Annotated in this window: 51 protein-coding genes, 1 tRNA gene, 3 pseudogenes and 1 CRISPR repeat array (1 of these 56 running past the window's edge); of the genes and pseudogenes, 20 read left to right on the forward strand and 35 right to left on the reverse strand. The window is 61.4% G+C overall.

The features are described 5' to 3' along the window. From FM069_RS17885 to FM069_RS17910, 6 genes are all read left to right on the forward strand, one after another. The coding region (locus FM069_RS17885; RefSeq protein ID WP_178106817.1) for a peptidoglycan-binding domain-containing protein at positions 1-272 on the forward strand (272 nt) is incomplete at its 5' end. 65 nt (positions 273-337) lie between these two features. Beyond that, positions 338-781: a hypothetical protein gene (locus FM069_RS17890; protein ID WP_143489747.1), complete on the forward strand. Its 444-nt coding sequence runs from the start codon at positions 338-340 to the stop codon at positions 779-781. A gap of 102 nt (positions 782-883) precedes the next feature. Then, on the forward strand, positions 884-1,408 hold the full coding sequence (locus FM069_RS17895) for a sigma-70 family RNA polymerase sigma factor (protein WP_178106819.1): 525 nt from the start codon (positions 884-886) through the stop codon (positions 1,406-1,408). Between the two features lie 8 nt (positions 1,409-1,416). Continuing rightward, positions 1,417-2,349 carry a FecR family protein gene (locus FM069_RS17900; protein ID WP_143489748.1) on the forward strand — a complete coding sequence of 311 codons (933 nt, stop codon included), beginning with the start codon at positions 1,417-1,419 and terminating at the stop codon, positions 2,347-2,349. Between the two features lie 84 nt (positions 2,350-2,433). Further along, the gene (locus FM069_RS17905; protein WP_143489749.1) at positions 2,434-4,836 is read left to right on the forward strand and encodes a TonB-dependent siderophore receptor; all 2,403 of its coding nucleotides are present in this window, start codon (positions 2,434-2,436) and stop codon (positions 4,834-4,836) included. 122 nt (positions 4,837-4,958) lie between these two features. Beyond that, on the forward strand, positions 4,959-5,507 hold the full coding sequence (locus tag FM069_RS17910; RefSeq protein ID WP_143489750.1) for a hypothetical protein: 549 nt from the start codon (positions 4,959-4,961) through the stop codon (positions 5,505-5,507). A 28-nt stretch (positions 5,508-5,535) separates the two neighbouring features. On the opposite strand, the gene FM069_RS17915 is transcribed toward FM069_RS17910, so the two are convergent. From FM069_RS17915 to FM069_RS17950, 9 genes are all read right to left on the reverse strand, one after another. After that, the gene (locus FM069_RS17915) at positions 5,536-6,273 is read right to left on the reverse strand and encodes a hypothetical protein (RefSeq protein ID WP_178106832.1); all 738 of its coding nucleotides are present in this window, start codon (positions 6,271-6,273) and stop codon (positions 5,536-5,538) included. Positions 6,274-6,423: 150 nt separating this feature from the next. Further along, positions 6,424-7,182: a CRISPR direct-repeat array (repeat unit 32 nt; unit sequence GTTTCAATCCACGCGCCCGCGTGGGGCGCGAC). A 179-nt stretch (positions 7,183-7,361) separates the two neighbouring features. Next, positions 7,362-7,652: a CRISPR-associated endonuclease Cas2 gene (gene cas2 / locus FM069_RS17920; protein WP_143489751.1), complete on the reverse strand. Its 291-nt coding sequence runs from the start codon at positions 7,650-7,652 to the stop codon at positions 7,362-7,364. Between the two features lie 10 nt (positions 7,653-7,662). Next, positions 7,663-8,703 (reverse strand): type I-C CRISPR-associated endonuclease Cas1c, encoded by a 1,041-nt coding sequence (gene cas1c / locus FM069_RS17925; RefSeq protein ID WP_143489752.1) that lies wholly within the window; start codon positions 8,701-8,703, stop codon positions 7,663-7,665. Between the two features lie 3 nt (positions 8,704-8,706). Beyond that, the gene (locus FM069_RS22095; protein ID WP_267904206.1) at positions 8,707-8,913 is read right to left on the reverse strand and encodes a PD-(D/E)XK nuclease family protein; all 207 of its coding nucleotides are present in this window, start codon (positions 8,911-8,913) and stop codon (positions 8,707-8,709) included. 25 nt (positions 8,914-8,938) lie between these two features. Beyond that, a complete protein-coding gene (gene cas4, locus FM069_RS22100) occupies positions 8,939-9,337 on the reverse strand; it encodes a CRISPR-associated protein Cas4 (RefSeq protein ID WP_267904207.1) in 399 nt (132 codons plus the stop codon). A gap of 18 nt (positions 9,338-9,355) precedes the next feature. Beyond that, complete coding sequence (gene cas7c / locus FM069_RS17935) at positions 9,356-10,228, reverse strand: type I-C CRISPR-associated protein Cas7/Csd2 (RefSeq protein ID WP_143489753.1); 873 nt, start codon at positions 10,226-10,228, stop codon at positions 9,356-9,358. After that, the gene (gene cas8c / locus FM069_RS17940; RefSeq protein WP_143489754.1) at positions 10,225-12,003 is read right to left on the reverse strand and encodes a type I-C CRISPR-associated protein Cas8c/Csd1; all 1,779 of its coding nucleotides are present in this window, start codon (positions 12,001-12,003) and stop codon (positions 10,225-10,227) included. The genes cas7c and cas8c overlap by 4 nt, the downstream gene beginning before the upstream one ends. Next, positions 12,000-12,674, reverse strand: a complete 675-nt coding sequence (cas5c, locus tag FM069_RS17945) for a type I-C CRISPR-associated protein Cas5c (RefSeq protein WP_143489755.1) — start codon at positions 12,672-12,674, stop codon at positions 12,000-12,002. Before cas5c ends, cas8c begins: the two co-directional genes overlap by 4 nt. A 50-nt stretch (positions 12,675-12,724) precedes the next feature. After that, positions 12,725-14,959: a CRISPR-associated endonuclease Cas3'' gene (locus FM069_RS17950; RefSeq protein WP_143489756.1), complete on the reverse strand. Its 2,235-nt coding sequence runs from the start codon at positions 14,957-14,959 to the stop codon at positions 12,725-12,727. A 1,233-nt stretch (positions 14,960-16,192) separates the two neighbouring features. Between FM069_RS17950 and FM069_RS17955 the strand changes: the two are divergent. The 9 genes and pseudogenes from FM069_RS17955 to FM069_RS17995 all read left to right on the forward strand — a co-directional run. Further along, positions 16,193-17,457: pseudogene (locus FM069_RS17955) on the forward strand (tyrosine-type recombinase/integrase); the annotation flags it as partial. Between the two features lie 431 nt (positions 17,458-17,888). After that, positions 17,889-18,161, forward strand: coding sequence for a hypothetical protein (locus tag FM069_RS17960; RefSeq protein ID WP_178106834.1), 273 nt, complete (start codon positions 17,889-17,891; stop codon positions 18,159-18,161). A 95-nt stretch (positions 18,162-18,256) separates the two neighbouring features. Continuing rightward, positions 18,257-19,225 carry a DUF932 domain-containing protein gene (locus FM069_RS17965; protein ID WP_143489758.1) on the forward strand — a complete coding sequence of 323 codons (969 nt, stop codon included), beginning with the start codon at positions 18,257-18,259 and terminating at the stop codon, positions 19,223-19,225. A gap of 78 nt (positions 19,226-19,303) precedes the next feature. Then, on the forward strand, positions 19,304-20,305 hold the full coding sequence (locus FM069_RS17970) for a YqaJ viral recombinase family nuclease (protein ID WP_143489759.1): 1,002 nt from the start codon (positions 19,304-19,306) through the stop codon (positions 20,303-20,305). Positions 20,306-20,385: 80 nt separating this feature from the next. Continuing rightward, the gene (locus tag FM069_RS17975) at positions 20,386-21,336 is read left to right on the forward strand and encodes a recombination directionality factor (RefSeq protein WP_143489760.1); all 951 of its coding nucleotides are present in this window, start codon (positions 20,386-20,388) and stop codon (positions 21,334-21,336) included. Next, a pseudogene (radC, locus tag FM069_RS17980) lies at positions 21,308-21,805 on the forward strand (RadC family protein). Before FM069_RS17975 ends, radC begins: the two are co-directional and overlap by 29 nt. Before the next feature lie 12 nt (positions 21,806-21,817). Further along, a complete protein-coding gene (locus FM069_RS17985) occupies positions 21,818-22,006 on the forward strand; it encodes a hypothetical protein (protein WP_143489761.1) in 189 nt (62 codons plus the stop codon). 92 nt (positions 22,007-22,098) lie between these two features. Next, positions 22,099-22,404, forward strand: a complete 306-nt coding sequence (locus FM069_RS21665; protein WP_178106836.1) for a hypothetical protein — start codon at positions 22,099-22,101, stop codon at positions 22,402-22,404. Positions 22,405-22,627: 223 nt separating this feature from the next. After that, positions 22,628-23,278 (forward strand): hypothetical protein, encoded by a 651-nt coding sequence (locus FM069_RS17995; protein ID WP_143489762.1) that lies wholly within the window; start codon positions 22,628-22,630, stop codon positions 23,276-23,278. A gap of 158 nt (positions 23,279-23,436) precedes the next feature. Here FM069_RS17995 and FM069_RS18000 read toward each other — a convergent pair. From FM069_RS18000 to FM069_RS18015, 4 genes and pseudogenes are all read right to left on the reverse strand, one after another. Beyond that, a pseudogene (locus tag FM069_RS18000) lies at positions 23,437-23,765 on the reverse strand (type II toxin-antitoxin system RelE/ParE family toxin). Further along, positions 23,762-23,998 carry a type II toxin-antitoxin system ParD family antitoxin gene (locus tag FM069_RS18005; RefSeq protein WP_143489763.1) on the reverse strand — a complete coding sequence of 79 codons (237 nt, stop codon included), beginning with the start codon at positions 23,996-23,998 and terminating at the stop codon, positions 23,762-23,764. Before FM069_RS18005 ends, FM069_RS18000 begins: the two are co-directional and overlap by 4 nt. A 221-nt stretch (positions 23,999-24,219) precedes the next feature. Next, positions 24,220-25,299 carry an HNH endonuclease gene (locus tag FM069_RS18010; RefSeq protein ID WP_178106815.1) on the reverse strand — a complete coding sequence of 360 codons (1,080 nt, stop codon included), beginning with the start codon at positions 25,297-25,299 and terminating at the stop codon, positions 24,220-24,222. A gap of 55 nt (positions 25,300-25,354) precedes the next feature. After that, entirely contained in the window at positions 25,355-25,669 is a 315-nt protein-coding gene (locus FM069_RS18015; protein WP_143489765.1) for a hypothetical protein, read from the reverse strand. A gap of 678 nt (positions 25,670-26,347) precedes the next feature. Between FM069_RS18015 and FM069_RS18020 the strand changes: the two genes are divergently transcribed. Together FM069_RS18020 and FM069_RS21720 are read left to right on the forward strand one after the other, a co-directional pair. Next, positions 26,348-26,680, forward strand: coding sequence for a type II toxin-antitoxin system TacA family antitoxin (locus tag FM069_RS18020; protein WP_143489766.1), 333 nt, complete (start codon positions 26,348-26,350; stop codon positions 26,678-26,680). 228 nt (positions 26,681-26,908) lie between these two features. Further along, a complete protein-coding gene (locus FM069_RS21720; RefSeq protein ID WP_218570314.1) occupies positions 26,909-27,175 on the forward strand; it encodes a GNAT family N-acetyltransferase in 267 nt (88 codons plus the stop codon). 181 nt (positions 27,176-27,356) lie between these two features. On the opposite strand, the gene FM069_RS18030 is transcribed toward FM069_RS21720, so the two are convergent. From FM069_RS18030 to amaB, 17 genes are all read right to left on the reverse strand, one after another. After that, a tRNA-Pro gene (locus FM069_RS18030) sits at positions 27,357-27,433 on the reverse strand. Positions 27,434-27,506: 73 nt separating this feature from the next. Further along, complete coding sequence (locus FM069_RS18035; protein ID WP_143489767.1) at positions 27,507-27,863, reverse strand: MerR family transcriptional regulator; 357 nt, start codon at positions 27,861-27,863, stop codon at positions 27,507-27,509. After that, entirely contained in the window at positions 27,844-28,146 is a 303-nt protein-coding gene (ihfA, locus tag FM069_RS18040; protein ID WP_003282572.1) for an integration host factor subunit alpha, read from the reverse strand. The genes FM069_RS18035 and ihfA overlap by 20 nt, the downstream gene beginning before the upstream one ends. 3 nt (positions 28,147-28,149) lie before the next feature. Further along, the gene (gene pheT, locus FM069_RS18045; protein ID WP_143489768.1) at positions 28,150-30,528 is read right to left on the reverse strand and encodes a phenylalanine--tRNA ligase subunit beta; all 2,379 of its coding nucleotides are present in this window, start codon (positions 30,526-30,528) and stop codon (positions 28,150-28,152) included. Positions 30,529-30,560: 32 nt separating this feature from the next. Further along, a complete protein-coding gene (gene pheS, locus FM069_RS18050; RefSeq protein ID WP_143489769.1) occupies positions 30,561-31,577 on the reverse strand; it encodes a phenylalanine--tRNA ligase subunit alpha in 1,017 nt (338 codons plus the stop codon). 93 nt (positions 31,578-31,670) lie between these two features. Then, a complete protein-coding gene (gene rplT / locus FM069_RS18055) occupies positions 31,671-32,027 on the reverse strand; it encodes a 50S ribosomal protein L20 (RefSeq protein ID WP_003243409.1) in 357 nt (118 codons plus the stop codon). A 28-nt stretch (positions 32,028-32,055) separates the two neighbouring features. Next, positions 32,056-32,250 (reverse strand): 50S ribosomal protein L35, encoded by a 195-nt coding sequence (gene rpmI / locus FM069_RS18060; protein ID WP_143489770.1) that lies wholly within the window; start codon positions 32,248-32,250, stop codon positions 32,056-32,058. A 61-nt stretch (positions 32,251-32,311) separates the two neighbouring features. Continuing rightward, on the reverse strand, positions 32,312-32,863 hold the full coding sequence (gene infC / locus FM069_RS18065) for a translation initiation factor IF-3 (RefSeq protein ID WP_178106840.1): 552 nt from the start codon (positions 32,861-32,863) through the stop codon (positions 32,312-32,314). Next, positions 32,863-34,785, reverse strand: coding sequence for a threonine--tRNA ligase (gene thrS, locus FM069_RS18070; RefSeq protein WP_143489772.1), 1,923 nt, complete (start codon positions 34,783-34,785; stop codon positions 32,863-32,865). The genes infC and thrS overlap by 1 nt, the downstream gene beginning before the upstream one ends. A 533-nt stretch (positions 34,786-35,318) precedes the next feature. After that, positions 35,319-37,175 (reverse strand): SurA N-terminal domain-containing protein, encoded by a 1,857-nt coding sequence (locus FM069_RS18075; protein ID WP_143489773.1) that lies wholly within the window; start codon positions 37,173-37,175, stop codon positions 35,319-35,321. Positions 37,176-37,387: 212 nt separating this feature from the next. Then, a complete protein-coding gene (gene hupB, locus FM069_RS18080; RefSeq protein WP_143489774.1) occupies positions 37,388-37,660 on the reverse strand; it encodes a nucleoid-associated protein HU-beta in 273 nt (90 codons plus the stop codon). 129 nt (positions 37,661-37,789) lie between these two features. Further along, the gene (gene lon, locus FM069_RS18085) at positions 37,790-40,186 is read right to left on the reverse strand and encodes an endopeptidase La (RefSeq protein WP_143489775.1); all 2,397 of its coding nucleotides are present in this window, start codon (positions 40,184-40,186) and stop codon (positions 37,790-37,792) included. Between the two features lie 130 nt (positions 40,187-40,316). Further along, the gene (clpX, locus tag FM069_RS18090) at positions 40,317-41,597 is read right to left on the reverse strand and encodes an ATP-dependent Clp protease ATP-binding subunit ClpX (RefSeq protein WP_143489776.1); all 1,281 of its coding nucleotides are present in this window, start codon (positions 41,595-41,597) and stop codon (positions 40,317-40,319) included. A gap of 109 nt (positions 41,598-41,706) precedes the next feature. Next, positions 41,707-42,348, reverse strand: a complete 642-nt coding sequence (gene clpP / locus FM069_RS18095; RefSeq protein ID WP_143489777.1) for an ATP-dependent Clp endopeptidase proteolytic subunit ClpP — start codon at positions 42,346-42,348, stop codon at positions 41,707-41,709. A gap of 88 nt (positions 42,349-42,436) precedes the next feature. Further along, positions 42,437-43,750: a trigger factor gene (gene tig, locus FM069_RS18100; RefSeq protein WP_143489778.1), complete on the reverse strand. Its 1,314-nt coding sequence runs from the start codon at positions 43,748-43,750 to the stop codon at positions 42,437-42,439. A gap of 150 nt (positions 43,751-43,900) precedes the next feature. Further along, complete coding sequence (amaA, locus tag FM069_RS18105) at positions 43,901-45,187, reverse strand: L-pipecolate oxidase (RefSeq protein ID WP_143489779.1); 1,287 nt, start codon at positions 45,185-45,187, stop codon at positions 43,901-43,903. A gap of 50 nt (positions 45,188-45,237) precedes the next feature. Beyond that, the gene (gene amaB / locus FM069_RS18110) at positions 45,238-46,728 is read right to left on the reverse strand and encodes an L-piperidine-6-carboxylate dehydrogenase (protein WP_325063572.1); all 1,491 of its coding nucleotides are present in this window, start codon (positions 46,726-46,728) and stop codon (positions 45,238-45,240) included. 121 nt (positions 46,729-46,849) lie between these two features. Here amaB and FM069_RS18115 point away from each other — a divergent pair, with 121 nt between their 5' ends. Both FM069_RS18115 and hglS read left to right on the forward strand, forming a co-directional pair. Continuing rightward, positions 46,850-47,782, forward strand: coding sequence for a LysR substrate-binding domain-containing protein (locus tag FM069_RS18115; protein WP_143489780.1), 933 nt, complete (start codon positions 46,850-46,852; stop codon positions 47,780-47,782). Positions 47,783-47,862: 80 nt separating this feature from the next. Beyond that, positions 47,863-49,275: a 2-oxoadipate dioxygenase/decarboxylase HglS gene (hglS, locus tag FM069_RS18120; protein ID WP_143489781.1), complete on the forward strand. Its 1,413-nt coding sequence runs from the start codon at positions 47,863-47,865 to the stop codon at positions 49,273-49,275. A 70-nt stretch (positions 49,276-49,345) separates the two neighbouring features. Here hglS and FM069_RS18125 read toward each other — a convergent pair whose 3' ends face one another. From FM069_RS18125 to FM069_RS22450, 5 genes are all read right to left on the reverse strand, one after another. Then, the gene (locus tag FM069_RS18125; protein ID WP_143489782.1) at positions 49,346-49,975 is read right to left on the reverse strand and encodes a trimeric intracellular cation channel family protein; all 630 of its coding nucleotides are present in this window, start codon (positions 49,973-49,975) and stop codon (positions 49,346-49,348) included. Between the two features lie 5 nt (positions 49,976-49,980). Beyond that, positions 49,981-51,336 (reverse strand): glutathione-disulfide reductase, encoded by a 1,356-nt coding sequence (gorA, locus tag FM069_RS18130; RefSeq protein WP_143489783.1) that lies wholly within the window; start codon positions 51,334-51,336, stop codon positions 49,981-49,983. 123 nt (positions 51,337-51,459) lie between these two features. Next, positions 51,460-52,299: a UTP--glucose-1-phosphate uridylyltransferase GalU gene (gene galU, locus FM069_RS18135; RefSeq protein ID WP_143489784.1), complete on the reverse strand. Its 840-nt coding sequence runs from the start codon at positions 52,297-52,299 to the stop codon at positions 51,460-51,462. Between the two features lie 242 nt (positions 52,300-52,541). After that, positions 52,542-54,464, reverse strand: coding sequence for a trypsin-like peptidase domain-containing protein (locus FM069_RS18140; RefSeq protein ID WP_143489785.1), 1,923 nt, complete (start codon positions 54,462-54,464; stop codon positions 52,542-52,544). Positions 54,465-54,648: 184 nt separating this feature from the next. After that, positions 54,649-56,280, reverse strand: coding sequence for a methyl-accepting chemotaxis protein (locus tag FM069_RS22450; RefSeq protein ID WP_143489807.1), 1,632 nt, complete (start codon positions 56,278-56,280; stop codon positions 54,649-54,651). A 207-nt stretch (positions 56,281-56,487) separates the two neighbouring features. Between FM069_RS22450 and yddG the strand changes: the two genes are divergently transcribed. After that, a protein-coding gene (gene yddG, locus FM069_RS18150) for an aromatic amino acid DMT transporter YddG (protein WP_143489786.1) crosses the window boundary here: on the forward strand, positions 56,488-56,903 show its 5' end (the start). Its footprint extends 496 nt past the window's final position; 416 of the gene's 912 nt are visible here — the first part of the coding sequence; the start codon lies at positions 56,488-56,490; its stop codon lies beyond the right edge, outside the window.

Here is a 56,903-nt window from a genome sequence, read left to right on the forward strand (position 1 = left end):
GTCAGATATGTATAAGAGACAGGCCGTCCCCTCAATCCCGGGAGAACCCATCCATTCAATGGGTACGCCCGTCAGCAACCGACCTGGAAAACCTGGTGAAGCGGGTGCAAATGGCCCTGATGGTCAAGCATTACTACAGCGGCCCCCTGGATGGCGTGCTGGGCAAAGGGACCCGGGATGCGCTGATGGCGTTTCAGATGGATGCCGGGCTCGAACTCACCGGCCGCATGGACACCCCGACCCTCAATGCCCTGGGTATCGCCTTGCCGTGACCCCGTGGCGCTTGTCAGCGGCCGGCAGCCCGTCCTAGGCTGGCCGTTTTCGATCGGGAGGCGACATGCGCGCGATAGTCCTCGGGGTGCTGGTGGCGATGATGTCGGGATGCGTCGGGGTGATCACGATGCACAACCCGACCCGGACCTACACCGGCGAGGCGGTGAAACCCGGTGGGCGGGGCTACTGCTGTTCCGGCAGCGAAACCGTCACCCGACGTGCCGACGTCGAGGCGGCCTGGGGAGTCCCCGACCGGGCGTGGCATGAAGGTGGACGAGAGTTCTGGCGCTATCGGCAGCCGGACCTGACCTGGGCGGCGATCATGCCGGTGCTGATCGTGCCGCTGCCCCTGGGCATTCCCACGGGCTACAACGCCACCACCTTCGCGTTCGAGGGCGACCGCCTGGTGTCGGCCCAGGCAGCCGAACGGGAAGGCCTGATCGCCCTCTGCGGGCTGTTCCTCAACGACGAGAACCCCGATTTGCACGTTGGCTGCTTCGCCGACTGAGCGGGGAATCGGGCAGGCCCCATTGCAGGCGGGCGGGGTTCGCCCCTAAGATGCGAGGCTTTCTCATTCGTATCACGCCTTCGTGCGCTCAGGGGTCCCTCCGTGTCGCCACCACCATCCGGCACTTCGGCGTTGCAACGGGATGCCCACGCCCTCTATAGCGATCATCACGGCTGGCTGCTGGAATGGCTGCACCGCCGCCTGCGCCACGCGGAGAATGCCGCCGACCTGGCCCACGACACCTTCCTGCAGGTCCTCGGTCGCCCGGAACAGCTGCGGGAGCTGCGGCAGCCCCGTGCCTGGCTGAGCACCATTGCCCACGGCCTGCTGGTGGACCGCCTGCGCCGGCAGCGCCTCGAACGGGCCTACCTGGCCGCCATCGCCCAGTTGCCGGAAGCCGAGACCCCGTCCCCGGAACAGCGCCTGGTGCTGCTGGAAACCCTGACGCAGATCGACGCCCTGCTGGATGGCCTGGCCCCACGGGTACGCACGGCATTCCTGCTGTCGCGCCTGGAAGGGCTGGGCTACCGGGAGATCGCCCAGCGCCTGGCGGTCAGCCTGAGTTCGGTGGAGAAGTACATGGCCACCGCCATCCGCCACTGCTACCTGGCCCAGTGCGCCCAATAATCACGTCCATGGCCCTCGACCCCGCTCTTCCGGACCCCGTGCTCGACCAGGCCATCGCCTGGCTGGTGCGGCTGCAATCCGGTGATGCCGACGAGACCCAGCGCCAGGCGTGCCTGGCCTGGCGCGCAGCCGATGCGACCCACGAGCGCGCCTGGCAGGCCCTGCAGCGCAGCGAGGCGGGGTTCCAGGCCCTGGCTTCGCTGCCGCCGACCCTCGCGCTGGACACCCTGGAACGCGCGGCCCGCACCCGGGGCAACCGACGGCAGGCGCTCAAACTGCTGGGGATCGGCGGCTTGCTGGCCGGCGCCGGGGGGCTGGGCTGGCAGGCTTCGCCCTGGGGAACCGCTGACTACGCCGCCCGGGTCGGCGAACGGCGCCAGTTCACCCTGGCGGACGGCAGCCGCCTGCAGCTCAACACCGACAGCGCGGTCGACATCCGAGGGCAAACCTTACGGCTGCGCCGCGGCGAACTCTTCGTGGAGACGGCACACCCGCTCTGGCTGGACGCCCGCCAAGCGCGCCTGCAGGTGCTGAACGGCGCCCTCACGGTGCGCCAGGAAGCGGACCACCTGCAGGTTCAGGTGGTCCGCGGCGACGTGGATGCCTACCCCGCCGCCGCCCAGCCCGCCCGCCTCGTCGCCGGACCGGAATACCGCATCGCGGGCGCCGGGACTCAGACGCTGGCGGAAAGCACCCTGGACCCGCTGGCCTGGACCCGCGGGCAACTGGTCGCCCGGCGCCTGCGCCTGGATCGCCTGGCGGCGGAGTTGTCCCGTTACCGCCGCGGCTGGCTGGGCTGCGACCCACGGGTGGCCGACCTGCAGGTATCCGGCGCCTTCCAGCTGGACGACCCGGACCGTGCCCTTGCCGCCCTGTGCGACTCGCTGCCGGTCCGCCTGGAACGTTTCGGCCCGTACTGGACGCGGATCGTCGCCGCCTGAAAAAAAGCTGGAATCGTTTACGGGTTTTCGCGCGCGCTTCGACAAAGGAGGAAATAGCGATCCCTTACAGGAGTCAGTCGTCCCATGCGGTTCCCTTCCCTCCCCCACCCCTCGTTCCCTCGTCATGCACTGGCCCGCGCCGTGCTGGTCGGCAGCCTGTGCGCCGGATCGCTGCCGGTTAGCGCCGCGTCCCAGGAGGCCGAGCGCACCTATGACCTGCCGGCCGCGCCCCTGGAGGACGCCCTGAGCCATTTCGCCCAGGCCGCCGAGATCACCCTGCCCTTCGATCCGCAGCAGGTCCGGGGGCGCCAGGCGCCGGCGCTGCACGGGCGCTACCCGGTGGGCGAGGCCCTCGCTCTGCTGCTGGCCGGCAGCGGGCTGGTAGCCGCGCCCGGGAGCAATGGCAACTGGCTGCTGGTCCCGGCCGCCGAGGGCGGCGTGCTGCAGCTGGACAGCCTGAGCATCTCCGGCAAGGCACCGGGCTCGACTACCGAAGGCAGCGGCTCCTACACCACCTATTCCTCCAGCAGTTCCTCGCGCCTGAACCTGTCGCCCAAGGAAACGCCACAGTCGATCAGTGTCATCACCCAGCAGCGCCTGGAGGATCAGAAGCTCAGCAGCGTCACCGACGCCCTGGAAGCCAGCGCCGGCATCACGGTGATCCGCGAGGGCCTGGGCAACGACGCCGACTCGTTCTGGTCACGCGGCTTCATGATCAACAACTACGAGATCGATGGCGTTCCCACCTCCGCCCGCCTGGACAACTACGCCCAGAGCACCGCGATGTACGACCGCGTGGAGATCGTCCGCGGCGCCACCGGCCTGATCAGCGGGCTCGGCAACCCGTCGGCCACCATCAACCTGATCCGCAAGCGGCCCACCGCCGACTTCCAACTCGACCTCAGCGCCGAGGCGGGCAGTTGGGACCGCTACGGCAGCGGCCTGGACGTCTCCGGCCCGCTCACCGAGGGCGGCAACGTCCGCGGCCGGCTGGTGGTGGACTACAAGAACCAGCACGCCTGGGTCGACCGCTACAAGCAGGAATCCACCCTGCTCTACGGCATCAGCGAATTCGACCTGAGCGACAGCGCCCTGCTGACCCTGGGTTTCAGCTGGCAGGACGTATCCAGTGACGCACCGCTGCGCAGCGGTTTCCCGCGGTTCTACAGCAACGGGGCGTCCACCGACTTCCCGCGGTCGTTCAACACCGCGCCGGACTGGAGCTACTACAACCGCCAGCAGAGCACCCTGTTCACCTCCCTGGAACACACCTTCGACTCCGGCTGGAGCGCGAAGCTGGACGTCAGCCATGCCCGCAACGACTACGACTCGGAAGTCACCTACCTCAGCGGCAGCCTGGACCAGGCCACCGGCGACGGCGCCTATCTGCTGCCGGTGAAATGGGGCGGCTCGCCGCAACAGAGCAACGTGGATGCCTACCTGACCGGGCCTTTCAGCCTCTTCGGTCGCGAACATGAGCTGATCGCCGGCGCCACCTACTCCACCTTCCGGGAAAACTCGCCGGACTACGGCGGCTGGGTCTACCCGGGCGCCGGTTACGACGGCAGCCTTCAGGCCATCTTCCACTGGCACGGCGATGCGCCCGAGCCGGACTTCGCCAAGGTGGGTCGCAGCGAGGTCAAGGAACACCAGCGCAGCGCCTACCTCGCCTCGCGTTTCCACCTGAGTGACGACCTGACGCTGATCCTCGGCAGTCGCGTCACCGACTGGCAGCGCACCAGCGACAGCAAGCCCTACGGCGGCCCCACCGGCCGCACGACCCAGGCCGAGAACGGCGTGACCATTCCCTATGCCGGCGTGGTATACGCCCTGGATGACATCTGGTCCGTGTACGCCAGCTACACCGAGATCTTCAACCCGCAAGGCTCCTGGGTGCGGGACATCAACAACGCGCCCCTGGACCCGGAGAAGGGCACCAGCTACGAAACGGGACTCAAGGCGGCCTTCTACGACGGCCAGTTGAACACCAGCCTGGCGGTGTTCAAGACCGAGCAGGACAACCTGGCGGTGTGGAACAACGACACTTTCAGCTATTCCGCCCAGGAAGGCGTGACCTCGCGCGGCGTGGAATGGGAAGCCAACGGTGAACTGGCGGAAGGCTGGCAAGTGGCGGGCGGCTACACCTTCACCCTCAGCGAGGACAGCGAGGATCAGCGGATCGTCACCCAGATCCCCCGCCACAGTGCCAAGCTCTTCACCACCTACCGACTGCCCGGCGCCCTGGATCGGCTGACGGTGGGCGGCGGCGTCAACTGGCAGAGCAAGAGCGGCTACACCCTGGAGACGTCCCGGCAGGATGCCTACAGCGTGGTGAACCTCCTGGCCCGCTACGCCATCGACGACCACCTGACCGCCTCCCTCAACCTGAACAACGCCTTCGACAAGACCTACTACAGCTCCACTAGCAGCTACGGGACCTACGGTGCGCCCCGCAACCTCATGGCGACGCTGCACTACCGCTACTGATCGACAGGCGCCGGCCAGGGATGGCCATTGCCTGCCAAACCACACGCCATTGATTCAGATCGGCTTCCCCAGGGGCCGGGTTCGGTATGATGCCGAATCACAATCAATGGACGACGTTCCCGATGAAAGCAGGATTAGCGCTGATCTGTCTGCTGGCGCTGGCAGGATGCGGCACCAAGGCCGTGGTGCAACCGCTCAAGGGCTCGAGCAAGGCGCTGCCCCGTTATTCAGGGCCGGTGTGCCTGCTGCCCAAGCCGCTGCCGCCCGACGTGAAATTCACCCCACTGGGACGAGCCGTGGCCAACCAGCAGTGGTATGGCGGGTTCGCCAAGGTCAACCGGGCCCTGGCGGAAGTGGCCCGCAGCGTGGGCGCGGACGCCGTGGTGAGCATGCGTTCCCACATGAAGATGGGCTTCATCGCGGTGGCCAGGCCTCAGTCCTGGGGCTATGCGATCAAGCTGCAGGACCCGGAATCCTTCGATTGCCTGGCCAGCGGCGGCCGCTACGATGGCATCGCACCCGTACGCCCTGCCCCCAGCGCCCGGGCGCTCCCGGCAGCGACAGCGACACCCGCTTCCCCGGCCTACGATGCCTGCATGGCACGCGTCCTGCGGATCGGCGATCCCGCCCTGCGCCTGCAAGCCATGGATTCCTGCGACGCCGCCAAATGACCGAACGCCCGCCGCCGCGGGCCCGGGCTCATTTCGCCGGATCGCACATCGCCATCGATGACACCCGCAGGGCGGGATCGCTGATGCGCAGCACCCTGCGCATGCAGTCGTCGTAGGCGGCAGACGTCTTGCTCTGGGGCACAGGCGTGGCGGAAAGCGGTTCGGTGGCGGTAGGGGCCAGTGGTGAAGGAATGGACGCGAGCGCCGCCGCGATCTCCTCGGAGCCGATGAGCTGGGCCAGCGCGCCGGAGCCCGCGGTGATCAGGTTGGTCACCGCCCGGCTCTGCTTGGCATCCTTGCTGGCCAGCACCCGCCCGTTCTCGTCGATCACCGAGGCGGTGAGGTCGTAGTCGAAGCGCGTGCTCATGTAGGCGTCCGACTTCCACTCCCGCATGTGGATCAGCAACAGCCGCTGCCCAGGCCCGGAAGCCCTGTCGACCGACGCGCTGGGCACCGCATCGAGGGACGCCCGCGCCAGCGCGCTGCGTACCGCCTCCTGGATATCCGCAGCCAGCGGGCTGCCGCTGTAGGTGGTCACGTTGTAGGGGTTGTAATACAGCGCTCGCAGGTTGCCGACATAGGTCGGGCGCTTGCTGCCCTTGAGCACGTAAGGCCGCTCATCCACCACCGCCACCGCGACCTGCTTGTCCGACGTCACCGTCACATACGGCGCGGCCTGCCGATAATCCACCCGCTGGCCGATGGCGCACCCGGTGATCTGACTTCCGATGAACAGCACAAATGCCAGCCGATACCACATCGTCATGGAGACTCCCTGTAGGACGAGCCCGTCGCCGGGCACGGCGACGGGGAGATTTAGGTTCTGTACGAAAAGTCGTCGAGCGAAGGTCAGGCAAGGCAAAAACAGGTGGGACGCGCGACGCCTGCGCCCGGGACGATATCGTACGCTGGATCAGTTTCAATTCACGCGCCCACGTGGGGCGCGACGTGGGCCCTCCTTCACCGGCGCGGCGCTGTTGACGTTTCAATCCACGCGCCCGCGTGGGGCGCGACGCGCGGCGATCATCCGCGGTCACCAGACCCTGCTGTTTCAATCCACGCGCCCCCGTGGGGCGCGACATGGCCACCGCCGCGCTGTGGGGCGGTGACGCCTTGTTTCAATCCACGCGCCCGCGTGGGGCGCGACCCACTCGGGAGGCAAATCGTGACCTGTCACGGTGTTTCAATCCACGCGCCCGCGTGGGGCGCGACCATCGGCATCGACGAGCATGTGCGCCGCGACATGTTTCAATCCACGCGCCCGCGTGGGGCGCGACTCGGCGGCGCCGTCATTTCTGGCGGCATCTACACAGTTTCAATCCACGCGCCCGCGTGGGGCGCGACTATATCCCAACGGGCGCACTGTTTCGTGGACCCCGTTTCAATCCACGCGCCCGCGTGGGGCGCGACCGCCCGCCGAGGACCGGGGTCGGCTCCCCGAAGGTGTTTCAATCCACGCGCCCGCGTGGGGCGCGACCGGTGCGCGCCAGTGAGACCGATATCTCGCTGCTGTTTCAATCCACGCGCCCGCGTGGGGCGCGACGTGGCAATACTGCGTGGGCAGGCACTGATGAGCAGTTTCAATCCACGCGCCCGCGTGGGGCGCGACCTTCGGCATGCCCTGGCCGTAGACCCAGGCGATGGTTTCAATCCACGCGCCCGCGTGGGGCGCGACCCTCTACTTATAACGTGTTGATCAGCATGGAAAAACCCTATCACTTCAGCGAAACATGCCGTCTTCAAGCAAAGCGAACCTACTCAGACTCCTGGCCTAAAAAAGTGCATACGAATCAAGCAGATAGCGAATTGCGAACCACACGGGATTTGGTCGGTCGCTTCAGGTTCGCACCGGCATTAAAGAATCAATGGGCCATTCAGGTCGAGTACAGCCTTGGCTCCGACATGCTCCACGCGATGCTGCCAGTGCGTGCCTAAGTAGTAGAAACGCAGGCTGTCCTGTTCCGGGTCGATGAGGTTGCACAGACGATGCTTGAGAAGTATCCATTGCGCGCTATCCACCTCTATCTCGAACACCGAGTATTGCACTCGCTGACCGTAATCGCGGCAGGCCTTGGCCAGACGGCGCAAGCGCTTGTTACCTGCCGCCTCTTGAGTGCTCACGTCATAGCTGACCAGAACCATCATGTCGCACACCTCACTTCCATAGAAATGGCGGATAAGCCTCCAGGTCGCCACGCAAATGGCGGGCGAGCAATTGCGCCTGAATGTAAGGGAACAACCCAAGGGGAGCCTTCTCGCCGAGGAAGCCATGCTGCACCTCCTCACGCTTGCGCTCCTGGTAAGCAGTCAATAACGTCTTGCGCGCCTCGTCCTTGAGGAGCACGGCGCCATTGTCCAGAGTACGGAAGTCGCGTTCGCCCAATTGCTTGCGGTTGATCAGGGAAAGCGCCAAGCGATCGGCCAGCACGGGACGGAACTCCTCGAGCAGATCCAGCGCCAGGCTGGGTCTGCCGGGACGGTCGCGATGCAGGAAGCCCACGGCCGGGTCCAGCCCTACGGTTTCCAACGCCGACCGACAATCGTGTGTCAGCAGGGTATAGAGAAAGGACAGGAGCGCATTGACCGCATCCAGAGGCGGTCGGCGGCTGCGCCGGGCGAAACGTAGCGTCGGATTGTCGACGCGGATCAGATGATCGAATACGCCAAAATAGGCCTGGGCGGCCTCGCCCTCCAGCCCCCTGAGCAGCTCTAGCCCGGGTGCCTCGAGCAACCTGTCGGTGATTCGCCGCAAGCGCTTGTGGCTATGTGAAAGGGAGAGTCGCGCCTCTTCCGCCAAGACCTCGCCATGGTCACGCAGAGCCCGCCCCAGCACTGCCCGTTGATTGTGCACCTTGCCCAGCAGCAGGTTGCGCACCAGCGCCGCACAGCCGGCCTGGTCATCGCTTCGACGGTACTGCTCGCGACGCAGCAGGACGTTGCCGGACACTGGCCCCTCCACCCGAGCCAGGAACTTGCCGTTGGGCGATAAGTAGCAGACGCTGATGCCCTGCTCCGCGCAGTACCCCAGCAAGGGCGGTGACACCAGTACGCGGCCGATGCACACCAGGCTCTCGAGCATATGGGCTGGCAGGCGCCCGCGAATCTCACCCGCCACTTCCATGACGACATTGGCGCCATCCTTCTTCAGCCAGGCGCCCTCGGTGGTGACGTAGAGGGTATTGAGCTGTCGCCGCATGCTTCACCCCTCCTTGAGCTGCAGACGCAGCCAGCCTTCGACGCTGATACTGCGCTTGAGCAACGTGGGCTGGCACAGATCGATCAGCGAACAGGGGGCGCAACGCTTGGCCTGGTACTCGGCCAAGGGCGTGCGCCTCGCGGCCAGCAACTCATGCGTCGCCTGGATGACCTGCAGGATCAACCGGCGCAACGCATCGTCGAACGGCACGACCTTGCGCCGCCGGGTTTTTTCCTTAGAACAGCGCACCTTCCGCTAGCGGCTTGCCGAGCATCGCCTCCAGGCAGAGGGCCTGGGCACAAAGCTGCACCTCATCGGCGCGATGACCCTTGGGCCGACCGCGCTTGTACTCCACGGGGTAGGCGCGTTCCCCATCGTCAGTAGCACGGAACTCGACCACATCGGCTACCCCCGCAACGCCCAACTCCAGGTGAAGCAAGGGCATGGCGGTAACGGTGCGTACGTCGTGACGTTGCTCTATCTGGCACTGGTCGGCGCGCTCGTGGAGCAGGCGCCCCTCGGCGGTGTGCCGGTTTTCCGCCCACAGTCGCTCGACATGGATCAGTGCGCATTGCCGCGGGCAGTAGAGGTAGTGCTGCAGGGCGGACAAGGGAATGAGATCGTCGTCTTCCATGGCCGCCCGCTCCCGTGGCTAGAAGTGCTCGCGCACGCTGACGCCCTGAGGCAGGGCTTCCGCATCGATGCTGACACGGTAATCCTGGAAACCGCGTGCCGGCGTATCCGCGGCCCCTTCCACCCGCTCGACTCTGACGCTGTCGAACAGCACATGAGCCGGGGCATTGCCCATGGCGTGGTCATGCTTGAAGACGATCAGCTTGCGCGCCGCCATCTCGCCACGGGCTGCCGAGCGATCATGCTCGAACATATTGCCCAGCGCACGCCACAGCAGTTCCAGATCGTCCTCGGAGAAACCGGTACGCTCGGCCAGCTTGGCAGAAATGAAACCGTGGGCGCGGTACAGCCCATAGGGAACGATGTGCTTGCGGCCCATCTCCCTATCTTTCTTTTCAGCATCCTCCTTACTCGTAACTGCCACTCGAGTGATTGAAATTTCCAGCGGAATAACCGGATCAATAGAAGTGGCGAAAGCAATTTGAATCGGCCCGCGAACTTGGCCTGCATTGACCTTTGTCGTCATCACCGCACCGAAGGCGCGCACATCGAAGAAGTTCTTGCACATCCAGGCGGTAAGATCGCGCGCCTTGGCTTCGTCCTTGGGCAGTTTTTTTTCTTCAGGTTCAATACCGAGCGCCTCGTATGCCTGATTGTGCTGGTTATTCAGCACGGATTTTTCCTGCATATAGATGGCATACCCGGGAGCGCCCTCCTGCTCCAGGCTGACGTAGTTGCGGATCTTGCGCTTGAGGCAAACGTCGGTGACCAACCCCTGGTTGGTTTCCGGATCGAGGCGCGGCATGTTGCCAGCATCCGGGTCGCCATTGGGATTGCCGTTGCTGACATCAAAGAGGTAAACGAACTCGTAGCGGTTGGCGATGGCGGTCATTCTCTTGCTCCTTGCTCGACGGGATCGGGGCTACGGTTGAAACGGGCCTGGGCCTGTTGGTAGTAACCAATGGCGAAGCGTCCTTGGTCTTCCAAGCGGAGACTGCGCGGGAATTGGCTCGGCATACCGTCGATGATTTCGCCGATATCGCGTTCCAGGTTCACTGCCAGTCCGGGCTTGTTCTTGCGCAGCTTGGCCAAGTGGTTCTGGGTATTGCGCAGCAGCATCGGGAAAACCATGGCCGGTGTCGCGGAAGCGGCGCCATAGTAGCGGTCGCGGATGGTGGCATTGACGTTGGCGCCCAGGGCCGCACGCTGGGCGCCTTCCAGTACGGCGAACAGCCGCCCCAAGCGATAGCCGGGGTTGCTGGCGTCCTTGTCGAGACTCATGGGTAGCTCCTCTTGGTGAACCTTGCCGCTCAGGCGCGCCTCGCGGGCGAGCACGGCCTTGCACAGCGCGACGCGCGTGCCGGAGACGTCGCCATCGGCACGCATGCGCATGATCAGGGTGGCGAGCAGACTGCGCGGGTAGCGGCTGCCCGTCAGGATGGCGCGGGTCATTTCACCGGCCAGTTGTGGGGGTACGTCTTCGGCCTTGGCCCTGCCCTCACGACTGGGTGCGGTGGCATAGAGCAAGCGCCAGATGGCCGGTTTCGTCTTCCAGGGCAGCGGCTCGAGGTGCAGATCCCAGAAATGCTCGGCCAGACGCTGGGTGAATAGCGCAAGGCTGTCGACTGCCCAGAACCGGATGGACAGTCGCGCGGCATTGGGCGCCAGCCCTAACACGAACATGCGGGTGCCCTCCTCCAGTAGCGGGTCGAGTTCATGCAGGGGCCGCCCCTTGGCCACGGCATCCAGCACGCCACGCAGCTTTTCCGCTTCCTGACCATCATCCGCGGGTGGCTCCAGCAGGCTCCAGAAGGTCGACTCGGCAGCGGTTGCCTGGGCAGGGGTGGCCGCCTGCGCCCAGAACACCACACTCGCATCGCCGATCTGTAGCCGCTGGCGGTTGTGCTCGTCGCGACGCAATAAATGGTTGAGCACCGTGGTGTAGGCAAAGGCGGCCTGTTCGGAGATCGGTGCATTGTCCCCCTGGCTCTTGCCGTAGGAGGAAAAAGCGTCGAGGTTGAAGGAGACCATGGAAGCCCCCGAACTCCGGGCACCATTGACGCCCTTGACCGCGGGATGCAGGCGCGCCAACGGCTGATGTTGGCCGCTGACCAGGCACAGCCCCTCGCGGCTATCGCCGTTAGCGAACAGTCGGGCACGCACCGCCTGTGCCGCTGGGGTCTCGTGCAGATAGCGCTGTTGGCCGTCCAAGCGGAATACCAGCTTGCTGTCGAGCATGTCTTCGTTGAACGGCGGCGACTGGAACTGCTCCGGCTGCCAGCGTTCGAGGAACTGGAGCAAGGCCTGCAGACCGGGGTCGCCTTCTCCGGCCAGGATCTGCCGGTGTAGCGTCTTGAAGGCTTCGTGCTCCTGCTGGGTGCGCGCTCCGCCCTTGGCACTCACACCCAGCACATAGCTGGTCTTGTCCCACAGTACGTTGGACTTGATGCCCGAGGTACGCTTCTCCGGCTGCGGCACACTCATAAGCCTGGGCTGTGGCTTCTTGCCAGAGAGCACGCGAATGTCCTGCACGTCCAGCAACTCGCCTTGAGTGGAGAGCAACAGGGCATAGCTGATCCTCTCTTGGCTGTAGCCGAAAGGAGAGATCTCCGCCTCATCCCGGTCCAGCAGTCGCTGGTAATAATCGTTGAGGGCCGAGAGGATCATGCCTTGATCCCTGCCACCCGGAACGCCGGCACCTCGATCAACCCATCGCGCATCAGGACTCGGAAGAAGTGCGGGGTCATGCCATCGGAGAAATCAATGTCATGCAGCATCCAACCCAGATCACGCTCACCGCGCAGGGCAGCATCGACCGAAGGTTCGACGCTGTGCTGTTCCAGCAACTGAAAACTGGCCGGAAACTCGCGCACGCCGAGGCACGGTGCATGGAAGCACTGCCCCTTCCGCGCACGGCGGTTGAAGATATCCAGGTGCTTGCCCACCGTGTCGTCAGCGCCGGCCCTGTCGGTCAACTCGAAATGCGCCTCGATGACGTAGGCGACATCGCGCAGCAGAGTAGTCGCGCGCTGCTGTCGATCCTCCTCGACCAGATTCACCAGACCATCGGTGCGCCCGGCCTTCATTGCCTTGCCGACGCTAGCCGCGGACAGCCTGCCGCCGACCTCGTTGCGCCGGATGGATTCGAAGCGGATCGGCTTGAGCACCTGGATGCGATCCACCACCCAGCGAATCGCCGGTTTCCAGTGGATAGCCTCGAGAATGCCGCGTGCGGCGGATGGCGTGATCGCATCGTAGGAAACGCGCTCCACCTTCATTTCCGGGCGGGTGAAGCAGGCACGCTCGCCCCAGACCATTAAGCGAATTCCGTAGGCCATCGGCCCTCCCTTTCATATGATCCAGGCCAGGCCGCTGTTGCGCGTCCCGCCTACCAACATAGCCGCTCGCTGCTGACGAAGGCCGGATTATCCCAGTGCAACCCGAACTGGTGGTGATACAGATCAGGGTTGACCAACGCCATAAACTGCTCGCCGTAACGCGCACCTGCCACTGCCTGGATCGCACCGGCATCCAGCAGTGCCTGATAGCCCTTGCGTGGCATTTGCACCAGATAAGGCTGCAGGCGGCGGGCGATGGTGGCGCAGCCGTCGGCGAACTCCAGGTCGCGCAGGGCTGCTATGGCCTCCTCATCGAAGGGGATGATCACCGGCATTTGAAGGCTGTCGATCATGCGGAACTTGCTGGCCAGCGTCTCGTAGGGCAGGCCGTCGAGCCGGCCCCTCTCGATCAGGCCGAGCAGGTTGTTCGCATCCAACTCCTCCGCGCCCTTCTGCCAGTAGAGCAGGCGGAAATAACGCTCGATGGCCGCCATGGACAGGCAATCATCCGGATGCAGGCGCATCACTTCGCGGGCGGCCTGAGCGAACTGCTTGAGCTCCTCGGGTGGCGCCCAGTCGGAGTTGGCCGCGGCGAACACCAGCACCTCGCTTTCGGCCAGCGGCCTCCTGCCTTCGCGGTTGCAGCGTCCCGCGGCCTGGGCGATGGAGTCCAACCCGGCCTCGGCGCGCAGCACCACGGGAAAATCCACATCCACCCCGGCTTCGATCAGCGAAGTAGCCACCAGACGACAGGGCTCTCCCTGTTTGAGCATCTGGCGCACTTCGGCCAGCACCTTGCTACGGTGCTTGGCACACATCAGGGTGGTGAGATGGCGGGCACCGGGCAACCCGGCAAGCGACTCATAGAGCGCACGGGCGTGGCGTCGATTGTTGACGATGCACAGCACGTGTTCACGCCTGGCGATCTGCGCAGTCAAGGCCGCATCTTCGAGCGGGCCCAATACCCGTACTCGTACCCGCTCCAATTCCCGGAACAGCCGCTGCGGCTCGGGCGCCAGCTCGCGTACATCCTGCAGCCCACCAATGAAATTCGGCGATTGCAGCGCTGGCTGCGTGGCAGTACAGAGCACCGGGCTACAACGGTAGTTAAGCGCCAGCTCATCAAGGGCGGCAACGCAGGGCCGCAACAGCTTGAGCGGCAGGGTCTGCGCCTCGTCAAGAATCACTACGCTGCCGGCGATGTTGTGTAGCTTGCGGCACTGGGCTGGACGGTCGGCAAACAGGCTTTCGAAGAACTGCACTGCAGTAGTCACCACGATAGGCGCATCCCAGTTCTCCATCGCCAGGTTCAGCTTCTTCTTGGCCTCCAGGCTCTGCCGGCGGTCCTCAACGAAGGCACTGTGATGCTCCAGCACCGCCTCTTCGCCCAAGGTCCCAAGTGCGTGGCGGAATACCGTAGCGTTCTGTTCGACGATGCTGGTAAAGGGAATCACGTAGATCACCCGGCGCAGCCCATGAGTCAGAGCGTGATCCAGGGCGAAAGCCAGGGAGGCCAGGGTCTTGCCGCCTCCGGTGGGCACCGTGAGGGAAAACAGCCCGGGTTGCTCGTTCGCCTTGTTGCGCACGCCGGCCAATATCTCCCCGCGAAGGCGGTTGACCGGCGTATCTCCCTTGAACCCCGTCAGATGACGATCAAGGGCTGCGCGCAGCTCGGCCAAGGACGGCCGCGCTTGTTCGCGAAGGGAGCGCTGCCCTTTGACGCGGTGGTAGAAGGCTTCGGTATCGAGATAGTCCGCATCGACCAGGCAGGAAAACAGCATCCGGCCAAGAAAGGCCAACTGAAAGAAACCCCTTTCCGGGCGCGTTTTTAGTGGTGGTGGCTGAAGGCGCTCGGGTAGCACGATTTCCCCGTGCCAGGCGTCCAATAACCGTGGCAGCCCCGCCCCGTTCAAGCGGTCAGCCAAGGCCGTTCGCTCACCAGCCTCGCGGCCATTGGCCAACCCGGCATGGTGGCCGGCGATGCCATAGGCCAGCAATTGGCCTAGCGCACCATAGCGCTCCACCGCCAACATGGCCCCTCGGGTAGCGTGATCGACCCGAAGGGCATCACCCGCAATGCGCCGCTGAAACTCGTCGGTGTATTTGCCCAGATCGTGCAGCAGGCCGGCAAGAGCAGCGAACTCACCACCGCCGAAGAAGGCTGCCTTCTCTCCTGCCAGTTGGGCAACCGCACCTAGATGCTCGGCCAGAGGTTGCCAGTCACTGCGATCCGCGTTTGGGGTGGAGTGAGCAAAAAAGCGAGTATCGCGAGCCTCCTTCTCCATAGAGATGCGCCCTGCCAAGTCTGCGAATGACGCACAACAATCTAGTCGCTAAAGGCCATCACGCCAATTCTTCTCGTAGCCGAACGCGCCCATAGCCTGCAGACGACGCGCCCTGTTATCCGCATAGCAGTGTTTGTAATTCGGCCACTCCTTGGTGCAGCCGTCTACCAGGCTCCACGTCATCGCCTGACATTCAATAATGAATGAGTTTTCCCTTATCTCGGCATGCCATCTGAAACGGAACCTGTGAGCTCAGGAGATTCTTTTGGCTGACTACTGCGTGTTTGTGCTCGGCCAGCTTGGGCATTTTCCGCCATTGAAAGCAACTTACTTACAACGGCGAAGGACTCGACTCAAAAAATTCAGCCCTGTATCACTGCAATGACCCTCTCACCATGGAGGCTTTCCAACCATCTCATTGCAGTGCCCTCGCTGTAACTCCCCCAAGATTGCATCCCTGCATCCCGACATAAAGTTGATGCTTTGGTCCGCACAGTCGGCGTGCAGCGCATGGGTACATCCGCAGCCCTCGCCGGTGGTCAGGCCGGGGCAGCAGGCAGCGCACTCGCCATGGGGCCGGGCCGAGTGAAAACAGAGAAGTGTTTACCCTAAGGCCCTACCTCGGATTTGGCCCCAAAGGCGCGCGACTATATGGGCCACGTATCCCTTACCGCAGCCAGAATCTTCTGGGGGCGATCTACGACAGTAGGTGGTGGAAAGAAGTAGTAAACCAGCCCGCAGTGCCTCCATCGCACCGCTGATCCCCGTAGAGGCTCATCAATAGATTGAGGTTGCAGCCAGGTATATGCAGGCTCATTTCCGTTCCTACTCGGGGGCAGCGTTTCGCGCCGGAGGTGCATCGCGGCCCATCCAATTCTTGAACGTGCCAACTCGCCATAAACAGCAGTTCAAATAGCGCTCCAAAATCTCGGGTGGAGCAAAATACGGAGGCAATCAAAAACCGCCAGGCATAAAAAACAGTCACCGCTAAGCGACTGGATTTATTTAGGTTTTTTGGGCGGAACGGATTGATTCGAACACTCTATTCCTTGCACTCCATGCGCTTATTTGATGGATTTCCATGGAGGTCTATGGACGCTGCCGGAACGCCTAAAACCTAGTAAATACGGGACATACAGGCTATATCGGCGTCCATCACGATCCACCAGCATCCACCGACAGCCAAGCGATTCGGTGGGGTAAAATTGGGGTAAAAATCCAGGCAGCGGAATTATGCAAGGGGTAGGACATAGCCAACTGACAGCCAAGCAACTGAAAGCGCTCACCGCCGCCGATGATGGCAGGATCCTCCGCGAAGACGGTGGACTGGTCGCCAAAGTCCGCTCAGGTTTGCGTGGCGTGACGTTGCAATTCCGCTACGAGTTCAAGCTGAATGGGTTGAAGCGCGACCAGAGCCTGGGCAGTTGGCCAAGAAATCGCTGGCGCAGATCCGCGCCGAGCGCGACGAAGTCAGAGCGACCGTCACCAAAGGCATCGATCCAACCACTGCCCGCAAGGCCGCCAAGATCGAAGCCCAGGCCGCCATCGCTGCCACCATTGCCGAGGCCGAGCGCCAGGCTGCAGAGAACAAAACGGTCGCCGACCTTTTCGAAGAGTGGATGCACGATGGCGTATCCCGCCAGGACGGTAACGCCGAACTGCGCCGTAGCTTCACCAAGGACGTGCTGCCCCTCATTGGCAAGAAGCCGCTGCGCAACCTCACCGAGAAAGACCTGCTCGCCGTCCTGCGCTCGGTCAAGGCCCGCGGTCTGAACCGCACCGTCGTGATCCGCAACAACGACATCGGCCAGATGCTGCACTGGGCCGAGAAGCGCAAACCGTGGCGCGGCCTGATGACCGACGGCAACCCGGCCGACCTGGTGGACGTCAACAAACTCCTCGACCACGACTACCAAGAACAGCGCGACCGCCTACTCTCCCCCAACGAAATCCGCGAACTACGCAATATCTTCGCCCGTCTCGAACACGACTACGACGCCCTCCCCGCCGGCCACAAATACTCTGGCATCCGCCCGGTCAACCCACGCGTGCAATGCGCCGTGTGGATCTGCCTGAGAACACTCTGCCGTACCGGCGAACTGCTCAAACCGAATGGCGCCACGTCGATCTGGAAAAAGGCACCTGGTTCATCCCGGCCGAGGCCACCAAGGGCCACAAGGGCAAGCGCCAGGATCATCATGTATTCCTGTCGCCATTCGCACTGAACCAGCTCCAGCGCCTGAAAGAAGACTGGGCATACCCCGTTCTGCTTCCCCAGCAATGATGAGAAAAGCCACGTCGACACCAAGACGGTCAGCAAGCTGATCGGTGACCGGCAATGCCGCTTCAAGAACCGCAGCAAGCCGCTTACTGGTCGCCACCATGACGATTCACTGGTGCTGAGTAAGGGCACCAAGGGTGAGTGGACGCCGCATGACTTGCGTCGCACTGGAGCAACGATGATGCAGGAGCTTGGCGTAACACTGGAGATCATCGATATAATGCGCGCGATCCTACCACTTAAGCAAAATTAAGTAAATAAAAACCGTCAGGCAACGTGCTTTATATAAAACGCCACATACCACGACCAAATAAACTCACCCCATCAATGTCGGCAACAGCCACCATCTAACAACATCTCCTCTGCGATCTCTTAGTACGACTAAAAGCATGTAGATCGTTCATCTCGACAGCAATCTTTTCGACAACATCTAAAGTGCCATATGCGCGCCCTATGTATCAGCACACGCACTACAGAGGCTTTTGCTGAAATTTAATTACGCAATAAACATGCTTTTTAACTCACCCTTCAAATCAAATTATTTTAGAACCTATATGACTGTAATAACGCAAGTATTAAGAAGGTATTCACATGACATTGCAGTGCCCTCGCTGTCACTCCCCCAAAGTCGCTTCACTCCACCATGCAATGAAGATCACCGCTGCGGTCGGTGCTGTAGGCGGTGCCGCTCGTGGCGCCAGTGCTGCCCTGGCCGGTGGTCAGGCCGGCGCAGTAATTGGCGCTGTTGCTGGCCCGCTGGGCATCACGCTCGGATCCGTATCAGGTGCCATTCTCGGAGGCCTCGTTGGCGGTACCGGTGGCTGTGCCCTTGGCGCCCAGCTCGGTGACAAGTTGGATCGTCACGTGCTGGCCAACAACCTGTGCCTGATCTGCGGGCACCGCTTCAACCTGCCGGCCTGATCCGACTCACCCTCCTCCGCTCCCCTACTACTCCCGGTTAGCGCTGCGCTCCTGCGCAGTGCTTTATGCCGACTATTGCTCAAAGGAAACTCACCATGGCTCATCAAATCGAACAAATGGCCTATGTCGGCCAAACTCCTTGGCATGGCCTGGGCAACAATCTACCGTGCAAGCAACCCATTGAGGTCTGGCAGCGTGAAGCCGGCATGGACTGGCAAATCCTGGAAAGCCCCGTGCACTTCAAGTCAGAAACCGCTGGTCACCTGGGCGCTATTCATTCCTTCCCAGAGCAGAAAGTGCTCTTCCGCTCGGACACCAAAGCACCGCTGTCGGTGGTTTCCCAGCGCTACCACACTGTACAGCCGCGAGAGGTGCTGGAGTTCTACCGCGATCTCACCGAGGTCTCCGGCTACGAGCTGGAGACTGCGGGGGTACTCAAGGGCGGTCGCAAGTTCTGGGCGCTGGCGCGTACCGGCCAAGGTGCTGCGCTCAAGGGTAACGATCAGGTCAACGGCTACCTGCTGCTGGCCACGTCCTGCGACGGCACACTGGCCACCACGGCAACCCCGACCACGGTACGCGTGGTGTGCAACAACACCCTGACCGTCGCCCTGGACGGCACTACTCGCGCGATCAAGGTGCCGCACAACACCCGCTTCGATTCCAAGGTGGTGAAGAAACAGCTCGGCATCGCCGTCTCGCAATGGGACGACTTCATGTATCGCATGCGCGCGCTGGCCGAACGCAAGGTGCAATGGCATGAGGCCCTGGGCTTCTTCATGAATGTGCTGTGCGAAACCTCACCGACCGGCGCCCTGCCGGAAGTGCTGCCGAACGAACGAGCGCTGCGCAAGGTGCAGGAGCTGTACGAAGGCCGAGGCCGTGGCTCGAACCTGGATTCAGCTCGTGGTACCGCCTGGGGACTGCTCAATGCCGTGACCGAGTTCGTTGATCACGAGCGCCGGGCGCGCAGCACCGAATATCGCCTGGACTCGGCCTGGTTCGGTCAGGGCGCGCAGATCAAGCAACGTGCCCTGGACATTGCCCTGCAATTGGTCGCCTGACCTCTACCCTCCTCACCCCATAACGCCCGATCAGCCTCGTCGCTGATCGGGCGTTTCTATTTCCGTATGGTGAACACGATGAAAGCGACTCCGTTGAGTAGCACTGGCAAGACTCGCCCGGCGCTGCGCCTGATCAGTACCAAGGAACTGCCCCGCGAAGACTGGCTGGCTGTGCGCAGGCAAGGCGTCGGCAGTTCTGACGCCTCGGCCGCAGTCGGCCTGAATCCCTACAAATCGCAACTGGAGCTGTGGCTGGAGAAAACCGGTCGCGACGCCAAGCTGCCGAAGGCCGACCCGCATGACGAGCAAAGCCCGATGTACTGGGGCAACGTGCTGGAACCCATCGTGGCCTGGCACTACAGCAAGCGCACCGGCAACAAGGTGCGACGCATCAACGCCGTGCTGCAGCATCCAAGTCCCGAGCTGCCCTGGATGCTGGCCAACATCGACCGCGAGGTGATCGGCGCCGACGACGTACAGATCCTCGAATGCAAGACAGCCGGCTTGAACGGGGCACGCCTTTGGAAAGAGGGCGTCCCCGAGTATGTGCAGTTGCAGGTGATGCACCAGCTCGCCGTCACCGGCAAGCAGGCGGCAGACGTAGCGGTGCTGCTCGGCGGCCAGACGCTGGAGATCCATCGCATCGAGCGGGACGAGCAGATGATCGCCCGCCTGATCGAGCTCGAACGGCGTTTCTGGCAGTACGTGGAAACCGACACGCCACCGCCCGCCGACGGCAGCGCCTCGGCCGAGCTCGCCTTGCGTTGCCTCTACCCAAGGCACAACGGCCAGAGCCTCGACTTCAGCCGCCACGCCGGGCTGGCCGCGGCCTACCTGGAACTCAAGGCGTTACGTCAATCCATCGGCCAGAAGCAGACCCGAGAAGCCCAGCTCAAGCAGATGCTGCAACAGGCTATGGGCGATGCCACCCGTGCGGCGTTCTCCAGCGGCAGCATCACCTGGAAGAAAGCCAAGGACAGCGTAACCCTCGATGTGGTGCGCCTACTTAAGGACAAGCCCTATCTCCAGGCGAAATACCCGATGCTGAAAGCCGGCGCACGCCGCTTCCTGATCAACTGATTTCCCAACTCCCTCCCCCTTGGCCAGCACCCGCAGTTCGCACTGCTGGGCTGGCTTTTTTCGTTTCCAGGAGAACCACCATGCTGAAAGGCCTGGCAATCACCCCGCCCGTACTCGGGCGAATTTCCATCGGCAGGGTCGTCGAGAGGAACGGCAAGCGCCTGCCGGAGAAAGACGACCAGTTCACCATCACCTCCCAGGTACAGAGCAAGGATGGCTGGCTGCTGCATCCGCTCAATGACGAGCTGCGTCAGGGTAAGGACGACAAGCTGCGCAGCATCCCGGTACGCCTGCTGTTCAACGAAACCGAGCTGAATTTTCGCGCCGACTACACGCTGTTCGACCGGCAGACTGGGCGGCCGCTGTGCGTGGGCAATGGCGAAACCTGCAAGCGTGTCACTCAGGATGGCATGCAGTCGCTGCCCTGCCCTTCGCCGGACGCCTGCTCGTTGGCCAAAGGCAATGCCTGCAAGCCCTACGGTCGGCTGAACGTGGTCATTGGCGATGACGATCCACTGGGCAGCTTCGTGTTCCGCACCACCGGCTTCAACAGCATCCGCACCCTGGCCGCACGGATGCAGTATTTCCGGGCCATCTCCAGCGATCGGCTGGCGTGCCTGCCATTGGAACTGCGCCTGCGCGGCAAGTCCACCCGGCAAAGCCATGGCACGCCGATCTTCTACGTCGACCTGACGGTACGTAGCGGTATGGACATGGCCGAAGCGCTGCTGGCTGCCAGTGAGCTCGATGCACAGAGGCAAACAGCTGGCTTCGATCAGGCCGCACTGGATGAAGCGGCGCAACGTGGATTTAGCAACGGAGCGTTCGAGGACAGCGAGGAAGACGCTGGCGCCATCACCGAGGAGTTCTATCCCACCGAAGAAACCCCATGCCCCACCACCCACACTCGCCAGCGCTCGGAGAAAACCAGCCTGGCCGAGAAGCTGGACGCGCAAGCCCAGCGCCACATCCCACCGACCGATCCCCCTCAAGGAGCCTACCATGCGCCTGCACAAGCTGAAGGCCACTGAATCGACCGGCACCTACCTGGTCGAGTCGCCGGTTAGCGAAACCGACATCCTGCTGATGGCCCGGCAGTTGGCGAATCTGCGTCTGCGCCGGGGGCGAGCATTGAGCTCACCGAAGGAAGTGTTCAGCCACCTGCAGGCGCTGCTGGCCTATTAAGAGCATGAGATATTCGCCCTGCTTCTGCTCGACAACCGGCACCGGATGATCGTCTTTCACGAACTGTTCCGGGGCACCCTCGACGGCGCCAGCGTCTATCCACGCGAGGTGGTCAAGGTTGTTCTGGCGCACAACGCCGCGGCAGCCATCCTGGTTCACAACCACCTATCCGGCGATCCCGAACCCAGCCAGGCAGACCGCAACCTGACGCACAGGCTGAAGGAAGCACTGAACCTGGTCGGGGTACGAACCCTGGATCACATCATCGTCGGCCGCGAAGGCTGCATCTCACTGGCCGAACAGGGTGATATCTGAGGAGAAACGCAGATGACGCTACTACGGATCTTGGCTGTGTTTTTTATGTTCTTCGGCCTACTCACCGGCTGTCTGGCGATTCTGCTGCTGGTGATACTGATGGTGCGCTTCCCGCCGCTGCCGATTGCCGTGCTGCTGGCGCTGCTGCTGTTCCAGCGTTTCATTGGCCGTGCTGGCATCAGTATCTCCCGTCGCACCTGAGACAGCATAAACAGGAGCCCAAAGGGCTCCTGTAACTTTCTATTCCAGCTTCGCTATCGCCCGATGCAGTCACGCATCGGTTCGGAGTCTCTATGTCCGCAAATCCCTTCTTGCGTGGTTTCGACAAACTGTCGATTCAACTGATCGTGCATGAGTTGCAACCTGACAGCTCATTGCGCGAGTTGCCTTACGTGATCCATGCCAAAGACCAGAATCAGTCGCTCGTGCTCGATGTGCAGCCCACGTCGGAACAAACCCAACACATCGTACAACGCCTGCGTTTCGAGACGGGGCAATTCAGTCGGTGCTGGGGAAATCAGCACCGCCCATCCACCTGCAGAGGTGGTGAATCGGTTGTTTTTCATGCCTACCGAACCAGCCCGGCAACACTGCGTTAGCGGCAGCTGGAGTTCGGGCTGGCCCCTGAGTTCGTGGAGATCCTGCACCTGGCAGAGCAGGCCGATGTGCGCTTCCTGCTGTTCGATCCGGTTTATACACCTGTAAAAATCGACTTAAAGAAACGTGTTAAAAACGCATAACGTTACCGTAACGCTACAAAAATCGTTGCGTCATGCCCATCACAGAATTACAAAGCATGCATCCAGACCAGAGGGTGGAAAGGTGGCTGAGAGCAACACGAAGTGGCTGCGCCAAAACGAGTGGGAGTGGGCGGAAGTCTATTTGCGGAAGCGCGCCCCCAGGGAAATCTTCCTGGGTCGATTCGATAATCCGGGATACGCCAGGACGGCACGGATCATCGAGGATATCGAACAGACCACGGAAGGAATGAAACTGATCGAGCGCCTGAAGAACGCGCTACGGCAGCGTAGATACCGCTCCCCGAGCAATGGCAAACAGGCATGCACCTTCTCCCTCCCGACCAAAACCGTGACGAGGCTCCGCCACCTGGCCAATAAGCACGAGCAAACGGAAACCTCGATAGTCGCCGCACTCATCGATGGCCTGGACGACATGACCAAGACGCAGCAGGCGCGGGAAGGGCAGTTGAAGAAAACCGCACAGATCGAGCGACAAGTAGCCAACCAGACGAAGTCCCTGCTCAAGGCCCAACTGGAAGAGGCCATGAAACAGTTGGAGCGCCAAGTCGAGCTTGTCGTCATGTGGGAACTGTCCCTGGAGGCAGCCCCGCCACCTTTCGAGGGAGATGAAGCGCAAGCGCGACGCGAAGTAGACAAAAGGATGAAGGGCGTTCAACGAGCACTTCGCATCATTGCAGCCAAGCACGCAATCACCAGTGAAAGGCTGATCTGAGTGTCTGCACCGCCCACCCGATCACAGTTGCTTGGATACCACCTGTGAAAAGCTAGGCCACCCCCGGCCCGGTGACTTTCATAGACTCCCGTCTGCTTGTCGAAGCCATGCTTGGCGTGCAACCGGAAAGCGCCCGGCACCCAGGTACATCCCTGCAACTAATGAGAGACGCTTTCAACCAGCCATTCAGGAATGTCCCGCATGCCATGTAAAACGCGCCATACATCAACATGGTCATCGCGTTCAACGTAGAACACCAGATAGGGATAGCGCTTCAGCGGCCAGTAGAGCAACCCTGGCAAATCCAGCTTATGGGCGTACCGAGACATACCCGAGGCCGGATGACGGCTGATGTGGCTATAGGTATTTTCCAGGACATAGATAAACCGAGTGCAGCCTGCTCGGCCTGCTCACCAAGGTAATAGCTGGCACCATCCTCTACACCCTGACTGGCAAGGGCTCGCGGAATGACGGTCTTACCCTTCACCCTCGAGCCTTATGAACCCTGGCGCGCAGAGATTCGAAGTAGTCGCCATCCACAGGAGTAGTGGAAGCCGACTCTGCCCCGGCCAACAGCAAAGCCCGTAGGTGCTGCTGATCCTGATCCTTGCGAATCAGCTCCCGCACATATTCGCTACTGGTGGTGTAGCCCCGCTGGCTGACCTGATAATCGACGAAGCTCTTGAGGGCGTCCGGCAGGGAGATGTTCATATTGCTCATAGCTTTACCCGCCTTTGACAAAATTTGCCAAAATATACACCTCTACCCCTACCTCACCAGTATCGAAACCACTATGCCAACTTTCGACAAAACTAGCCGATAGGGTGTTGTGGTAAGAAAGACGCAATAGCCTGAAATACGCCCAAGTGGGCATCATCTCATTGACTACTGACGCCTGTTGCAGCGTACTACTCGGCCGCAGCTATATGAGCGGACACTGTTCACCTGAAAGATTTCAGCTCACGATGTGTAACGCGATGGCAGCTTGCACAAAGGCATTGCAAGTCCTCCAGAATTGTTAGGTGCTCGGCCCCCATCTGTACAACCTGTACTGCTCGATGGTGAACCTCGATGCATGCCTCCCCGTTCTCTGCCCCGTAAATCTCAACTGGATCCATTTTGCAGCGCTCACAATACAGGCGCCCATAGACTCGCTTAAATTCAGCCTTCTTAGCGCACGACAAACCTGGAGCACGCTCCCTACGTAGATGAGCCACAAGCTTAGGTCGGCCCTCAGCCCACACCCGATCCTCCTGCAGGATCGGTAACACCGGCTCAACAACCTCATTCCCTTTGGGTACTATCCGGAAACCCGCGTCTTCCAGCAGATCAAAACAGACACTATTTAAACCGGCCGTGAAATACTTTGGCAGGATCTGAAAGCCAAGAGCGCGTGTGGCCGCCAAGCCAAAAACCGCCTTTGGTGGCAGCCGAAGATGTTCATCAACAATCAAATCGTAATCTGTTGACTCCCCAAAACCTGGCGAATCAACTCCACTGATCAGATCCTGAACAGCACGCCATATATACTCGGCGGTAACTTTGCGCAGCACCTCAGCGGGAAGCCGATCAAGGCTTCGTAGATTTTTATCTACGGGGGTACCGCCAAGCGCGAGACTCAATGCCTGCGCATCGCCCCCAGATATCTTCATCCGAATGCGTCGAGTGGAGTTGCCTCCCGAGAACTCAGAGGACGATCGGCCGACGGCCTTCATTCGAGTGGAAAGAACTTTCACAATCTGATCAGCAGGTATCTGGCTCTCCTCCGAGGTCAGTATCGTTCGCTGAGAAATGGGAATGCCTTGAACGCGGCTGCTATCAACCCAGACGCGTTCTACTGCAAACGAAGCCCGCTTCAGCCTGACCAGTAAAACAGAAAGCCCCAGAGCATACTCGGAGTTGATCGCGCCCTTACCCTTGGTACCGCCACGGCTGTGGAATACAACCTCGTCCGACTCGATTCCGAAGTGCGCGTCAATTGGACTACCATCATCGGAAATGATCTGAAAAAACCGCGCCATAGCAGCGGTTACTCCCTGTAGTTTTAAGCGACTGATGGTACTGCACGCACAATATTCAACTGCCAGGATAGGTATCAGGGAAAATGCCCAGGGCGGCAAGCTGCTTGTCGTAGGCCTCAACCACCAGTTGCCTGGCCTCTTGAAAACGATAGATCTGCTCATCGTAGATGAACGCCAGCTCACCCCAGAAATGATGAACCGTGGAAAGGGCAGCGACATTGTCATGCCGATCTGACCGGGCCTTCTCTTTCACTTCTTCCAACTTGTTGCGGGTGCTCATTCTACCGCCCGCAATACCGGCAATCCCGTGCTCCAGAGCATGGACGAGGATTTTCCATGCGGGATCATCGTCTTCGAAGATCTTGATCATGTTGCCCCTTGCTTCCGAGTAGTCCGAAACTAAACGGCAATGGCTCATCTCACCATTGGCCCAAAGTAGCCCTCTCCCCACACTTCCCCTTCTCCGGCCCCCTACCCAGTAGTCCGCCCTGTCACGGTCAACCCCGTGACCGACCTGTCGCGCTCGACCTTCTACAAGTGCCTCCAGAACTGGCCGGCACCTCGCCCGGCCACATGCTGCGAATCCTGCGCATGCGCTAGGCCTGACGTATGCAGAAGTGCCAACCGGTCGCGCAGCCGACGCCTAAGGCTACTAGTCGGAGGCCGCCTTTACACAGGCATTCAGCAAGATGGTCGGAGTGCTGCCTGGGGCGTATCGGAAGCAGTTTGGGTGAGGATTAATGCTAGTCTAAGCCGCCCTCCACGAAAGGCTGCTATCGGCCGATTCTGTTGAAAAAGTCGCTCGACTTCGGTGTGGCTACGTAAAAACCAGGGCAGCTCTGCTTTCTGAGCAAGCCCAGATTTCAACGTCGACCACACCCTTTCGTGAGCAAAATCGCGGAGAGACTTTTTCAACAGAATCATCCGAAAGCTGCCGTCGTCCGGCCAAAAAAGCACACCCTGAATCACTGATCCAACCGGTACAGGAAAGCATTTCCACGAAGCTCCTGCAGGCTTTCAGTAGAAGAGACGTTGATAAGACGCCACTTTGAAATACAACAAGTCACATTTACCCTGGAGTGAAGACTCTCGCCATGAACACAGCCTCAGATCCAAACAGAAACGGATAAACCTTCGCTTGCAGGACAGCGCTAAGAAAACCCTGGAACGCGCCGCGAGTTTCGAGGGCAAGACCGTCAGCCAGTTCATCTTGAACAGCGCACTGGCACATGCCGAGAAGACCATCCGCGAGCATAAGGTCATGAGCCTGAAGGCGAGCGATGCAGAAGCGTTCTTCGATGCGCTGAGCAAGCCGGTCATGTTCAACAAGAAGTTGGCCGCCGTCCTTGAAAGTCACGAACAGCGTGTCACCGGCCGATGAGCGAGCGAGTCGATCTGCTCATCACGCCTTAGCCACCAACCATCACCGAGCCGGTTTCCAATGCGGCGTAAACGCTGGACGACTACCTACACAAGCAAGCCGGCCACGACGTGAAGCATCGCGTTAGCCGGGTATCCGTCGCCACCACGCTGAACCATCCAGACGTCATCAGGGGTTACTACACCCTTTCCAGCCTGTCGATCGAGTTCGAACAGCTTCCCGAAAAGCTTGCTCGCAGACTGCCCCGTCACCCCACTCCCCGCCGCCTTGCTCGGCCGCCTCGCCATCAGCCAGGATGCTCAGGGTCGTGGCATAGGCGGATTGCTGCTAGCCGATGCCATCAAGCGCACGCTGGCCGTCAGCAATCAGATCGCAATCTACGCCCTCGTCGTCGATATCATTGACGACCAGGTTCGGGGATTCTACGAGCAATATGGGTTCTTGCCGCTTGGCTCGGATAGGCGCCGCTTATTACTGCCGCTGCGGTCCTTTTAGTCACTCGCCAGGCAGGAACACCCCTGCCAGTTCAGCTCACACAAAGCTCTCCACCGATCCCTCATCACGGGTAGTGACCAGCGCAAAAATCCCCGGTGGGGCAAAAACCGGTTGCCCTCAAAAACCACCAGGTATAAAAAAACCCAGCCACCGCTAAGTGACTGGATTTTTTAGGGTATTTTGGTCGGGACGGAGTGATTCGAACACTCGACCCCTTGCACCCCATGCAAGTGCGCTACCAGGCTGCGCTACGCCCCGACTGACTCACTTGAAGCTTTGTGAGCGGGAAGAATCTTACAATAACCTTTTGAAATGTGAAAGGTTTTTTTAGTCATTTACGTAAAACGGTAAGAACTTCTTCCAGTTCGGAGATCATCTGACGAATGAGCTGCCGATACTGGGTGGTATCGTCTTTGGCTTCGTCGCCGGAGAGGCGCTGCCGGGCGCCGCCAATGGTGAACCCTTGGTCATATAACAGGGCCCTGATCTGCCGAATCATCAGCACATCCTGGCGTTGGTAGTAGCGCCTGTTACCTCGACGTTTCACTGGATTGAGCTGAGGAAACTCCTGCTCCCAGTAACGAAGTACATGAGGCTTGACGGCACAGAGCTCACTGACTTCGCCTATCGTGAAATAACGCTTGCCCGGTATGGTGGGCAGTTCGTCGTTATGACTTGGTTCCAGCATAGGCTTCGACTCGGGCTTTCAGTTTCTGCCCTGGACGGAAAGTGACGACGCGGCGCGCGGTAATGGGGATTTCCTCACCTGTCTTTGGATTCCGCCCGGGGCGCTGGCGCTTGTCTCGAAGGTCGAAATTGCCGAAGCCCGACAATTTCACCTGCTCGTTGTGCTCCAGCGCCTGGCGGATTTCCTCAAAGAACAGTTCCACCAATTCCTTGGCTTCCCGCTTATTCAGGCCTAGCTCTTCATAAAGACGTTCAGCCATTTCAGCTTTCGTCAGAGCCCCCATACGCTACTTCCTTAACGTGGCGTTGAACCTTTCTTCGAGCGAGGTGAGAATGCTTTGCGTTGTGGTATTCACCTCATCGTCGTTAAGAGTGCGCGATGGATGCTGCCAGGTCAAGCCGACCGCCAGGCTTTTTCTAAGCGGATCAATACCTTTACCGAAATAAACATCAAAGAGCGTAAGGTCGGTCAGCCACTCGCCTGCGTGTTCCTTGATGCAGGCGAGAACAGCTTCAGCGGGTACTTCACGGTCCACCAGCAAGGCCAAGTCACGGCGCACTTCCGGATAGCGAGACAGTTCGCGGAAGCTGGGTAAGCGACCTTTTTCGATACCAGCGAGCACCAGTTCGAAAACGTAAACGGTCTGTTCGATACCCAGTGTTTTGGCCAGTTCTGGATGCAGCGCACCAAGAAAGCCCACCAGTTGTCCGTCGCGCTCTACACGGGCCGTCTGACCTGGGTGCAATGCAGGGTGCTCACCGGCACTGAATGTATATAGATCGCCCGCCCCCACGTATTCCAACAATGCCTCGACATCGGCTTTCAGATCGAAGAAATCGACGCTTTCCCGACCATGACTCCAGCCTTCGGCCAGGCGGCTACCCGTAATCGCACCTGCGATCATGGGTTGCTGCACCAGCTCATCCAGTTGCCCCACGAAGCGCAAGCCGCTTTCGAACAAGCGAATCCGGGTTTGCTGGCGGTTCAGGTTGTGCTGCAACGCCTTGACCAGGCCCGGCCAGAGGGAGGCGCGCATCGCGGCCATGTCAGCAGAAATGGGATTGGCCAGCTGCAGTGGTTCGACGCCTGGACTGAACAGCTCGAACAGCTTGGGATCGATGAAGCTGTAGGTGATCGCCTCTTGGTAACCGCGAGCCACTAATAGACGACGCAGTGCGGGCAGCTCAGCTTTCGCTTCAGTCCGCGGGCGAGGCGCGAGACGTGCCTGCGGATAGCGAACCGGCAGGCGGTCATACCCATACAGCCGACCCAGCTCTTCGATCAAATCCACCTCGATGGACAAATCGAAACGATGACTTGGCACCTCGACTCGCCAGCGCCCTTCACCTTCGGCGATCACAGACAAGCCCAGCCCTTTCAGCAGTGACTCAACCTGTTGCACCGAAATGTCTAGACCGAGCATCTGGCTAATGCGCTCGGCACGTAGACTGATGGATTTAGCTTTGGGCAGGAATTCCGGGTGAGAAGACTCCACAACCGGACCGGCTTCTCCACCCACGATATCCAGCAACAGCTGAGTCGTCCGCTCGATGGCCTGGACGGGCAACTCGAAATCGACTCCACGTTCGAAGCGATGCGAAGCGTCGGTGTGCAGGCCATAGGAGCGCGCCTTGCCAGCGAGTGCAACGGGTTCGAAGAACGCGCTTTCCAGGAAAAGGTCGCGCGTACTCTCGCTGACGCCGCTCCCCTTCCCGCCCATGACACCCGCGATGGCCAGGGCACGACTGTGATCGGCGATTACCAGGGTATCGTCGCGCAAGGCGATTTCCTGGCCATCCAGCAGAACCAGCTTCTCTTCCTGTTTAGCCATCCGAACACGAATACCGCTATCGATTTCGGCCAGATCGAACGCGTGCATCGGTTGACCCAGTTCGAGCATCACGTAGTTGGTGATGTCCACGACGGCGTCGATACTGCGGATATCCGAACGGCGCAGGCGCTCTACCATCCAGGTAGGCGTGGGCTTGGACAGATCGACGCTACGGATGATCCGCCCTACATAACGTGGACAAGCCTGAGGCGCAGTGATCTCGACCGGAAGTACGTCGCTCCGAGCAGCACTGACGGCAGAGGGAACGATGGCCTGAACGGGCACGCCATAGATAGCACCTACCTCGCGAGCGAGGCCTGCCAACGAAAGGCAGTCACCCCGATTGGGAGTCAGTCCCAGCTCGATGCCTGCGTCGTCCAACTCCAGATAGTCACGGATGCTAGCCCCTACCGGTGCATCCGCCGGCAGTTCCAGCAAGCCGGCGTTCTCTTCGCTGATCTGCAGTTCCGCTGCCGAACAGAGCATGCCATTGGACTCGGCACCCCGGAGTTTGGCTTTCTTGATTCGGAAATCGCCGGGCAGCACCGCCCCGATCATGGCGAAAGGCACCTTCAAGCCGGGCCGAACGTTGGGGGCACCGCACACAACTTGAAAACGCTCAGCGCCATTGCTGACCTGGCATATGCGCAATTTGTCGGCATCGGGATGCTGCTCGGTGCTCAGCACTTCCCCCACCACGACGCCCGAGAACTCACCAGCTGCTGGGGTAACGCTGTCCACTTCCAGACCGACCATGGACAGGCGCGCCACCAGGTCTTCGCGAGAAACGGGCGGGTTCACCCAGCTCCGCAGCCATTGTTCACTGAATTTCATCCTGCTCTCCTCAATGCTGAATTCGGTACGACCTAGCGGAATTGCGCGAGAAAGCGCAGGTCGTTCTCGAAGAACAGGCGCAAGTCATTGACGCCATACCGCAGCATGGCCAGACGCTCGGCTCCCATGCCGAAGGCGAATCCCTGGTATTTCTCGGGATCGATGCCTGACATCTGCAGGACATTGGGATGCACCATTCCACAGCCCATCACTTCCAGCCAGCCGGTCTGCTTGCAGACCCGGCAACCCTTGCCGCTGCACATGACGCATTGCATGTCGACTTCAGCCGAAGGCTCGGTGAAGGGGAAGAACGAGGGCCGGAATCGAACACCCAACTCCTTCTCGAAGAACACGCGCAGAAACTCTTCGATGGTTCCCTTGAGGTCAGCAAAGCTGATGCCCTCATCGATCAGGAGCCCTTCAACCTGGTGGAACATCGGCGAATGGGTGATATCGGAGTCGCACCGGTAGACCCGTCCTGGACAGACGATACGGATGGGCGGCTGCTGGCTTTCCATCGTCCGCACCTGGACCGGGGATGTGTGCGTTCGCAACAGCATGTTCGCGTTGAAGTAGAACGTATCGTGCATGGCGCGCGCCGGGTGATGGCCCGGAATGTTGAGCGCCTCGAAGTTGTGATAGTCGTCTTCGACTTCAGGCCCCTCGGCGACGTCGTAGCCGATACGGGTAAAGAATTGCTCGATGCGCTCAAGGGTCCGGGTAACCGGATGCAGGCCACCGGATTGCTGCCCCCGTCCGGGCAGCGTGACATCGATGCGCTCGGCAGCCAGTCGGCTGTCGAGAGCCGACTGCTCCAATTCGGCCTTACGCGATGAGAGGGCTTGCTGGACACGCTCCTTGGCGACGTTGATCAACGCTCCGACCTTTGGCCGCTCCTCAGCGGGGAGGTCGCCCAGAGTCTTCATCACCTGGGTCAGCTCACCTTTTTTGCCAAGGAATTGAACCCGGATCTGCTCCAGGGCGTTTACGTCTTCACTATGTCGCACGGCCTCAAGCGCTTGCGAGACCAGCGCATCCAGGTTTTCCATCAGGGGACTCCAGATACGAAATAGGGGAAGAGCCTGAGCTCTTCCCCTATCGGTGACGTTCACAACGGCCGAGACCGGTGATTGCCGGGGGACTTAAGCCAGGACGGCTTTCGCTTTCTCGACAATCGCAGCAAACGCCGCTTTTTCATTCACTGCCAGATCGGCCAGCACTTTGCGGTCGATCTCGATGGATGCCTTTTTCAGGCCAGCGATCAGACGGCTGTAAGACAGACCGTTGACACGAGCACCAGCGTTGATACGGGCGATCCAAAGCGCACGGAACTGGCGCTTCCGCTGACGGCGGTCACGGTAGGCATATTGGCCAGCCTTGATCACCGCCTGCTTGGCGACGCGGAACACGCGAGAGCGCGCGCCGTAGTAGCCTTTGGCGAGTTTCAGAATTTTCTTGTGACGAGCACGAGCGATAACGCCACGCTTAACACGAGCCATGAGTAATTTCCTCTAGATCTTGACCGGATTAACGAACACGCATCATGCGTTCCACTTTCTGCACGTCAGACGGGTGCAGCAGGGTGCTGCCACGCAACTGGCGCTTACGCTTGGTGGACATTTTGGTCAGGATGTGGCTCTTGAAAGCGTGCTTGTGCTTGAAGCCCGAAGCGGTCTTCAAGAAACGCTTCGCTGCACCGCTCTTGGTTTTCATTTTTGGCATGTTCGGATACTCCGCATTCAGTGGATGAACATAACCGCAAGGCCTGCCAGTGCCCTGGTGGTTATTTTTTCTTTCTGGGGGCGATGACCATGATCAGCTGGCGTCCTTCCATCTTCGGATGCTGTTCGACAGAACCGTATTCGGCGAGGTCGTTCTCGACCCGCTTCAACAACTCCATCCCCAGCTCCTGATGCGCCATCTCCCGGCCACGGAATCGCAAGGATACCTTGGCCTTGTCCCCATCACTCAGGAAACGTACCAGGTTGCGTAGTTTTACCTGGTAATCCCCTTCTTCCGTCCCTGGACGAAACTTGATTTCTTTTACCTGAACCTGCTTCTGGTTCTTCTTCGCCGCAGCGACCTGTTTCTTCTTCTCGAAGATGTGCTTGCCGTAATCCATGATCCGGCAAACGGGCGGCACTGCATCGGCGGAAATTTCCACCAAGTCCAATTTGGCTTCTTCTGCAACACGAAGCGCTTCATCAATCGAGACGATGCCAATCTGCTCGCCGTCAGCGCCAATTAACCGAACCTCGCGTGCCGAGATATTCTCGTTGATCGGGGCTTTCGGTGCAGTTCGTTTATCTTGTCTCATTTCACGCTTAATAGTGATTACTCCGAATCTAGGCGACCACGCCGGGAAATCGCCTGAGCAAGGAAGTCCGTGAACTGGGCGATGGACATGGAGCCCAGATCATCCCCTTCACGTGTACGCACGGCGACGGTTTGTGTCTCGACTTCCCGATCTCCGATAACCAAGAGAAAGGGAACCTTGAGCAAGGTATGCTCACGGATTTTAAAACCGATTTTTTCGTTTCTCAAGTCGGACTTGGCACGGAACCCGCTTTGAGTGAGAGCTTTTACCACATCCTGGGCAAAATCGGCTTGTTTATCAGTGATGTTCAGCACCATCGCCTGAGTAGGAGCGAGCCAGGCCGGGAAGGCGCCTTCGTAATGCTCGATGAGCATGCCGATGAAGCGTTCGAACGAGCCAAGGATCGCGCGGTGCAGCATGACGGGCATCTGGCGACTGTTGTCTTCCGCCACGTAGGACGCTTCCAGGCGCTGCGGCATGTTCGGATCGTACTGCAGTGTACCGCACTGCCAGGCGCGACCCAGGCAGTCATGCAGGGTGAACTCGATCTTCGGACCGTAAAACGCACCCTCGCCCGGCTGATACTCCCACGGGAGACCAGCGGCATCCAAGGCCTGCGCCAAGGCGGTTTCCGCCCGATCCCAGAATGCCTCGTCGCCAACACGCCTGGCCGGACGCGTGGAAAGCTTCATCTTGATATTGCTGAAACCGAAATCGGAATAGACCTGCAGCGTCAGCTTGATGAAGTTCGCCGCCTCCTGGCTAACCTGGGCCTCGGTGCAGAAAATATGCGCGTCGTCCTGAGTAAAGCCACGAACTCGCATGATCCCGTGCAAGGCGCCCGACGGCTCGTTACGATGGCAGGAGCCGAATTCGGCAAGGCGCAACGGCAGATCGCGGTAGCTTTTCAGGCCCTGATTGAAGATCTGCACATGGCAAGGGCAGTTCATCGGCTTGATCGCGTAATCGCGGCTTTCCGATTCGGTGGTGAACATGTTTTCCGCGTAGTTGCCCCAATGCCCTGAACGTTCCCAGAGGATGCGGTCGACGATCTGCGGGGTACGCACTTCCTGGTATCCGTTCTCGCGCTGCACAGTGCGCATGTACTGTTCGAGCACTTGATACAGGGTCCAGCCATTGGGATGCCAGAAGACCATCCCAGGCGCTTCTTCCTGGGTGTGGAACAGGTCGAGCCGCTTGCCGAGGCGGCGGTGGTCACGCTTCTCCGCCTCCTCGATGCGCTGGATGTAGGCCGCGAGCTGTTTCTTGTCCGCCCACGCGGTCCCATACACCCGCTGCAGCTGCTCATTCTTTGCGTCGCCCCGCCAATATGCGCCGGACAACTTGGTGAGCTTGAAAGCCTTCAGGAAACGGGTGTTGGGCACATGAGGGCCGCGGCACATATCCACGTATTCCTCGTGGAAATAGAGGCCCATGGCCTGCTCGTCGGGCATGTCGTCCACGAGACGAAGCTTATAGTCCTCCCCCCGAGCCTTGAAGATCTCGATCACGTCCGCTCGCGGCGTAACCCTCTTGATGACGTCGTAATCCTTGTCGATCAGCGCCTGCATGCGCTGCTCGATGGCGGCCAGATCCTCTTGGGTAAAAGGCCGCTCGAAAGCGATGTCGTAGTAGAAGCCCTCATCGATCACCGGACCGATGACCATCTTCGCGGTCGGGTACAGCTGCTTGACCGCATGGCCAACCAAGTGCGCGCAGGAATGGCGGATGATCTCGACGCCCTCCTGATCCTTGGGGGTGATGATCTGCAGTGTCGCATCGCCTTCGATCAGGTCGCATGCATCGACCAGCTTGCCGTCGACCTTGCCGGCCACGGTTGCCTTGGCCAGACCGGAGCCAATGGATTGGGCGACCTCAGCAACAGTCACGGGTTGATCGAAAGAACGTTGGCTGCCGTCGGGAAGAGTGATGATGGGCATGGCGCCTCCTCTCCTAGTGGTGACCTCTACCAAAGGCCACGTGGGTTGGGATGAGCCAGTAAGCGATTGGGCAAGCAGAGCCTGCCGCACATTGGCAGGAGCCGTGGGCCGAGCTGACCGAACCGGAGTCACTGGGAAGAACGTGAACGCCTGGCAGGACGCCGAGCGACGCGGGAGAATAGCACAAAAAGAAACAAATACTTGGATCGAACGGTAGAAAACCAGGAAGGGATGATGGAGAGAGCGGCACTCGACAGGCCATCGCCGCTGAATCCTTGCGGAATTCACATCGCCGGGATGAGTCCCAGCCGACGTACCGCTCTCTCCTCCAACGACCTCACAAGTCGCTGGACGCTACCGGGGATTTTGCGCTTTGTGAGAGGTCCCAGGCAGCACAGGTTCATCAGGGGTAGCAAACCTGCGCTTCTATGACCGGGCACATGATGGCAAGTTCCCAGCCGGCCGTTCGAGTGTCAGACGCGAAGCGCAGAAAAAGACAAGGGCCGCAAAGCGGCCCTCGATGAAGCGGATGATCAATAGCGCTTGATATCCGCTTTTGCCTCGAGCTGTTGCCGGTAGGCGCTATAGTCCTGCGCCCCAGCCCGGGAGGCCAGGAAACGCTTGTAGGATGCCTTGTCCTCATCGGACAGCGCGTCTTCCGGAGCGCTCACACCATCCAGGCGAAGGACGACATAGTCGCCATTGGCCAAGGCGACGCCCGCGTATACCGGCTTGTCCTTCGACTCAGGCCTAGGCGCACGGAAGACCGCCTGGAGCACAGCTGGATCGACGCCTTCCTGAGCGCGCGTTGCCGCCTCGGTCACCTTCCAATCCTTGCGGGCCTGTTCGCCCTTCTTGAGCTGGGCGACCAGTTGCTCACCAGCCATCTTGGCAGCCTCGGTCGCCCGCTCCTTGGTCAACTCCTCACGAATGCCGGCGCTGACGTCCTGGAAGGTCTGCGGCTTGGGCTTGAGATGCTCCTTGGCCCGCAGCACCACTACCGTGTCTGGATCCAGTTCCAAAGCACCGCTATTGGCGCCATCGTCCAGAATTTCCGGGCTGAATGCCGCTTGCAGGATTTGGCGATTGGCACTGACGCCCTCTCCCCCCTCGCGACCGAACGGCTTGCTGGTCTGCACTTTCAGGCCCAGCTCCTGGGCAGGCTGCGCCAGATCGGATGCCTCGAAGGACATGTCCTCGAGCTTCTTCGTAGCTTCCACGAACAGCTGCTCGACCTTCTGCGTCTTCAGCTCGCGGACCAGGCTTTCCTTGGAACTGTCGAAACTGGGAATCTCAGGCGCCTGCACGCCCAACAGCTTGATCACATGCCAGCCGTACTGGGTCTTGACGGGCTCTGAGATCTCGCCCTGCTTCAATGCATAAAGCGCTTTCTCGAATGCAGGATCGTAGACACCTGGGCCGGCAAAGCCCAGATCCCCGCCCTGACTGGCCGACCCAGGGTCCGCCGAGAACTCCTTGGCCAATGCCGCGAAGTCCTCACCTTTCTCCAGGCGCTCACGAATATCGTCCGCCTTCGCCTTGGCCTGGTCCTCGCCCGCCTTGGGATCAGCTTCGATCAGGATGTGGGCAGCATGGCGCTGCTCAGTGAGGTTGGCGATCTGCTTGTGATAAAGGTCTTGCAGGTCGGCATCGCTGACACTGACCTGGTCGAAAAAGGCGTCTTTCTTCAGCTCGACATACTCGATCACGACCTGCTCGGGGGTCATGTACTGATCGGCATGGGCATCGAAGTAAGCCTTCAGCTCGTCTTCACTGATTTGTACCGACTTGGTATCGGCCTTCAGGGTGACGCTGGCGAAATCACGAGTCTGCTTTTCCAGGCGTGCGAATGCCTGCACCTCGGCATCGGTCACGAAACCGCTTCCGGAGAGGCCGGCGCGAAGCTGCGCGACCAGCATTTCAGTTTCGAGCATCTGCCGGAACTGCAGACGGCTGTAGTTCATTTGCCGGATGACCTGGTCGAAGCGTTCAGGGCTGAACTTGCCCGCCACTTGGAAATCCGGGGTCTGCAGGATCAACTGGTCGAGGGAGGCCTGGGAAAACGCGAAGCCCGCATCATGTGCGCCCTGCAGGAGGAGCTGCCGATCGATCAGATTTTTCAGCGCCGATTCGCGCATCATCTTCTCGTTCAGCATGGAGGCATCGAAGTCGCTACCCAGCTTCTGGCGAAGCTGCCGCACCTGGAGCTCTGCCGCCTGGGCCACTTCGTTCTGGGTGATCTTCTCGCCGTTCACTTCGGCAGCTTTATCACTATTGCTGGTCGCTCTGAAAATCGCATCGAAGCCGGTGAGCGCCAGCAGCACCATGATGACGCCGATAATGGTCTTGGCAATCCAACCCTGTGAATTGTCCCTGATGTTCTGCAGCATGGGTCCCCCAGAAACGATCGTGCAAGGCACGAACGCGCAGCGCGGGTAGATCTGAATAGAAGAAAGGCGCATCCGAGGACGCGCCTTTCGTAGTTACCGGAACAGAAGGTCCGAGACCCGGACCCGATGACGACTCGACTTGACGACCGAATTACCGTTCCGCGCCCGGGATAGGCGAGCCTGCCCCGGAATGAAGCAAATCCGAAAAGGCCTTAGTTGACGGCGTCTTTCAAAGCCTTGCCAGCCTTGAAGCCTGGAATCTTGGCGGCGTCGATCTTGATGGGCTTGCCAGTCTGCGGGTTGCGGCCGGTGCGCGCAGCGCGCTCCTTGACAGCGAACGTTCCGAAACCCACCAGCACCACGGAGTCACCCGACTTCAGAGCGTCAGTGACGGATTCGATCACTGCGTCCAGCGCACGGCCGGCTACAGCTTTCGGGATATCAGCAGATGCGGCGATGGCATCGATCAGTTCCGACTTGTTCACTCTAAGTCCCCTTGTTTCTGTTGAGTTGTTTCTAGTTGGTTTAGCGTAGCGAAGCGGTGCTGATGGCTGCCAAGACCCGAAAGGCGCTTTATATAAGTGCCTCTGGGACGTGTCAAGGAAGCCCACCGGTTAGTGAGTGCTGATTCGCTCCTTGGAATCTGCCTCGCGCTTCTCATCCTTTGCGACTATATCGGGAGCCGCATCGGGCAAAGGCTCCGGCGCGTATTGCAGCGCAATTTGCAGGACCTCGTCAATCCATTTGACCGGCTTGATAGACAGGTCCTGCTTGATATTTTCCGGAATTTCCTTGAGATCGCGGACGTTCTCTTCGGGGATGATCACGGTCTTGATTCCGCCCCGATGTGCCGCCAGGAGTTTTTCTTTCAGCCCACCAATGGCGAGCACCTGGCCACGTAGCGTGATCTCGCCGGTCATGGCCACATCGGCCCTCACCGGGATCTGCGTCAAAGCGGAGACCAATGCGGTGCACATGCCCACGCCGGCGCTGGGGCCGTCCTTGGGCGTGGCGCCTTCCGGCATGTGGATGTGCACATCGCGCTTCTCGTGGAAATCCAGCGGAATGCCCAGGCTCTTCGCGCGGCTGCGCACCACGGTGAGGGCCGCCGTGATGGACTCGACCATGACGTCGCCCAGGGAGCCGGTCTTGGTCAACTGGCCCTTGCCCGGCACCACGGCCGCCTCGATGGTGAGCAGCTCGCCCCCCACCTGGGTCCAGGCCAGGCCGGTTACCTGGCCGATCTGGTCCTGCTGCTCGGCCAGGCCATAACGATATTTGCGTACCCCCAGGAAATGCTCCAGGGAGTCGGCGGTGACGGTCACGTTGAAGCGTTTTTCGTGGGCGTGCTCTTTCACCGCCTTGCGGCAGACTTTGGCGATCTGGCGCTCCAGGCTGCGAACACCCGCCTCGCGCGTGTAGTAACGAATGATGTCGCGAATGGCGGTCTCATCGAACACTAGCTCCCCAGCCTTCAGCCCGTTGGTCTGGGTCTGCTTGGGCGCGAGGTACTTCACGGCGATGTTCACTTTCTCGTCCTCCGTGTACCCGGGTAGACGAATTACCTCCATGCGATCCAGCAGCGGCGCCGGGATATTCATGGAGTTGGCGGTGCAGAGGAACATCACGTCGGACAGGTCGAAGTCGACCTCCAGGTAGTGATCGTTGAAGTTGTGGTTCTGTTCGGGGTCGAGGACCTCGAGCAAGGCGGATGCCGGATCCCCGCGCATATCGCTGCCCATCTTGTCGATCTCGTCGAGCAGGAACAGCGGGTTGCGCACGCCTACCTTGGTCATCTTCTGGATGAGCCGACCCGGCATCGAGCCGATATAGGTGCGACGGTGCCCCCGAATCTCGGCCTCGTCACGCACGCCGCCCAGCGCCATGCGGATGAATTTTCGGTTGGTGGCACGAGCGATGGATTCCGCGAGGGAGGTCTTGCCGACCCCGGGGGGCCCTACCAAGCAGAGCACTGGCCCCTTGATCTTCTTCACGCGCTTCTGCACGGCAAGGTATTCGAGGATGCGATCCTTCACCTCTTCGAGGCCATAGTGGTCGGCATCGAGAATATCTTCGGCCTTGGCCAAGTCGTGGCGCACCTTGCTTTCGGCTTTCCACGGCACGTTCACCAGCCAGTCGATGTACGAGCGGACTACGGTGGCCTCCGCAGACATCGGCGACATTTGTTTCAATTTGTTCAGTTCGGCGTTGGCCTTGGCGAGTGCTTCCTTGGAAAGGCCCGCATTGTCGATACGCTTCTTCAGCTCCTCGACTTCATTGTGGCCTTCGTCGATGTCGCCCAGCTCCTTCTGAATAGCCTTCATCTGCTCATTCAGGTAGTACTCTCGCTGGCTGCGCTCCATCTGCTTCTTGACACGCCCACGGATGCGTTTCTCCACCTGCAACAGGTCGATTTCCGCATCCAGCAGCGCCAGCACGTGTTCCACCCGGGCAGACAGATCGGTGATCTCGAGGATTTCCTGCTTCTGCTCGATCTTCAGCGCCATGTGCGCCGCCATGGTATCCACCAAGCGACCCGGTTCGTCGATGCTGTTCAGCGACGACAGCACTTCGGCAGGCACCTTCTTACCCAACTGCACGTACTGCTCGAACTGGCTCAACAGGCTGCGTGTGAAGACTTCCGACTCGCGCTCGCCGGCATCCACTTCCTCGATCAGTTGCACGTCGGCCCGGCAGTACCCGTCGACTTCGACGAACCGCTCGACAGCGCCGCGCTGTTCACCCTCCACGAGGACCTTCACGGTACCGTCGGGAAGCTTCAGCAACTGCAGGACAGTGGCGATCGTCCCCATGCGGTACAACGCGTCTTCACTCGGATCGTCATCCGCCGGATTTTTCTGTGCCAGCAACAGAATCTGCTTGTCGCCCGTCATGGAGGCTTCGAGGGCTTCGATCGACTTCTCGCGCCCTACGAACAGGGGGATGACCATATGCGGATAGACGACGACATCGCGCAAAGGCAGGAGGGGCAGTTCGACGGTAGTCTTCATGGGTATGGACTCTACGGCGGCCTTCCGGCCGTAACAGATGGGTATCCTAGACCTAAGATGGGGGCGGTCCTTGGAAAAAACAAGCGAGCGGACAGAAATGCAAAGGGGCCCGCAGGCCCCTTCGTGAAGGTCAGGCGTCCGGTGCCGCCTTGGCGGGCTGATCGGTGTTTTCGTAGATCAGCAGGGGCTTCGAGGTGCCTTCGATAACACTTTCGTCGATGACGACCTTGGAGACGTCGGACTGGGAAGGAATCTCGTACATGGTATCCAGCAGGATGCCTTCCAGGATCGAGCGCAGGCCACGGGCACCCGTCTTGCGCTCGAGCGCACGACGCGATACCGCCTTCAGCGCATCGGAGCGGAACTCGAGATCGACCCCTTCCATCTCGAACAGCTTGCCGTACTGCTTGGTCAGCGCGTTCTTCGGCTCGGTCAGGATCTGCATGAGGGCCGCTTCGTCCAGCTCGTCCAGGGTCGCCAGCACCGGCAACCGGCCGACGAACTCCGGAATGAGCCCGAACTTGACCAGATCGTCCGGTTCGACATCTTTTAGCGTCTCGCCCACGCGCTTGCCAAGGTCCTGACTGCGGACCTCGGCATTGAAGCCGATGCCGCCGCGGGTCGAACGGGCCTGGATGACCTTCTCCAGACCGGAGAACGCCCCCCCACAGATGAACAGGATGTTCCGGGTGTCCACTTGCAGGAATTCCTGCTGCGGATGCTTGCGTCCACCTTGCGGCGGTACCGATGCGACGGTGCCCTCGATGAGTTTCAGCAGCGCCTGCTGAACGCCCTCGCCGGAAACATCACGGGTGATGGACGGGTTGTCGGACTTACGAGAAATCTTGTCGATCTCGTCAATGTAGACGATGCCCATCTGGGCCTTTTCCACGTCGTAGTCACACTTCTGCAGCAATTTCTGGATGATGTTCTCGACGTCCTCACCCACGTAGCCCGCCTCGGTGAGAGTCGTGGCGTCGGCGATAGTGAACGGCACGTTGAGCAGACGTGCGAGGGTTTCTGCGAGCAGCGTCTTGCCGGAGCCGGTAGGACCGATGAGCAGGATGTTGCTCTTGCCCAGTTCGACATCGTCTTTCTTGTCGCGCTGATTGAGACGTTTGTAATGGTTGTAGACAGCTACCGCCAACACCTTCTTCGCCCGCTCCTGACCGATCACGTACTGATCCAGGATGTTGCGAATCTCCTTGGGCGCCGGCAGCTTGTGCGCGTTGCTCTCGGCCTGGGCTTCCTGGACCTCCTCGCGGATGATGTCGTTGCACAGGTCGACGCATTCGTCGCAGATAAAGACCGAGGGGCCAGCAATCAACTTGCGGACTTCGTGTTGGCTTTTGCCACAGAAGGAGCAATAGAGCAGCTTGCCATTGTCCTCGCCGTTGCGGGTATCAGTCATTCGATCGATCCAATCCGATAGGCTTGAAACACAAGATGAAGGCAAATGCGGGCATTTTCAAGCCCGCCGGGTGGCCGGAGAACTCCGGCCACGGCGTGAAGACAGGCCTTTAGCCCGCCAGTTGACGCTTGTCGAGCACCTGGTCGATGAGGCCGTACTTGACCGCCTCGTCGCCGCTCATGAAGTTGTCGCGGTCGGTATCTCGGGCGATGACATCCAGCGGCTGACCGGTGTGATCCGCCAGGATCTTGTTCAAGCGCTCGCGGATGGTAAGGATTTCCCGGGCATGAATCTCGATATCCGAAGCCTGGCCCTGGAAGCCGCCGAGCGGCTGGTGGATCATCATCCGCGAATGCGGCAGGCAGTAGCGCTTCTTCGCCGCACCACCCGCGAGCAGAAGCGCGCCCATGCTGCAGGCCTGGCCAATGCAGATGGTGGAGACGTCCGGCTTGATGAACTGCATGGTGTCGTAGATCGACATGCCCGCCGTTACCGAACCACCGGGAGAGTTGATGTACAGGTGGATGTCCTTGTCAGGGTTCTCCGCCTCGAGGAACAGCAACTGCGCGACCACCAGGTTGGCCATGTAGTCTTCGACTTGGCCGACCAGAAAGATCACGCGCTCGCGCAGCAGGCGCGAATAGATGTCGTAAGCACGCTCGCCACGGGCGGACTGCTCGATGACCATCGGCACGAGGCCGCCGGCGGCCTGGATTTCAGGCATTTGCTGCATAAAAGAATTGCGGGACATGTCCAGCGATCACTCCCTTAATTGAATGTCATGCCTCTAAACGCATAAGCCAGCGCTGAGGCTGGCTTATGGTCGGCTAGTGGACGGTTCAGGCTGCCTGAGGCGTCTCGGCAGGCTTGACCGCTTCCTCGTAGGAGACCGCTTTATCGGTCACCTTGGCCTTCTGCAGGACAGTATCCACAACTTGTTCTTCCAGTACAACCGAGCGCACTTCGTTCATCTGCTGCTCGTTCTTGTAGTACCAGGACACGACCTGCTGGGGTTCCTGGTAGGCCGAAGCCATTTCCTCGATCAGCTCGCGAACGCGGGCTTCGTCCGGCTTCAGCTCGTGCTGCTTGACCAACTCCGCGATGATCAGGCCCAGCACCACGCGGCGCTTGGCCTGCTCTTCGAACAGGTCGGCAGGCAGTTGGTCCGGCTTGATGTTGCCGCCGAACTGTTGCACGGCCTGGGTACGCAGGCGGTTGACTTCGTTGGCGATCAGCGACTTGGGCACGTCGATGGGGTTGGCGGCCAGCAGACCGTCCATGACCTGGTTCTTGACCTTGGCCTTGATGCCCTGGCGCAGCTCGCGCTCCATGTTCTTGCGGACTTCGACACGGAAGCCGTCCAGGCCGTCTTCCTTGATGCCGAACAGGCCGAAGAACTCCTCGTTGAGTTCCGGCAGCTTCGGCTCGGCGACACTGTTCACGGTGACGGTGAACTCAGCGGTCTTGCCGGCCAGCTCGAGGTTCTGGTAGTCCTCCGGGAAGGCCAGGTTGAGCACGCGCTCTTCGCCTGCTTTGGCACCCACGAGGCCTTCTTCGAAACCAGGGATCATGCGCTTGGAACCGATGACCAGCAGCGAACCCTTGGCGGAGCCACCAGCGAAGGCTTCGCCGTCGATCTTGCCGACGAAGTCGATGTTCACCTGGTCGCCATCAGCGGCGGCACGGCCTTCGGTCGCTTCGAAACGGGTGTTCTGCTTGCGCAGGATTTCCAGCATGTTGTCGACGTCGGCGTCGCCTACGTCAGCCTGCAGACGCTCGATGGAGATGCCTTCGAGGCCGGCGACTTCGAATTCCGGGAAGACTTCGAAGGTCGCGATGTATTCCAGGTCCTTGCCCTTCTCGAACACCTTGGGCTCGACGGCCGGGCTGCCGGCCGGGTTGAGTTTCTGCTCGACGACGGCTTCATAGAAGGTGGACTGGATCAGGTCGCCCAGGGCTTCCTGGCGCGCAGCGTCTTCGTAGCGCTGACGGATGACGCTCATGGGAACCTTGCCCGGGCGGAAGCCGGCGATCTTGGCGCGACGAGCGGTCTGCTGCAGACGCTTGGTGACTTCGGTCTCGATACGCTCGGCCGGCACCCCGATGGTCATGCGGCGCTCGAGAGCGGAAGTGCTTTCAACAGAAACTTGCATGGATAATCCTCGTTGCACAGACATAGCCGGCCGTCCCGGCCCCAGAATCAAGGGCATGCATTCTAGTGGCTCGCCTGGCAGAAGTCACCCTGCGCAACGAGCGACCCGCCACAACGCCGAAACGCCCGTTTCCCGGCCCTCGGGCAACCCTCAGAGCACTACCCGCAGGCACTGCCCGGCGTGATACAGGCTGAAACCGGCTTCGTAGAGATGTCCGCGCAGCGCAGGGGCGGAAACCGGTCGGGCTGTCTGGAACGGAACCGGAAGCTCGGCGGGGTCGTCACGCTGGATGAATGCGGCGAACGCCTTGCCGAACACCGTGCCGGTGGTCACCCCGCGGCCGTTGAACCCCGTTACCGCCATCAAGCCGGGCGCGGGCTGGAAAACCTTCATGAGGTGGTCGGGTGTGAAGGCGATGCGACCGGTCCAGGCGAACTGCCAGTCCACCCGCCCCAGGCCTGGATAATAATGGCGCTGGATCCGGTCGCCCCAACTGCGCAGGAACCAGTCCGGTTTGTTCGCGCCATTCCCCAGGCTCCCGAGGACCAGGCGGCCATCGGCGTCGCGCCGGATGCTGCTGAGGACGGTACGGGTATCCCAGGAGCCCTGCCCGTGGGGCAGGATGCGTTCGGCCGCCGCGCCCTTCAGGGGTACGGAAGCGAGCTGGTAATAGTAGCCGGCGAAGAAATGCCGCTTCAGGTCGGTCCATTCGCCTTCGGTGTAGGCGTTGGAGGCGATGATCACCCGCTCTGCCCGCACCGAGCCCTTTGCGGTAAGTACGCGCCACTGCCCTCCCTCGCGCTCCAGGCGCTCGACGGGCGAATGATGGAAGAATGCGCCTCCCCTCCGCTGGACGGCCGCGGCCAGCCCGCACGCATAGGCCATGGGGTTGAGGGTGCCGGCCCGATGGTCCAGCAAGGCCGCCGCCACCTTGTCGGTGCCGCAGTATTCTTCGCAACGCGGGCCGGTCAGCAGCTCCACCCGGGCACCCCGCCGCTGCCACTGGCTCGCGCGCTTCTGCAGATCGGCCACACCGGCGGGGTTGTGGGCCATGTGCAAGGTGCCGTCGCGCCTCGCCTGGCATTCGATGCCGAGGCGCTCGATCAGGGCGAACACCTCCGCCGGTGCCTGCCCCAGCACACTATTGAGGCGCTCCCCCACGGTGGAACCGAGCGCCGCTTCCACGTCATCGGGGCGAATCCAGGTTCCGGCATTCACCAGGCCGACGTTGCGCCCCGAGCCCCCATGCCCCGTTTCGTGAGCCTCCAGCAGGCAGACCGAATAGCCGGCCTCCAGCAGATGCAGCGCCGCCGACAGGCCGGTGAAGCCGGCGCCGATGACGCAGACATCCGACGTCCGCTCGCCTTCCAGCGCCCCGGCCTGTGGGCGCTCCGGCGTCAGGTATTCCCACAGGCACTGCCGATGCAATCCGCTCATGCTCGTTTCTCCACGCAACGCGCCCTGACCGCCGAGACGGCCACCGGAATTCAATCGAAGGTAATGCCCTGGGCCAGCGGGAGCTCCCGGGAATAGTTGATGGTGTTGGTCTGCCGGCGCATGTAGGCCTTCCAGGCGTCCGAGCCGGACTCGCGCCCGCCGCCCGTTTCCTTCTCGCCCCCGAAGGCGCCGCCGATCTCCGCCCCGCTGGTGCCGATATTGATGTTGGCGATGCCGCAATCGCTACCGACAGCACTCTGGAAACGCTCGGCTTCGCGCACGTCGGTGGTGAACAGGCAGGACGACAGTCCCTGGGGCACCTCGTTATTCAACCGCAGCGCTTCGTCGAAGTCGCGGTAGGTGAGGACATAGAGGATGGGCGCGAAGGTTTCATGGCGCACCACGTCGCTCTGCGTCGGCATCTCGACGATGGCCGGAGCCACGTAGTAGGCATCCGGGTAACCATCCTGCAGCCGCCGCTCGCCGCCGAACACCTGGCCGCCTTCCGCACGCGCCTGCTCCAGGGCCGCCTGCATGGCATCGAAACTCTGCCGGTCGATCAACGGGCCGACCAGGTTGCCTTCCAGCGGATGGCCGATGCGAACCTTGCCATAGGCCGAACGCAGTCGCGCCAGGATCTCGTCCTTGACCGACTCGTGGGCGATCAGCCGCCGCAGGGTGGTGCAGCGCTGGCCAGCGGTTCCCACCGCACTGAACAGGATGCCCCGCACCGCAAGATCGAGGTCCGCGCTGGGGGCCAGAATCATCGCATTGTTGCCACCCAGCTCAAGGATGCTGCGGGCGAAGCGGGCCGCCACGCGCGGGGCGACCTCGCGTCCCATGCGGGTGCTGCCGGTGGCGCTCACCAGCGCCACCCGGGCATCGTCAACCAGGGCTTCCCCCGCGTCGCGTGCACCGATCAGGACTTGAGCGAGCCCTTCCGGCGCCTCGGGGAACCCGGCCAGCACACGTTCCAGCAGCGCCTGGCAGGCCAACGCGGTGAGCGGGGTCTTTTCCGACGGCTTCCAGATCACTGCATTCCCGCAGACCAGCGCCAGTGCGGTGTTCCATGACCAGACCGCCACCGGGAAATTGAAGGCGCTGATGACGGCGACCACCCCCAGCGGGTGCCAGGTCTCGCGCATGTGGTGGCCAGGGCGCTCGGAGGCGATGGTCAGGCCGTACAACTGGCGCGACAGCCCCACGGCGAAGTCGCAGATGTCGATCATCTCCTGGACTTCGCCCAGCCCTTCCTGGGTGATCTTGCCGGCCTCCCAGGAGACCAGTTCGCCCAGCTCGGCCTTGTGCGCCCGCAGTGCCTCGCCGAACAGGCGGACCAGCTCTCCGCGCCGGGGCGCCGGCACTTGCCGCCAGGCTTCGAACGCAGTCTGGGCACGGGCCACTTTGCCCGCCACGACCTCCGCGCCTTCCAGCCGGACCTTGCCCAGCAGGCGGCCATCGATCGGCGAGCGAACCGGATGGTCGCCTTGCCCGAGGCGTTGCGCATCCACGCCCAGTTTTGCCAGCAGTCCGTCAATCATCGCGAGTCTCCCGTAGCGGTCGCCTAGAACCCGGGCAGTATCGAACCGATTCCGGCGGGCCAACAAACGACCTTTATTCGCCTTATCATTCCCTGCATTCATGAAAGCATCGGAACGAGCCATGTCGAAACGATTGATGCCCTCCATGGCGGCCCTGCAGTGCTTCGAGGCAGTGGCGCGGCACTTGAGCTTCACCCGGGCGGCGGAGGAACTGCACCTCACCCAGAGCGCCGTGAGCAAGCAGGTGGCCCAGCTGGAGCAGATGCTCCAGCACTTGCTGTTCCGCCGCATCCGCCGGCGCCTGCAACTCACTCCGGCCGGCTCGCTGTACCTGGCCGAAGTGAACAAGATCCTCGCCCAGGTGGAGATGTCCACCCACTACATCCTGTCCTACGGGGGCGAGACCGAAGTGCTCAAGGTCGCCACCCAGCCCACCTTCGGCGCCCGCTGGCTGATTCCCCACCTGAAGGGGTTCCGCCATCGCCATCCCAACATCCACCTGGACATTCGTAACGAACTGGCCCCCTTCGACCTGATGCAGGCGAAGGCCGACGTGGCGTTCTTCTACGGCCAGGGTGCCTGGCCGGGCGCCGAGTGCATCCCGCTGTTCGGCGAGGAGGTGGTGCCGGTCTGCGCCCCGGAGCTGCTGCCCGCCTCGCCCCTGGGCAGCCCGCTGGACCTCACCCGCCTGGTGCTCCTGCAGTGCGCCTCCCGCCCCCAGGCGTGGCACGAGTGGTTTCTCGCCCAGAACCTGCACAGCGAGCACAGCTACCACGGGCCGCGTTTCGAAACGTTCTACATGTGCATCCGCGCCGCCCAGGTGGGCTGCGGCGTCGCGCTGGTGCCGCGCTTCCTGGTGGAGGACGAACTGGACGAGGGCAAGCTGGTGATTCCTTGGACGTATCCCCTGGCCGGCTCCGGCAGCTACTTCATGGCCTACGCGGAGCATGCCGTGGACGTGCCGAAGATCCGCCATTTCGTCGACTGGGTGAGGGAGCGGATCGAACCTCAGGCCACGCCGGACCCGGCGGCCTTGCATTCCTCCGCAGAATGATTGCCCGAGCATTAGTCGTTTGTCTCCGGCACGGCGGCTGGTGAGAATCGTCCATCGCCCGCCTTTCACAGGAGCCGCTCATGACTGCCCAGGCCTTCGTCCCGCCGGATGAGATCCGTGCGCGTTTTTCCCAAGCCATGTCGAACCTGTACCGCAGCGAGGTCCCGCTCTATGGCGAGCTGCTGGCGCTGGTAGCGGAGGTCAACCGGAACGTCCTGGCGGACAGGCCGGCGCTGGCGGAACAGTTGGCACTGACCGGCGAGCGGGAGCGCCTGGACCTGGAGCGCCACGGTGCCATCCGTGTGGGCACGGCCGACGAGCTGGCGACCCTGCGCCGGTTGTTCGCCGTGATGGGCATGCAGCCGGTGGGCTACTACGACCTGTCCACCGCCGGCGTACCGGTGCACTCCACCGCCTTTCGCGCCGTTCACGAGGACGCCCTGCAGCGCAGCCCGTTCCGGGTCTTCACCTCCCTGCTGCGCCTGGAGCTGATCGACGATCCGGCCCTGCGAGAGCGGGCCACCGCCCTCCTCGCCCGACGCCGGATCTTCACGCCCGAGGCCTTGCGCCTGATCGAGACGCACGAGCGTGACGGCGGGCTGGAAGCGGACGACGCTGTCCGTTTCGTCGTCGAGGCGCTGGAGACGTTTCGCTGGCACCGCCAGGCCACGGTGGACGCCGAGACCTACCGCCAGCTCAACGAACAGCACCGCCTGGTGGCCGATGTCGTGGCGTTCAAGGGCCCTCACATCAACCACCTCACGCCGCGAACCCTGGACATCGACGCCGTGCAGCGGACCATGCCGACCCGGGGCATCACGCCCAAGGCGGTCATCGAGGGCCCGCCGCCGCGGACGTGCCCGATCCTGCTGCGACAGACCAGTTTCAAGGCTCTGCAGGAAGAGGTGGCGTTTCTCGGCTCCGACGGCGAGGCCCAGCCGGGCAGCCACACCGCCCGGTTCGGCGAAATCGAGCAGCGCGGCGCAGCCCTCACCCCGGCGGGCCGGGCCCTGTACGATCGCCTGCTGGCGAGCGCCCGCACCCAACTGGACGACAGCGATCCCGAACGCTACCTGGCGCGCCTGTCCGAGCACTTTGCCGAGATGCCGGACGACTACGAAGCGCTGCGCCAACGCGGACTCGCCTACTTCCGCTACTTCCCCACGCGCCGGGGCCTGGCCGCCCGCCAGGACCCGGGACGCCCGACCGACCTGGACGCGTTGCTGGACGCGGGCCACCTCACCTACGAGCCGTTGGTCTATGAGGATTTCCTGCCGGTCAGCGCAGCGGGGATATTCCAGTCCAACCTGGGCGAAGCCGCTCGGGGCGACTACAGCCAGGGCGGCAATCGGTCGGCCTTCGAGGCCGCGCTGGGTTCGCCGGTGCAGGATGAGCTGGCTCTGTACGCCGCGAGCCAGCGGCGCTCCCTGCGGGCATGCGCCGATGCGCTGGGACTGGCGCCGGAGGCCCTGAGCCTGGAAGACGGCGTGTGAAACACCCGCCATCCGGTCGGCGCCCGCAGGATGCTGACCGGATGGCGGCGCTTCCAACCCGATCCTGTTATCAGGCCTTGTCCCGGTCCAGCAGGTGGAAGCTGGGCAACGCCAGGTGCCAGCGGATCGCCGACAGGCGCGTCAGCAACACCACCAGCATCGCCAGCACGGTGGCCACACCGTGGGACGCCCCCACGCCCAGGAGGGCGACGAAGACCAGCGAACCGGCGATGCAGGCGGTGGCGTAGATTTCCTTCTGGAAGATCAGCGGTATCTCGTTGCAGATGATGTCCCGCATGACCCCGCCGGCCACCCCGGTGATGACGCCCATGATCACCGCCGTGCTCAGGGGCACGTCATGGCGCATCGCGACCTCGGTCCCGTACACGGTGAACACCGCCAGGCCGAAGGCGTCGGCTATCAGCAGGCCGGTCTCATGGATCGGCCGGGTCAGGCGCACCCACAATACGGTCCCCACCGCCGCCAGGGACGCGACGAGGATATAAGTGTCGTCGCGAATCCAGCTCACCGGGTGATTGCCAAGGATCACGTCCCTCAGGGTGCCGCCGCCCAAGGCAGTGATCACCGCGATTACCAGCACCCCGAACAGATCCATGGACTTGCGCCCCGCCATCAGCGCCCCGGTGATGGCGAACACCGCCACGCCGAACAGGTCGGCGATATAGAAGAGGGTCTGCATGAACGTCAGGCATCCCGCGGCTTGCGCAGGGTGACGAACTCTTCTGCCGCGGTCGGGTGCACGCCGATGGTTTCGTCGAACACGCGCTTGGTGGCGCCAGCCCGCAAGGCCACTGCCAGCCCCTGGATGATCTCCCCGGCCTCCGGCCCCACCATGTGGCAGCCCAGTACCCGGTCGCTCTCCGTATCCACCACCAGCTTCATGTAGGTACGCTCGGGATCGTCGGTAAGGCTCAGCTTCATCGGCCGGAACCGACTCTCATAGACCTTCACCGTATGCTCCTTGCGCGCGTCTTCCTCGGTCAGGCCGACCGTGGCGATGTTGGGCAGGCTGAAGACGGCGGTGGGGATCGCCTGATAATCCAGCGGACGGTATTGGTCCGGGGCATACAGCCGCCGCGCCAGCGCCGTCCCTTCGGCCAGGGCCACCGGCGTCAGTTGCACCCGGCCGATCACGTCACCGATGGCCAGGATCGAGGGCTCCCGGGTCTGGTAGTCATCGTCCACCTCGATGAAGCCGCGGTCGTCCAGTTCCACGGCCGTGTTCTCCAATCCCAGGCCATCCAGCATGGGCCGACGCCCCGTGGCGTAAAAGACACAATCCGCCTCCAGCTGGCTTCCGTCCCGCAAGGTGGCCTGGATGGCCCCGTTCTCCAAGCGGTCGAGCCGGGCGATATCGGCATTGAAACGCAGGTCGAGGCCTTTCTTCTCCAGTTCCTCCTTGAGGTGCAGGCGAACGTCATGGTCGAAGCCCCGCAGGAACAGGTCACGCCGGTATAACAGGCTGGTCTTCGCACCCATGCCATGGAAGATCGAAGCGAACTCCACCGCGATGTAGCCGCCACCCACCACCAGCACGCGCGTGGGCAACGCCTTCAGGTGGAAGGCCTCGTTGGACGTGATCGCCAGCTCCTTGCCGGGGATATCCGGAACCTGGGGCCAGCCACCCGTGGCGATGAGGATGCGCTCGGCACTGAAGCGCTGCCCGTCCACCTCGACGGTGTGGGCGTCGATCAGGCGCGCGTGCCCCTCCAGGATTCGCACGCCGGCATTCACCAGCAGGTTTCGGTAGATGCCATTGAGGCGCTGGATGTCCTTGTCCTTGTTGGCGATCAGCGTCGCCCAGTCGAACGCTGCGCCCTGCACATCCCAGCCATAGCCGGCGGCGTGGGCCAGGGTATCGGTGAAGCTGGCGCCATAGACCAGCAGCTTCTTCGGTACGCACCCGACGTTGACGCAGGTACCGCCCAGGTAGCGGCTCTCGGCCACGGCCACCCGGGCACCGAGGTCCGCGGAAAACCGGGCGGCCCGTACACCGCCGGAGCCGGCGCCGATTACAAAGAGATCGAAGTCATGGTTCATGGCAGTTCTCCATTCAAGCCGCCAGCATACCGGAAGCCGACCGGCAGGCCAGCCAGGCGCCTGGCCTCGCTGCGCCCATAAAAAAAGCCATCCGTGAAGGATGGCTTTTCACCGGTGCGACGATCAGTACGCCTTGCCGGTCTTGTACAGGTTCTCGAAGCAATAGTTGGTGGCGTCGATGTAGCCTTCGGCGCCGCCGCAATCGAAGCGCTTGCCCTTGAAGCGGTAGGCCAGGACGCAGCCATCGCGGGCCTGCTTCATCAGCGCGTCGGTGATCTGAATCTCACCGCCCTTGCCCGGCTCGGTCTGCTGGATCAGATCGAAGATGTCCGGGGTGAGGATGTAGCGCCCGATGATCGCCAGGTTGGACGGCGCGTCCTCCGGCTTGGGCTTCTCGACCATGCTGTTCACCCGGAAGATATCGTCGCGGATCATCTCGCCGGCGATCACGCCGTACTTGGAGGTCTCTTCCGGCGGCACTTCCTGGATCGCCACGATGGAGCAGCGGAACTGGTTGTAGAGCTTGACCATCTGGGTCAGCACGCCATCACCGCCGAGGTTGAAGCATAGGTCGTCCGCCAGCACCACGGCGAACGGCTCGTCGCCCACCAGCGGACGACCGCTGAGGATGGCGTGTCCCAGGCCCTTCATTTCGACCTGGCGGGTATAGGAGAAACTGCATTCGTCGATCAGGCGGCGGATGCCGACCAGGTATTTTTCCTTGTCGGTGCCCTTGATCTGGTGTTCCAGCTCGTAGCTGATGTCGAAGTGGTCTTCCAGGGCCCGCTTGCCACGCCCGGTGACGATGGATATTTCGCTAAGGCCTGCATCAAGGGCCTCTTCGACGCCATACTGGATCAGCGGCTTGTTCACCACCGGCAGCATTTCCTTCGGCATGGCCTTGGTGGCGGGCAGGAAGCGAGTACCGTAACCGGCAGCCGGAAACAAGCATTTCTTGATCATGTCGATCCTTGAGTTGCGTGGAGGTGGATTGGCGAATCGCCGCGCAGTCTAATCAGGCCCCTATCGCCTTACAATGCCCGGTGCATCGGACCGAAACGGGGCGTATGCGCGGCGCTTAAATTCACAGACAGCACCCCGTTGCTACCGTTCATCCGGCGTGTCCGACAATCGAGACCAGGCTGTCCCTGACCCGGAAAGGAAAAAGCCGCCCGGAGGCGGCTTTTCGTTTTCTCAGGCGTCCATCACTGCGGGGCGCACATTTTCACGTCCTCGAAGGACCAGCCTTCCTGAGCCATCTGGTTCGCCAGCGCCAGGTCGCGGGTGAAGCGATGGTTGGACGCCACGCCCCGCTCGTAGCCCCGGTTGTAGAGGCGGTAGACCGGGACGGTACCGGTCGGGCAGGCCCCTCCCACGACGTCCGTGATGTTGAAGTCGTAGCTCTCGAACTTCCAGCTGGGCTCGGCGGGGTTGTAGAAGCCCACGAGGAAGTCGCACTCCGACGTATCAGCGGTATAGAAGTGGGAATTGGGACCAAAGGCCACACCGGTAGCCGGGTTGGGCAGGGTATTGCCATAGAAGCGGCAGACCGCCTTGCTGCCACCAGCCTTGAACGTCTGGCCGGTACGCAGCCATTTTCCGACGGCACCTGTATCTACATATGCTTGTTCAGCTGGATCAGCCGTCATGAAGTAATGATTGAGATCAGGATTGAAGTATTCCACTGCGGTGCCCGTCGAGGGGATTATTGTTGCGCTCGGGCTCAACCAATCCTTGAGCTTGGCATTGTAGGCCACAGACAACAGGCCATAGTGATCCGGTTTAGTTGGCGACAGGCAGGAAGAACCACCGCCATATAGCTGGCCAATCACTTGATCGCCGCTAAACAGTGAAGAACCGCTGCTACCGCCCTCGGTTATGCCGCTGTTCCATATAATGCCTAAGAATGTTGCCTTGGGCAGAAAACTGGATTTACAGATAAATTTATTAGAACCACTGCTGGTACAGGTGGAGTAGCTGTCAACTTTACCATGGCTGATTTTTTGCACATCCCCGCGTGGATAATGCACTCCGAGTACTGCTTGCCCTGGTTTATAGGACGTTGCGTCAGTGCTCCACCCTGCGAACGTAGCCCCTGCGGGCGCAGCATCGAGCAGGCGCAAAAAGGCTGTATCAGTATTAGCGCTATGATAGAGAAGCTGGGCACCGCCATAGAGTGTAGTAGTGGTCGGATCGAGCGTTAGACCTTTACAGGCGGTAGCACGATAAAACCAGAAAGTTGCCAGTGAAGAGGCAGAAGTTTGGGTGGAAATGCAGTGATTAGCTGAAAGAAAATAGGGTGTCCGATCCTGGTTATTATTGTTCAACAATGTACCGGAGCATAGATAACTGTCTCCGTCATCAACGAAAATCATTTTCGCCGTAGAACGGCTCTTCACATCTAATGAAGGATCACCACCAGCCTCACATGCATAATCCACCTCGCATGCACCTGAATTGCCAAGTTTGACTTCGCTCTTGCTATCAGTGTCAGTGGGCGAGCGATAAAGGTGAGACAAGACCGGTAGACTTACATTCAGCGCATCCTTGGAAACGCCTTCAGGCAGTTCGATTTCGACCGTAATCTCATTACCCTGGATTGGTGGCGACCAATATATACGCGCATTAACCGACTGATCATCAGCGGTCAAATTACGCTCGATGGCCTGGAGAATGACACTAGCGTGGACTTCGACAGGCGTAGGATCTTGCTGAGTGTAGAAACGTACCACTGCCGAAGAGGGCAGGTTCTTTACGGCCAATCCTGCTCGAACGCTCAAGGCATCGGGCGAAATCAGGCTAATGGCGGCGATATGGCCACCCGCAGAGGTCACACGCCAATTCAATGCACTGCCCGTCAGCGAATCATCTTTCAGCGCTTCGATATCTCGACGTAAGCCAATACGCTCCGGCTGCCCCTCCTTGGCGGGCTCTGCAAGTTCTGCCCTGGTTGTGGCCAGCGGCCCTAGATCAACAACGGTGGGGGAAGGCACCAGCCGCTTTTGCTTGGGCACCATAATCTGCGCTGCAGAATCTTCGGTGGTCTGCTGCGGCAACAACGGACCCAAGCTGTCGGCTTGTGCCGACATTGACGCCAACAACACGCAACAGAGAAGAGTTTGTTTCATGTCCTGCCAATCCTTTTGGAGGTAATACGTGGAGGCTTCGCCGACTAAAGCAACGAAGCGCCTACTTTAGGCTGTCCCCCTTGTTGAGTCGACTGGCAGATGGCCATGGACCGTACCTTCAGACAGACAGTCCTCCAGCTACACACCCAAGCATTTCAACTCCTCGCTAGAAGCTGCCTCCCACCTAAACCCTGAACCGCGCTACCAGGCCATTCAGTCCCTGAGCTAGCCGGGCCAGCTCGCCACAGGCCGATGCGCTCTGGTTGGCGCCGGAAGCCGTCTGCAGCGACAGGTCCCGGATGCTCACCAGGTTGCGATCCACGTCCCGCGCCACATGCGCCTGCTCTTCAGAGGCCGTAGCGATCTGCAGGTTTCGCTCGTTGATCTCGCTGATGGCGCGAACCACATCCTCCAGGGATCGCCCGGCTTCGTCCGCCAGGCTCAAGGTGGCCGCCGCTTCGTCGCTGCTGCTACGCATGGCCTGCACGGCATGCTCGGTACCGTTCTGGATGGCGCCGATCATCTGCTCGATTTCCTGGGTGGACGACGAAGTACGGTGGGCCAGCGCCCGTACCTCGTCGGCCACCACCGCGAAGCCGCGCCCCTGCTCGCCGGCGCGAGCGGCTTCGATGGCCGCGTTGAGCGCCAGCAGGTTAGTCTGCTCGGCGATGCTGCGAATCACGTCGAGCACCTTGCTGATACCTCGCGCCTGCTCGGCCAGGCCCTGGATCTCCCCGGCCGCGTCGTTCACCCGCGCCGCCAGGCGGCGGATGGCATCCACCGTGCGGGTCACCTGCTGGTTCCCGGTCTGGGCGAAACGATCGGAGCTGCGCGCGGCTTCCGATGCCGCGTTGGCGTTGCGCGAGACCTCCTCCACCGCTGCGCTCATTTCGTTCACGGCCGTCGCCGCCTGTTCGATCTCGGCGTTCTGGCTTTCCAGACCGCGGGTCCCCTGCTCCGTCACCGTGGCCATTTCCTCGGCGGCCGAGGCCAGTTGGGTGGACGAGTCGGCAATCTGCCGGATCGCGGCATTGAGGCTGCGCTGCATGGAAGACTGGGCCGCCAACAACCGGCTCAGTTCGTCGTTGCCGGACACGCTCACCGCCCGAGTCAGGTCGCCTTTGGCGATGGACTCCGCCGACTCCAGCGCTTCACCCACCGGGCGCACGATGCTGCGGGTCAGGAGCAGGGCCAGGAGCGCGGTCAGCGACACCGCCACGACGAGGGTGACAATGATGCTCAAGCGGCTTGCTGCATAGGTATCGCCGGCCGCCGTACCCGCCTGGCGCGCACCGTCGGTGTTGTAGGTGCTCAGTTCATCCAGGACTTTTTCCAGCTCCTTGCCAGCGCTGCGCGCGGGCCCATTGGCCTGGGTAGACGCCGCCGCAGCCTGCTGCTGGGCCTGCAGATCCATGACCTGCTGCTGGGCCGCGCTATAGGTATCGAACACTGCGCGCACGCGCTGCAAGAGCTCCTGCTCGCGGGCGCCTGACACCAGCTCGCGCTGATAGCGCTCCGCGGTCTGCTGGAAATCCTGCCGGTACCCCTGGACCAAGCCACTGTCGATACGAGCCGCCGCGCCACCATCGCTCAGGATGAGCCCCCGCCAGGTTTCCAGGCGCATACGCAACGCATCCTTCTGCATGCGTTCGGCCGCCTGGATGCTGGCCATCCAGTTGGTCTCGATGTCCTGCTCGGCGTGGTACAGGTTGCTCAGTTTGGAGAGGGAGAACAGGCCGATCAGCACCGCAAGCAGCGTGATGAGCGCAAAGCAGAACGTCGCCCGCGGGGCGAGATCGAAACGACGAAGGAACATGGCAGCCACCCAGCTTCCGTGATCATGACGCCAACCCGGAATCGGGTTGGTCCGACGCCGCACCTGAACGCCCCGATGCAGGAGCTGGATGCTTACGCTGGAGCATAGCAGCCCGGCTTGACTCGGTTAGGCGAGCCAATGGGCCGCTTCATCGTCGCTCCATGCGGGCTTCCACCGTAGAATCGGCCGCTCGACGAGGCCTATCCCATGACATCACCGAACGAACGAACCGCCACGCTCTGCGGCCTGGGCGCCATCCTGCTCTGGAGCTCGGCAGCCGGGCTCATCCGCAGCGTGGCTGAAGCCCTTGGCCCGGTGGGGGGCGCCGCCACTATTTATACGATCGGAACCGTGCTGCTGCTTATGATGTTCGGCAGGCCCCGGCTTCGCGCGCTGCCTCGCCCGTACCTGATCGCCGGAAGCGCATTGTTCGTCGCCTACGAAATCTGTTTTTCGCTGTCGCTGGGTTTCGCCAAGGACCGCGCCCAAGCCATCGAAGTGGGTATCGTCAATTACCTATGGCCCTGCCTGACAGTGGTGCTGGCTATCGCCATGAATGGCCAGCGCGCGACCTGGGCCATCGTTCCCGGCACCCTGCTCGCACTTTTCGGCATCTTCCGCGT

It is taken from the genome of Pseudomonas mangiferae, assembly GCF_007109405.1.
Taxonomy (GTDB): domain Bacteria; phylum Pseudomonadota; class Gammaproteobacteria; order Pseudomonadales; family Pseudomonadaceae; genus Pseudomonas_T; species Pseudomonas_T mangiferae.

What these genes read in the sequence shown, in the direction of transcription:
- thrS (WP_143489772.1), bottom strand. Translation starts at nt 34,785, where the DNA reads ATGCCCATCATCACTCTTCCCGACGGCAGCCAACGTTCTTTCGATCAA.
- FM069_RS17900 (WP_143489748.1), top strand. Translation starts at nt 1,417, where the DNA reads ATGGCCCTCGACCCCGCTCTTCCGGACCCCGTGCTCGACCAGGCCATC.
- cas7c (WP_143489753.1), bottom strand. Translation starts at nt 10,228, where the DNA reads ATGACCGCCATCGCCAACCGCTACGAGTTCGTTTACCTCTTTGATGTC.
- FM069_RS22450 (WP_143489807.1), bottom strand. Translation starts at nt 56,280, where the DNA reads ATGTTCCTTCGTCGTTTCGATCTCGCCCCGCGGGCGACGTTCTGCTTT.
- FM069_RS18140 (WP_143489785.1), bottom strand. Translation starts at nt 54,464, where the DNA reads ATGAAACAAACTCTTCTCTGTTGCGTGTTGTTGGCGTCAATGTCGGCA.
- FM069_RS17970 (WP_143489759.1), top strand. Translation starts at nt 19,304, where the DNA reads ATGAAAGCGACTCCGTTGAGTAGCACTGGCAAGACTCGCCCGGCGCTG.
- FM069_RS17905 (WP_143489749.1), top strand. Translation starts at nt 2,434, where the DNA reads ATGCGGTTCCCTTCCCTCCCCCACCCCTCGTTCCCTCGTCATGCACTG.
- FM069_RS18005 (WP_143489763.1), bottom strand. Translation starts at nt 23,998, where the DNA reads ATGAGCAATATGAACATCTCCCTGCCGGACGCCCTCAAGAGCTTCGTC.
- FM069_RS18015 (WP_143489765.1), bottom strand. Translation starts at nt 25,669, where the DNA reads ATGATCAAGATCTTCGAAGACGATGATCCCGCATGGAAAATCCTCGTC.
- FM069_RS18035 (WP_143489767.1), bottom strand. Translation starts at nt 27,863, where the DNA reads ATGCTGGAACCAAGTCATAACGACGAACTGCCCACCATACCGGGCAAG.
- pheS (WP_143489769.1), bottom strand. Translation starts at nt 31,577, where the DNA reads ATGGAAAACCTGGATGCGCTGGTCTCGCAAGCGCTTGAGGCCGTGCGA.
- cas1c (WP_143489752.1), bottom strand. Translation starts at nt 8,703, where the DNA reads ATGCGGCGACAGCTCAATACCCTCTACGTCACCACCGAGGGCGCCTGG.
- cas5c (WP_143489755.1), bottom strand. Translation starts at nt 12,674, where the DNA reads ATGGCCTACGGAATTCGCTTAATGGTCTGGGGCGAGCGTGCCTGCTTC.
- FM069_RS17985 (WP_143489761.1), top strand. Translation starts at nt 21,818, where the DNA reads ATGACGCTACTACGGATCTTGGCTGTGTTTTTTATGTTCTTCGGCCTA.
- FM069_RS17890 (WP_143489747.1), top strand. Translation starts at nt 338, where the DNA reads ATGCGCGCGATAGTCCTCGGGGTGCTGGTGGCGATGATGTCGGGATGC.
- amaB (WP_325063572.1), bottom strand. Translation starts at nt 46,728, where the DNA reads ATGATTGACGGACTGCTGGCAAAACTGGGCGTGGATGCGCAACGCCTC.
- FM069_RS17960 (WP_178106834.1), top strand. Translation starts at nt 17,889, where the DNA reads ATGAAGATCACCGCTGCGGTCGGTGCTGTAGGCGGTGCCGCTCGTGGC.
- FM069_RS17950 (WP_143489756.1), bottom strand. Translation starts at nt 14,959, where the DNA reads ATGGAGAAGGAGGCTCGCGATACTCGCTTTTTTGCTCACTCCACCCCA.
- FM069_RS18115 (WP_143489780.1), top strand. Translation starts at nt 46,850, where the DNA reads ATGTCGAAACGATTGATGCCCTCCATGGCGGCCCTGCAGTGCTTCGAG.
- rpmI (WP_143489770.1), bottom strand. Translation starts at nt 32,250, where the DNA reads ATGCCAAAAATGAAAACCAAGAGCGGTGCAGCGAAGCGTTTCTTGAAG.
- clpX (WP_143489776.1), bottom strand. Translation starts at nt 41,597, where the DNA reads ATGACTGATACCCGCAACGGCGAGGACAATGGCAAGCTGCTCTATTGC.
- cas8c (WP_143489754.1), bottom strand. Translation starts at nt 12,003, where the DNA reads ATGATCCTCTCGGCCCTCAACGATTATTACCAGCGACTGCTGGACCGG.
- hglS (WP_143489781.1), top strand. Translation starts at nt 47,863, where the DNA reads ATGACTGCCCAGGCCTTCGTCCCGCCGGATGAGATCCGTGCGCGTTTT.
- cas4 (WP_267904207.1), bottom strand. Translation starts at nt 9,337, where the DNA reads ATGGAAGACGACGATCTCATTCCCTTGTCCGCCCTGCAGCACTACCTC.
- FM069_RS18125 (WP_143489782.1), bottom strand. Translation starts at nt 49,975, where the DNA reads ATGCAGACCCTCTTCTATATCGCCGACCTGTTCGGCGTGGCGGTGTTC.
- galU (WP_143489784.1), bottom strand. Translation starts at nt 52,299, where the DNA reads ATGATCAAGAAATGCTTGTTTCCGGCTGCCGGTTACGGTACTCGCTTC.
- pheT (WP_143489768.1), bottom strand. Translation starts at nt 30,528, where the DNA reads ATGAAATTCAGTGAACAATGGCTGCGGAGCTGGGTGAACCCGCCCGTT.
- rplT (WP_003243409.1), bottom strand. Translation starts at nt 32,027, where the DNA reads ATGGCTCGTGTTAAGCGTGGCGTTATCGCTCGTGCTCGTCACAAGAAA.
- FM069_RS17965 (WP_143489758.1), top strand. Translation starts at nt 18,257, where the DNA reads ATGGCTCATCAAATCGAACAAATGGCCTATGTCGGCCAAACTCCTTGG.
- ihfA (WP_003282572.1), bottom strand. Translation starts at nt 28,146, where the DNA reads ATGGGGGCTCTGACGAAAGCTGAAATGGCTGAACGTCTTTATGAAGAG.
- lon (WP_143489775.1), bottom strand. Translation starts at nt 40,186, where the DNA reads ATGAAGACTACCGTCGAACTGCCCCTCCTGCCTTTGCGCGATGTCGTC.
- amaA (WP_143489779.1), bottom strand. Translation starts at nt 45,187, where the DNA reads ATGAGCGGATTGCATCGGCAGTGCCTGTGGGAATACCTGACGCCGGAG.
- gorA (WP_143489783.1), bottom strand. Translation starts at nt 51,336, where the DNA reads ATGAACCATGACTTCGATCTCTTTGTAATCGGCGCCGGCTCCGGCGGT.
- FM069_RS21665 (WP_178106836.1), top strand. Translation starts at nt 22,099, where the DNA reads ATGTCCGCAAATCCCTTCTTGCGTGGTTTCGACAAACTGTCGATTCAA.
- FM069_RS17910 (WP_143489750.1), top strand. Translation starts at nt 4,959, where the DNA reads ATGAAAGCAGGATTAGCGCTGATCTGTCTGCTGGCGCTGGCAGGATGC.
- clpP (WP_143489777.1), bottom strand. Translation starts at nt 42,348, where the DNA reads ATGTCCCGCAATTCTTTTATGCAGCAAATGCCTGAAATCCAGGCCGCC.
- cas2 (WP_143489751.1), bottom strand. Translation starts at nt 7,652, where the DNA reads ATGATGGTTCTGGTCAGCTATGACGTGAGCACTCAAGAGGCGGCAGGT.
- tig (WP_143489778.1), bottom strand. Translation starts at nt 43,750, where the DNA reads ATGCAAGTTTCTGTTGAAAGCACTTCCGCTCTCGAGCGCCGCATGACC.
- FM069_RS17975 (WP_143489760.1), top strand. Translation starts at nt 20,386, where the DNA reads ATGCTGAAAGGCCTGGCAATCACCCCGCCCGTACTCGGGCGAATTTCC.
- FM069_RS17915 (WP_178106832.1), bottom strand. Translation starts at nt 6,273, where the DNA reads ATGACGATGTGGTATCGGCTGGCATTTGTGCTGTTCATCGGAAGTCAG.
- FM069_RS18075 (WP_143489773.1), bottom strand. Translation starts at nt 37,175, where the DNA reads ATGCTGCAGAACATCAGGGACAATTCACAGGGTTGGATTGCCAAGACC.
- FM069_RS18010 (WP_178106815.1), bottom strand. Translation starts at nt 25,299, where the DNA reads ATGGCGCGGTTTTTTCAGATCATTTCCGATGATGGTAGTCCAATTGAC.